Origin of the sequence: Acinetobacter sp. A2, from assembly GCF_012371325.1 — a bacterium.
Lineage (GTDB): Bacteria > Pseudomonadota > Gammaproteobacteria > Pseudomonadales > Moraxellaceae > Acinetobacter.
This window is the reverse complement of sequence record NZ_JAAZQX010000001.1, coordinates 57,672-115,342: the sequence shown is the minus strand read 5'-3', so window position 1 is coordinate 115,342 and position 57,671 is coordinate 57,672. Positions and strand designations below refer to the sequence as shown.

The following is a 57,671-nucleotide window of genomic DNA, read 5'->3' as shown; positions in this document are numbered from 1 at the left end:
GTCTGTGCCGTAGTTAAATTTAAAATACTGAGTTGATTGTGTTTTAAATCACACACCTGATGTCGATAATGAAATTGCACACTTGCATCGGCTAAACGCTTTAACCAAGCACGCAGTAAAGGGGCTGCTTTCATTTCTTGTGGAAAAATCCGCCCCGATGAACCTACATAGGATTGAATACCTAAACCCTGCATCCAGTTTTGAATCCACGTGGCATCCCATTGTTGAATCCATGGCGCCAACCATTCAGCCTGATCATAACGCTGAATAAATTGTGCAACTGGTTCGGCATGTGAAATATTTAGACCCGTTTTGCCTGCCATCAAAAACTTACGTGCTGCCGAAGGTTTTTGCTCATAGACATGCACCTCATAGGCATACTGGCTCAGTACTTCAGCAGCCATTAAGCCTGCAGGGCCTGCACCAATAATTGCAATGCGCTGTTTCATGCCTGTTTACTCAGCAACTAAGCTTGAATCTGCGGAAGATTTTGTTTCAACTGTTTCAGCAGGCATTAAAACTGGCTGCTGCCCCTGTAAAGGCTGAAAGTCATCAAAACGAGTTTGATAACCTGCTGGCTTAGTGATACGCAATTCCTGACAACGCTCGCCACGGGCTAAATATTTAATTTCAAAATGGGTGCGTGCCGAATCCGCAGGTACATCTTGCTGAATAAACGGCAGTTTCCACACCTCAATCAACTGCTGCTGTGCTTCTGCGATATATTCAGGAATATTACTGACCAAAGTAATACTGCCGCCTGTTTGTAGGCGTGACAGTAAAAACTCAAAAAACGGCATATTCAACCAACGCTGCGTCGCATTATGCGGTTCTGGGTTCGGATAAAGAATAAAGAACTGCGCTACTTGTGCAGGGAATAAAGCATGCACAATCCATGGAATCGCATCGGCATGAACAATCTGTAAATTCTGCTGACCTTCAAGCTGATGCTGTTTTTGCATCGCCAAAAATTTTTCACGGGTGCGCTCAATTGCAATCAACTTGTGCTCAGGATGCTGCCCGCTAAATAATAAGGCGTGTTTGCCTTTTCCTGCCCCAATTTCTACACAAACCGATTCATTGGCAATGGCTTGAAAATCACGAGGGGCATGCATACGCTGTGCTTGAAATTGACGAATTGGCATAATCAGATCAAACTTACAAAATTCGGCACAAGTCTACCAAGTCAGGTGCTATTTGCCTAATCCAATCCTGCATTTTTCATTTGGAGTTGATCATGCCACGCTCTTTTCCTTGCCCACGTTGTGGCAAACCTTCGCAATGGGAAAATAATCCATTTCGTCCTTTTTGTTCCGAACGTTGCAAGCTCATTGATTTAGGTGCATGGGCAAATGATGAATACAGACTGCCAACGCAGGATGCGCCTCAAGCAGAAAATTCTGAAGAATAAGCAATAAATTACCACGCCAAATATTGCCTAAAACTACACGCAGTTTCATGGAATTTTTCACATTTTTAGAAAAATTGCTCAAAACTTAGTTGTTCTATAATTGCTTTTAGCAGAAATAGCACAGGTTATACTTTGCACTGTTCGTGACTCCGTCACTGCACATAACAATAAAGAAAGCAAAAAATAACCTAGGAACATCTCACCTTGGAAATCATGTTAAAAGGAATTGTAATGCTGTGTATTTTACTCTCTACCAGCAGTTTAGGCTTTGGACTATATGCGCATGATTTACTCATGCTGTGCATAGGCATCTTACTGACAATTTTCACCATGCTGTTTGCAATTGAAAGCAAACAAATGCTGAATAATCCCTTTCGCAAATAAAAAAGTCAGCGACTGCTGACTTTTTCTTAAAGTATAAATACACACTGCTTCTAACCTGCTTGCCCTGCTACAAACGGGTTATGCTGTTTTTCAAAACCAATGGTGCTGATTGGCCCATGACCTGAAATAAACTGGGTGTCATCAGGCAAACTGAAACACTCACGCTGAATTGAATCTAATAATTGTTGATGATTACCGCGCGGAAAATCTGTACGACCAATAGAACCCTTAAACAACACATCACCCATCCACAAAATGCCATATTTGGCGTTATAGAACATCACATGACCTGGAGTATGTCCTGGGGCATAGCGTACTTCAAAACTTTCTTCACCAAGTTGTAGTACTTCACCACCGTCTAACCATTGGCTCACAGTGACTTGTTCAGGGATAGGAAAACCATAACGCGCAGACACTTCTTGCAACTGATCTAACCAAAATGCATCTTCTTTCTGTGGACCAATCACAGGAACATTCCAGTGATGTTGCAAAGCACCCACTGCACCAGCATGGTCTAAATGTCCATGCGTTAGCCATAAGGCTTTTACGGTTAAACCCAAAGCTTCTACTTCGGCTTTTAATTTTTCAGATTCACCACCCGCATCAATCAAAACTGCTTCTTTGGTTTCAGCATCCCAAACAATTGAGCAGTTTTGTTGAAATGCAGTTACAGGAACAATTTTGACTTGCAACATAGGTCTAGACCTCAAAATTTAATGGGCGAGCTGAAGCTTTAAAGCCTCAAGATTAGCCTGAAGTAAATGATTGAGCAAATCCAAATGATCGGCACGGGTATTTAAAGCAGGAATATAGGCGTATTGCTCTCCACCTGCCTGCAAAAACAGCTCTGAATTTTGAATCGCTAATTCTTCTAGGGTTTCCAGACAATCTGCAGAAAAAGCAGGGCTCATGATCTGCACAGATTTCACCCCCTGCTGCCCCCACTCTTCTAACAAAACATCCGTATAGGGCTTAACCCATTCCTGCTTGCCAAAACGTGACTGGAAACTGATTGCCCATTGCTGTTCATTTAAATTCAATGCATCGGCAACCAATTGCGCAGTGATACGGCAACGCTCGGCATAAGGGTCGCCCTTATCTGCATAGGGTTGTGGAATGCCATGAAATGACATCAACAATTTTTCTGCCACACCATGTTCGGCCTGAAAGTCACGTACACTTTGTGCCAAAGCCTGTATATATAAAGGATGCTGATAATAATCACGAATGATCGACAGCCCAGGTAAATTACGTTGCTTCGGAATCCAGTGAGCAACGGCATCGTACAAAGGCGCAGTGGATGTAGCTGAATACTGCGGGAACAGCGGAAATAAAATCACATGATCAGGCGGGTTTTGACTCAAACGTGCTAACGCTTGCTGAATCCCTGGATTGCCATAGGTCATCACAGGCACAATATCTAATTCAATCTCTGGATACTGTGATGCCAACTGTTGCTTTAAAGCCGCAACCTGTTGCAGCAAAATTTCCCGCATGGGTGAATCTTGCTGCCATACCATGGCATACGCATGCGCAACACGTTTGGGGCGAAACGGCAAAATGAATAAACCTAAAATAATTTGCCAAATCGGTTTAGGGATTTCAATCACGCGCTGATCAGACAAAAACTGCTTTAAAAAACGGCGTACTGCACTTGCAGTAGGTTCATCAGGCGTACCTAAATTGGCTAAAAGAACGGTTACTTTGGGTTTTGCTGTAGGCAACATTCAGCCCTCTTGTCTACTGATCGAACCCCGCTACTTTAACAGTTTTTTGAGCACTGATTGATAGATTAATACGGTGTCTTTGCTTGGACCTGATCTAGCAAATTACTCTCTAACAACTTTTGCGCTTTCAGGGTGGTTTGCCAGAGCATCCGTTGTCGGTCATCGCGGCCTGCTTGCACAATCCAGTCATTCTGACGCATTTGCATTTTAATATTGTGCAAAGCCCGAATATTAATTTGCGAACGAGCAACCGCATGTGCACGTGGCATGATCCGACGTGCATCATCCAGCCCCGTTTCATTTAAATATTCATTCATGCGTTTAGAAAAATATTCTTCAGGTGTCGGGTGAATAAAAGTGCTGCCAAGCACAGCAAGCAACTGCGCCCAAGTTAGACTTTTTTCAATCTTTAATTCTTTAAAATTACCATCCTGATAGGCATGCATACGATATTCAAACCGATAAGGCTCATGCATAGACACTTTGGGTAAGTTTAAAAATGGGTCTTCTTCACGCTTACCAATTTCAGTTTCTAATTGTCTTAATTTATTCTTTAAACACTCAATTTCATCATGCAAGGCTTGCGTATTTTGTGGACGCACCCAACCTGTGGTCGGATAACGCTCCAACATTTGCGACATGTTAAAACGAACAGCCAACTCTAAATCACGCATGGTTCGGTAGCTAAAGACCTGATCAACCCCTTGCTGTAGCAATTTGCGAAATTCTTTAAATTTTTCACGCAGTTCAGGCTTTTCATCATGTAACGATGGATCTCTTGAATCTGGATCTTCATGCATAAAAACCACAATCGGTTTTTGTTTGGTCACGGCATAGATATATTCTAAATGCATGTAACCCACGCCCGATACCGATTGCTCACCATATTGGCTGCCCAGTAATATCACCACATAATCGCAATCATCAATTTGACGACGTGCAAAAGCGGTACTGAGTGGGGTGCGTTGCTCTAATCCCCACGAAAAAAAACCCATTCCCACCAATGTTTGAGCCAAGATCACCCGTTCTGGCTGCATATCTGCCCCAGAAGTCGAGATAAAGACCTGATAGCGCTTATCGAGCATTGGTTTCCCCTTCTCCGTTACACATTACACGTCACGAACCGTTTACGTGTCCTGCATATCCCCAATGATAAAAATTGTCATAAAGTCAGTTGTCAGCATCCACATTTGCGATACTCCAAGAAATATTTTTTGGAATAAGATGTTGCAAGACGGGTTTTAATTGTTCTGCATTGTTCCCGCTGACATAACACGCAATTTGTAAAGAATCTGTCAAACACTGTTCAAATAATAACTCATTTTTAATCAAAATGCGGGAAGTTTGACGTGCAACTGCTATTCCTGAGTCAATTAATGTCAGTTTCTGACCAAAAATAGACTCAATTGCAGGTTTTAAAAAAGGATAATGCGTACAACCGAGCACCAAATAGTCTGCACCCTGATCGACCACAGGTTGCAGACTCTGCTTTAATGAACTCAAGCAAGCTTCACTCATTTGTGCGCCTTGTTCTACAAATGGCACCAAATCCAGATTGGTCACATTCAGGACTTGTACCTGCGCAGGAATGGCAAAACGCTGCATCACATCTTTAATCAGTTGCCCACGAAAAGTTGCAGGCGTGGCCAAAACTGCCACAGTCTTTGACTGACTGTGTAATACGGCAGGCTTTAAAGCAGGCACCAAACCAATAATGGGAAAATCTTCCCCATAGTGTTCACGTAAATAGTCCAGACTGAATGCAGAGGCTGTATTACATGCCACCACCGCAACTTTACAGCCTTGACGATATAACCATTCAATGGCAGCAGCCGTCAGTTCCCGAATATTTTGATCATCCCTCGGGCCATAAGGCACATGCGCAGTATCGGCATAATAAATGATGCTTTCACAGGGCAAATATTCTGCAATTTCAATAGCAACCGACAGCCCTCCAATGCCTGAATCAAAAATACCAATGGGCGCACTGGCTTGTGCTTTTGGCATGGCTTGATTTAAGGGCGAAATAGGATGAATGGCTGTCATAGCAAGCGGTCAGCAATACAAAATACAATGTAGTAAAGCTTAAACCTCAACTGCTCAAATGCAAGTGCAAATCACCACTTTTCAACGATAAAATCGTTTCGCCTTCCGTATTTTCACTAAGCTCACCCAATTCAACCAAATGTAAAAAAGCAGCACGCTGAATCAAGGCATTTATACCAAAACGAACATGCACATAAGGACGCAACTCACCTGCATATTCACGCATGAAAATAGGATGCTCAGCATCCACAATGACAATGTCCTGATGGGTTGTGGTGAGCTGAATGTAGTCTTGCTGTGCAATCTGAACAATATCGACCTGATTAATAAATAAAGGTTCGTCTTCGACCTGAATTTCAATTTGTTCCACAGGTGTTTTTAAATAAAACTTGTCTTGCTCTTTCCACAGCACGCTAGAAAACAAATCTATCAGAGCCTGACGCTTGATCAATTGACCTTCGTGCCACCATTCTCCGTTGGCCTTTACCACTAAATCCATTGCACCACAATGCTTTGGATGCCATTGTGCCAAAGGTGGGATTGATCTTTTGTGACCTGACTGTCCAGTTTTTATATATTGTGCAATGTCCATTAAGTTTTTATTATCAGCCGTAGCTACATTTTCTGTCGGTTTGATTGAATTATCGTCATGCTTCATGCTGCGGTACCTTACTGACGGAAAAATAATACGATTCAGCCAATTGGCTAAGACTCGGTTTAAAACTATACTAGCTCACAATACTTGCCCATACTGTAAAAGACATAATTAAATTTGTGTCTGGGAACTAGAAATACTCATGGCAGCACCGTTGGTTTCTGCGGTTGCCACCTTCAATTATATGAGGAGTCCTACATGGAACACATCGAACGTGAATCGATGGAGTTTGACGTTGTAATCGTAGGCGCAGGCCCTGCGGGTCTTTCTGCCGCGATCAAAATTCGTCAACTTGCAATTGAAAACAATTTAAATGATCTGTCCGTTTGTGTGGTCGAAAAAGGCTCTGAAGTTGGTGCTCATATCCTTTCAGGGGCAGTGCTTGAACCACGTGCCATCAATGAGTTATTCCCAAACTGGAAAGAAGAAGGCGCACCTTTAAATGTGCCTGTGACTGAAGATAAAACTTTCTTCCTGATGTCACCTGAAAAAGCGCAAGAAGCACCGCATTGGATGGTGCCAAAAACCATGCATAACGATGGCAATTACGTGATCTCTTTAGGCAACGTTGTGCGTTGGTTAGGCCAAAAAGCGGAAGAATTAGAAGTTTCTATTTTCCCAGGTTTTGCGGCATCTGAAATTCTGTATCATGCCGATGGCACGGTAAAAGGCATTCAAACTGGTGACATGGGCATTGGTAAAGATGGCGAGCCAACGCATAACTTTACTCCAGGTTATGAGTTGCATGCCAAATACACTATTTTTGCTGAAGGCTGCCGTGGTCACTTAGGTAAGCGTTTAATCCAGCAATTCAATTTAGATAAAGATGCTGACCCACAACACTACGGGATTGGTATTAAAGAGTTATGGGAAATTGACCCAGCCAAGCACAAGCCTGGCTTAGTTATGCACGGTGCAGGCTGGCCATTAAGTGAAACGGGTTCTTCTGGCGGTTGGTGGTTATATCACGCAGAAAACAACCAAGTGACTTTGGGTATGATTGTGGACTTGTCTTATACCAACCCACACATGTATCCATTTATGGAAATGCAACGCTGGAAAACTCACCCACTGATCAAGCAATATTTGGAAGGTGGTAAACGTATTTCTTATGGCGCACGTGCAGTGACTAAAGGTGGCTTTAACTCATTGCCAAAATTCACTTTCCCAGGTGGTTCTTTAATTGGTGATGATGCAGGCTTCTTAAACTTTGCCAAAATCAAAGGCTCTCACACAGCCATGAAATCTGGCATGCTTTGCGGTGAAGCGGTATTTGAAGCGATTGCTGCGGGTGTCGCAAAAGGCGGTGATTTAGCAATTGCCCGTGTCACTGAAGGCGAAGATTTCTTTGTTAAAGAATTGACTGCCTACACAGAAAAATTCAACAACAGCTGGCTTAAAGAAGAGTTATACAACGCACGTAACTTTGGCCCTGCAATGCATAAATTTGGTCAGTGGTTTGGTGGTGCGTTTAACTTCATCGATCAGAACGTATTTAAAGTGCCATTTACCCTGCATGATTTAGTGCCTGACTTTAGCGCACTAAAAACGGTAGATGCAGTGAGCTTTAAGCCGAATTATCCAAAACCAGATGGCAAATTGACCTTTGACCGTTTATCTTCGGTGTTTGTATCCAATACTGTGCATGAAGAAAACCAACCTGCACATTTGAAATTAACCAATGCAGACATTCCTGTAAACGTGAACTTACCAAAATGGGATGAGCCAGCTCAACGCTACTGCCCTGCAGGTGTTTATGAAATCATGGAAAATGATGATGGTTCAAAACGCTTCCAGATTAACGCAGCGAACTGTGTGCACTGTAAGACTTGTGACATTAAAGACCCATCACAGAACATCACTTGGGTAACACCTGAAGGTGGCGGTGGTCCAAACTATCCAAATATGTAATTACGAATCGCAATTCAAAAACTCAAAAGCAGTGCCTTGGCACTGCTTTTTTATGCTCAATAGAGTCTATTCCTTATCATCTAAATAGGGTCTATTGATCACGCAGACTTAGCTGTTAAAGCTAAGCTGCATAAAAACAGCCCCAACATGTATCTGCGGAGCTGTTTTCATTAAAATTCAAGCCTCTCATCCATGCTTGAAACTGTTATTAGAATTGAGTGGTCACCGCCAACTGTACCCGATGACTGTCGCTGTGTGAGCGCCCACTATATTCATAATTCAAATTGATAAAGCTATGTTGCCCCAAATCAATTTTTGACCCCAGAGCAGCATGATATTGGCCTTTATCGGCATGCCAAGCATCAAACTTCAATTGCTCCGTTGTGCCTACATAATGTGTATCTAAATAAGCTTTTTCCTGAATGGGCTGGCTATAGTACAAACTACCTTGCAACTGCCAAGCGGGATTAAACTAATAATTGGCCTGTACACCCACACCTAAATTCCAGCGCTGCATCACCAAGTCATCTAAACTATTGACTACGTCATGCTTGGTCTGATCTGCATGCGCATAATGCTGAAACGATGCATCTAAATACGGTTGAATCTGCATTTTTTGGTTGAGTGGATAGCTATAATCTAAACGCAAACCTGCAGCATACATTTGTCCATCAAACTCAACTTTTTGTGCTTGTGCATGACTGCGCTGTGCATCCACATTCACATGCATACCTTTTAACCATGCCGCAACACTTAAATCAGACCCAAATTGCTGCGCAGCCCCCAAAGTCAGGGCATAACCTTTACTTTCGGTACGATTTTGCGTTCCCATGTTCAGACGATCTGCTAAATCCATTTGACTTAAATCTGCTTGAGCCGCCAAAGTTACGCCTGCCAGTTTTGTTGCAATACCTGCGCCTTGGTGATGGGTACGGCGCTCACTATTTAAGCCCGCATAATCCATATCATAACTTTGGTAATCGCCCGAAAACCAAACCTGCTTCGGCTGCATAGTTGCCAAACGCTGTGCAAACTGACGTTCTTGCTGACTGCTTTCCTCTGCCACATTTAAAATTGTGTTGGCATAAAAACTCGGATCAAATTGGTGAAATAACTGATTCAGCGCCTGCGTAGAGACAGTGCTTTCAGCATTGTTGTAGCGTACGGTCTGTGCAAAATTATTGAATAATCGATTGGCAAATACTTTTTCGGCATCTTCCAATGTAGTAAGTTGCTGTTTTTGGTCTAGGCCAGCAAGTACAGCATCTAAGTTACGGGCAACTTGTTCACGACCTTCAAGCTCTGGAGCAAGTGCTGCAACGGTTTCTGCCGATTTACGTTTTGCCGTAATCACCACATCCGTTTTTAAACTATCTGTTGCTCGTAGCACTTCACCCGCTGTATTCAGTTCAGGACGATAACTGACTTGGGTCAGTTCAAATAATGGATTGGTAGAACGATACGTATCGAACTCACGTTGTATCCCTTGCTGTGCACGAAGCACCGTAGTTTGTGAACCTTGTGCAGTAATCAGCGGTTGATCCAGCGGTACTTCATCAAACAGATTTAGCGTGCCTGCCAAATTTGCAGTGCCCGTGACGGTCAGTAAATTTCCAAAACGTGCTTTAAAACCAGCGTTTTGCTGCTGGTCTGCAGCAATTTGCATTGAATAATTGCCTGTAATGGTCAAATTGCCTTCATTATTCAGCCAGCCACCAGTTTGCTGTACATCTGCAATACGGCCATAGCCGGTTAGCTCACCTGCATGCAACTGAAATTTTGATGGTCCATTATTGCCATTAATTTCCAGCACGCCACCGCGCACAATCGAATCGCCCAAATACTGGTTATTGCCTGTAAACACCAACTTGTCTTCACCCGATTTGGTAAAGCCTTTATCCCCAAATATTCTGCAATCGAACTCAATAAACTGATCGCATTATAGGCTAATTTTTCCATATATTAAAAAATAATTTAAATTATTTTGTTAAAAATCAATAACTAAAATACAATTCAAGTTCACATTTTACAAATGGTTTTTTATACCTTACACATAACGTCGCATAATTTTGCACCAGCACACAGCAAGCTAAAAAAATGCATAAAAGTTAAAAAGCATCCCCAAAAATGTGCGATGCCTAACGCAAGAAATGGATACTTTCAGCATTTTTCAGTTTGAGCTGTGATGCGGGTTCAATATTTGAATCATTAAAAAAATAAAGATGTCTTGGACGTTCAAAAACACAAAAGGCATATTTCAATTTGCACAAATAACAAATGAAATATGCCTGTATTGATCACATTATTTTTATAGTTATCGTTATTTCATGATGGGCGGTTTCAGTGCGTATGCTTTTTCATTAACCTTTTTTCACTAAATAGTGAAACTCTTTATTGCCCTGCTCATCTAGGCGCTCTTCTTGCAATAACAACTCATGCCCTAAATGCATACAAAATTTTGGAATATCCCAAGACGTAGAGTTGTCTGTTGCAAAAACCTCAACTACATCACCCGATTTAGACTTGCGAATGGCTTGATGCAACATCATCACAGGTTCAGGGCAACGCAAACCACGCGTATTTAATTGAATGCTAGGTGTGACAGGAAGTTCAGACATGCACAGACTCGGTATTTAAAACATCGCGCTAGTTTAGCATAAAGCTCACTCTTATTTGATGTGTTGCCGCTGCATCCCGCAGCACTTGCACATGACGTCTTTGCCCTACTTTTCTACCAAGATTAGCAATAGACAACTGTGTTTTCTAAGGTATGATTAAGCTAAGTTTTTTAGATATAAAGAGTCTTTAGGAAAGATCATGCACGAGGAATCAGGCCCATCGTGGGGTATGCGTGGCTTAAGAAAATGGTTAGGCACCGCGCCAGAAACCCGCGATGAATTGCTAAAATTAGTACAAGATTCACGTCGTTTTTTAGAACCCGATACGGTGGCAATGCTCGAAGGTGTTCTGGATTTACCTGCCACCAAAATTCGTGAAGTGATGACCCCACGTACCGCAATGATTAGCTTGCAGGAAGATGACGAGTTACTTGACATTCTGCACGTTCTGGTCGAATCGGCACATTCACGTTTTCCTGTGTTTTCATCTGACCAACCAGACAATGTGGTGGGAATTTTATTGGCAAAAGATTTATTGCCATTACTGACCGAACAAAGAACCAAAGTCGATATTCGTGCCCTCATGCGTCAGCCATTGTTTGTGCCTGAAAGTGCACGTTCAGACCAAGTATTGCGCATGCTTAAAAACACTCAAACCCATATTGCGGTTGTGATTGATGAATACGGCACCACTTCAGGTTTGGTCACGCTAGAAGACATTTTGGAAGAGATTGTCGGTGAAATTGAAGATGAACACGACAATATAGACGAAGAAGCAGAATACATTATTCCAGATAATGACCCGAAAACTGCAAACACTTGGCTGGTACAAGCACTTACACCAATCGAACATTTTAACAATGTTTTAGATGCAGATTTTTCTGACGATGAAGTAGAAACTGTGGGCGGTTTATTGCTTCAAGAAATTGGTTTAGTGAGTGACTTGCAAGGACAAGTGATTGTGATTGGCAATTGGGAGTTCACCATTCTTGAAGCAGATGCCCGCACTATTCATCTGATTCGAGCCGTACGTCAATGAGGTCTTTTTTTTCCAAGCTGTCCAATGCTTCAGAACATCAACAACTGCCTCTGATTTATCCACTCATCATTGCGCTGTTAGCAGGTGCCGTATTTAGTCTGGCACTTGCCCCTTATCATTACTGGTGGATTGCCCTGCTGTCACCAGCTTTACTGTATGCCAGCTTAAGCAAACGCAACCCTAAACAGGCTTTCTTTATCGGTTGGTCTTACGGGATCGGGCTTTGGTTTGTTGGTGCTTTCTGGCTCTATACATCTATTCATGTCTACGGCGATACCAACGCTTTTTTAAGCGTGGTGATGATTGCGATTATGGCCTTGCTCATGGGGCTGTTTACTGCCGTGCAGACGTGGTTGTATCGGCGGTTTTTCCCTGAAACACCTCTGACCTTCGCTCCACTGTGGGTATTTTTTGAATGGGCGAAAACTTGGGTATTTACAGGTTTTCCATGGCTATTTGCAGGCTATGCCTTCACCGAACGCTTTTTAGATAGCTATGCACCGCTGTTTGGTATTTTCGGGGTGTCTTTTGTGGTCATTCTACTGGCCTGTGCACTGGTAGAAATCCTGAAAAAACGAATCTTCTGGCTTATTCCATCTGCAATTTTACTCTTGGGCGCATGGGGGGCAGCGCAACTCAGTTTTGTGACTGAAAAAGCAGAAAAGCCGCTGTCGGTTTCTCTGATTCAGGGCAACATTCCACAAGACTTAAAGTGGCTCACAGAATACCAAATCAAGACACTGGAAATTTATACTCGCCTGACCCGGACCGAATGGGGACGAGACATTATTGTCTGGCCGGAGTCTTCAATTCCAATGTTCCAGACCGATATTGAACCGTTTTTAGATGCCATGAAAACACAGGCAGAGAAAACAGGCAGTTCATGGGTCACGGGTATTCCGTACTGGGACTTGCCAGAATCACAAGTTCAGCAACATCCAATGTATTACAACAGTATTATGGCAACAGGTGATACCGCAGAAGGCTTGTATAAAAAACAACGTTTGGTGCCTTTTGGTGAATACATTCCACTTTCAGGCTTACTGAGCTGGGTTTTACCTGCTATGCAAAATGACCCATCGATGAGTGGTTTTTCACGGGGTGCATCAGATCAAAAACCGCTTTCCATTAAGCAGCATGATTTGGGTGCAGCCATTTGTTATGAAGTAGCCTATCCAAACCTGACCCGCAGAAATGCCAGCCAAAGTGACTTTTTGGTAACCGTATCTAATGATGCGTGGTTTACTGGTACCGCAGGGCCGCTGCAACACTTACAAATGGTGCAAATGCGTGCCAAAGAAAATGGACGCTGGTTCATTCGTGCCACCAATACAGGGGTGACTGCATTTATTGATCATCATGGTCGTATTGTAAAACAAGCACCAATGGATCAAGAGTTTGTGCTACGCGGTGAGTTGCCTGCCATGCAAGGTGAAACACTGTATAGTCGACTCAGCGATTGGCCTGTGCTGATTTTCTCTTTGCTGTTATTAATTCTGGGCTGGATTTATCGTCCACGTCAGGTAGATGTCTCGTTTAAATCACGGCGCTAATGATGCAGCTCAGGCAAAATAACTTAAAAAACCGAGCTATGCTCGGTTTTTTATTTCATCATATCGATAACAACGGCTATAGATGTTGAATCTATTTGCTTTATAAATGCAGCGTATACCACATTCAATAAACATTAAGGCTGATAATAAATATCGGCATCGGTGCCTTCACCACCTTGCTGACCATCTGCACCAAATGAATACAAATCAAACGTACGCCCTTCCGCACCTGGAATCACATATTGAATATCATTGTCCCAACTGTCTTTCGGATAGCCCCCTTTCACATAACCACCAGGCAACCAGTTTTTAGCCGATGCAGGCTGATTCACCAAAGCATCTAAACCGCCATCTTGCATAGATGGATATTTACCATTGTCGAGTTTGTATTGATCCAATGAGCCCGCAATACTTTGGAGTTTAATGACCGTGGTATCAACTTTGGCTTTTTCCCCGCGTCCCATGACGTTAGGTACAATTAAAACTGCCAAAACACCTAAAATGACAATCACCACCATCACTTCAATCAGGGTAAAACCAGATTGCTTATTGAGTTGATTCCGTTTCATTCAATTTCTCTCATGTATTTATATCAATTCGACATTTATTTTAAGTTCAGTTTGAAGAAGGATGCTTCAAAACGATTTAAATCATATTGTTCATATTCACAATTGGCAGCATCACCGCAATTACAATCACCAATACAATACTGGCCATCAACACTAACATGAGCGGTTCCAACAGTGCCAACAAGGTTGAAATCAACGTGGTCACTTCACGATCCTGCATCACCGAGGCACGTGACAACATGCGGTCTAACTCACCCGAGGCTTCGCCACTTTTGATCATTTGTACCATCATCGGTGGAAAATAACCACTCCGCTCCAATTGAGTCGCCAAGTTACCACCTTCGGTCACTTTTTCTGCTGCCAAATTGACAGAATCACGAATCACCCAATTATTGCTAACTGCCGCTCCTATTTTCAGCGCGTCGACCAACGGCACACCTGACTGAGTCAGAATAGACAAGGTACTGGCAAAACGTGCTGCATTAATACCGCGTGATAACTTGCCAAATAACGGCAATTTTAAGGTTAAACGGTCAAAGGCATAATGCCCTGCCTGAGTACGTAAAAAACGAGCCAGCAATAAAACCCCAATCACCGATGCCACCAGTAAAAATGGCCATGCTGCACGGATAAAATCACTGGCTTTCATTAAAGCTACGGTAATCCACGGCAAAGCATCTTTACTTTGGTCAAAGGTTTTAACAATGTCGGGCACCACATAGGTCATTAAGCCCATTACAATCGCAAAGGACATCAGCATTAAAATGATGGGATAAATCATGGCGCCTTGAATTTTTTTCTGCATGGCAAAACGATTTTCGGTGTAGTCTGCCAATTGTTCCAGAATTAAATCCAGATGCCCTGAACGCTCACCTGCGGCAATGGTCGCAATATATAAGTCTGGAAAACGTCCCGATTGCTGTAAAGCATTGGCCAGTGAATAGCCTTCTAGTACTTTGGAGCGCACCGACATCAGCAAATTTTGCACGTGCGCTTTTTCACTTTGCTTGCCCACTGCACGAACCGCTTCTTCCAATGGAATTGAGGCTGCCACCAATACTGACAATTGTCGGGTCAGCAAAGCCAAATCATAGGCGGTAATTTTTTTCTGAAACCACTGTCTGCCGCTGTGCTTATCTTTCTGTTCAACGGCATCGACACTGACAGGAATCCATTCTTTGTCCCGCAATTGCTGACGAATTTGACGTGCAGAATCACCCTCTAAAACACCTTTTTGCTGCTTCCCTGAAGCGTCAATGGCAGTAAATTGATATGCTGGCATTGTAATGCTCTAATTTTCCAAAATTTCTTGCAGCGCAGTTGCGTCTGACCACTAAAATCATTCATATTCTTAGATATAAATTCTGTGCTCACTCTATCACAAGCCAACACAGAGCACGATGCCAATTTTCACAGGACGGTACGACTTTTTTATGCCAGATTCGACTTTAGACCCGCAGCCCATTTACCGTATTCGAGTGGCTGTACCCGTATATCTTTATGACTGCTTCGATTACATGCTCAGTGCAGCACAATATCAGCAAGCAGCCGTTGGCGCACGGGTGTTGGTGTCCTTTGGTCGGCAAAACTTGGTTGGGATTATTGTCGAAAAACTGGCGCTCGACACCCCAATTAACCCACGTTTTAAACTCAAAGCCATTACCGAACTGTTAGATGAACAAGCGATTTTAGACGCTAAAGTTTTAACTTTGTTGACATGGGCGTCACAATATTACCAATTTCCCATTGGTGAAGTGATGCACAGCGCTTTGCCAAGTTTATTGCGTCAAGCCAAGCCCTATAATTTACTGGCTCGAACTTGGAAACTGCTAGATGCACAGGCCGAGGCTAAAATTAAACGCTCAGAAAAACAGCAGGAAGCCTATAAAATTTTAAAGCTGCATCCAACGGGCACTTCTGAAAATATTTTAAATTTAGCAGGCATTGAAACCTCCACCCTAAAAGCTTTAGCAAGCAAAGAAATTTGTGAATGTGTTTTGGAAACCCAAGATTTCAGCCCAATGCCTGTCACTTTGGCACAAATGCCTTTAACGCCCAATCCCGATCAGAAAAAAGCCATCGACAGCGCACTTAAAGTTCGGCAGCAATATAAAGCTTTTTTACTAGATGGCTTAACAGGCAGCGGCAAAACTGAAGTGTACTTGCACATCATGCATGAGGTACTAAAACAGGGCAAACAAGTGCTGGTGTTAGTCCCAGAAATTGGACTGACCCCGCAAACCATCAGCCGTTTTCAGTCACGTTTTCACTGCCATATTGCCCTCTTACATTCAGGTTTAAATGATTCCAAACGTTTGCAAGCGTGGCAGGCGGCACAAACAGGCAAAGCGTCTATTATTTTAGGCACACGCTCTGCGATTTATACTCCATTGCCAAATTTGGGCTTGATTATTTTAGATGAAGAACACGACCTGTCTTTTAAACAACAAGAAGGTTTTCGCTATCATGCCCGAGATGTCGCCCTTTACCGTGCCCATCTGGAAAATTGCCCTGTTATTTTAGGTTCAGCTACACCAAGTATTGACAGTTATGCCTTGGTCGATCAAGGCAAAATGCAATGTTTGGAGCTGAATCAACGGGCGGGCACCGCGCTTATGCCTAAAATCCACCTGATTGACTTAAAAATTGCAAAAAAACAGCATGGCATCAGTCAACAATTGATTGATGAAATGAAAAAACGTCTGGCAAAAAAAGAACAAGTCTTGGTGTTTTTAAACCGACGTGGCTATGCTCCAGTCCTGATTTGTGAAAATTGTGCCTGGCAAGCCAAATGCCCACATTGTGATGCCAACTTTACCCTGCATCATCAACCTTATGTGCATTTACACTGCCACCACTGCGGAACAATTCACCGCAAACCTGAGCAATGCCCTGCCTGCAACCATGAAGAACTCAAACCTGTGGGCATGGGTACCGCCAAAGTGGAAGACAGTCTAAATGAACTGTTCCCAGATATAGATGTGATTCGGGTAGATCGTGACTCAACCAGTCGTGTCGGCAGCTGGCAAAAAATTTATGACCGTATTCAACGCAGTGAACCCCTAATTTTACTGGGCACACAAATGCTGGCCAAAGGACATCACTTTCCTTATGTAACCTTGGTGGCTATTTTAGATATCGATTCAGGCTTGCTCAGTGTTGATATTCGCGCACCTGAACGTACCGCCCAACTGATTGTGCAAGTGGCAGGACGTGCAGGGCGTGGTGAACATAAAGGCGATGTTTATTTGCAAAGTTTACGTCCTGATCATCCTTTACTCACCACCTTGGTCGAGGGAGATTACCGCAAGTTTGCCAAACAAAGTTTAAAAGAGCGCAAAGCCGCGCAACTGCCGCCATATCGTTATACTGCGCTGATTCGCTGTGAGTCCAAAAGTCAGGAATTAAACCAACAGTTTTTACAACAACATGCGCAATGGCTCAGGGAACATTCCGAACAATTAATTGATATTTGGGGGCCTATTCCTGCGCCAATGGAACGTAAGGCAGGTCGTTTCCAAGCGCACATGGTGCTATTGTCTAAAGATCGGGCGCGCTTACATTTTTATATCAGGAACTGGTGGCAAAATATGTTGCATGAAAAGCCATCCAGCATGAAACTAAGTTTAGATATAGATCCACAAGAATTTAGCTAACCCAGTAAATTGCTGTTTTGGCTGCAAAACCCTGTATTGCAATAATCCACCGCTTTAAACTTTGGATGCCCACATGTCCTTATTGTTACAAATGACCATTTTTTTGGGTGCTTCTTTGCTACTAGTGCCCTTACTAAAACGCTTTGGCATTGCCACAGTGCTGGGCTATTTGTTTACAGGCATCTTACTTGGCCCAAGTGTTTTCAATATTGCCAGCGACCCGGATGCCATTCAGGAATTGGCAGAGTACGGCGTGGTCTTCCTGATGTTTATTATTGGCTTGGAACTACGTCCACAACGACTATGGGATATGCGTAAACCCATTTTTGTTTTAGGCAGTTTACAGGTCGGCATTACAGGCGTTTTACTGGCTGTGTTGGCATTTTTTGCCTTACAGCAAGGCATTGCTGCAAGCGTGGTAATTGGTTTTGCATTAGCGCTGTCCTCCACCGCATTTGTGCTGCAAATGCTGCAAGAAAAGCAACAACTCAATAGCAGTTATGGGCAGCAATCCTTTTCAATCTTACTGTTTCAAGATATCGCCGCAATTCCTTTAATTGCCATGATTCCCATGCTGGCAGGTGCTGAATCTACCCACCATGGTATTGCCTACTTTGCAGCCATTATTGCCACCTTTAGTGGACTGTTTTTATTTAGCCGTTATCTAATGCGTCCCTTCTTCCGTTTTGTGGCCAAAAGTGGTGCACATGAACTGATCACGGCAGTAGGTCTATTCATTGTGCTCGGCGTGGTCAGCATTATGGATGTGCTGGGCATTAGCACCACTTTAGGCGCATTTTTAACGGGTGTCTTGTTGGCCGACTCTGAATTTCGTCATGAACTCGAAGCCAGCATTGCACCCTTTAAGGGTCTGTTACTGGGCCTATTCTTTATGACTGTAGGTATGAGCACCCAGCTTTCCTTGTTGGTGGAACAGCCATGGTTGATTATTGGCGGTGCGTTGGGCTTAATGCTCATCAAACTGCTAACCCTAACGGCCATTGCACGTTATTTTGAATATTCTTGGCGCAATAGTTTGCTCTTGGCAACGTGCTTGGCTCAAGGCGGTGAGTTTGCCTTTGTGGTGCTGAGCGTTGCGCAAAGTGAAAGTGTGCTCAGTCAAGCCATGCTGCAACCGCTGACTTTGATTGTGACGTTGTCGATGGTACTGACCCCAATTTTATATTGGTTGATGAGCAGTCAAATTATCCCGCGTTTGGAGCGGGAAAAAATACCTGTGTATGATGAGATTCCCGATGCGCATCCGCCTATGATCATTGCAGGCTTTGGCCGTTTTGGACAAATCATTGCCCGTGTGGCGCATTTACAGCATCAGCACTTTACCGCAATTGACAGTAATATCGACAAAATTGATTTTGTGCGTAATTATGGCGGCAAAGTCTATTATGGCGATGCCACCCAACCTGAAATTTTACGTGCCGCAGGCATTCAACATGCCCAAATTTTTATTTTAGCCATTGATGATATTGAAGATTCAATGAATGTCGCACGACATATTCGCCTGAATTATCCTGAATTGAAATTATTGGTACGTGCCCGTGACCGCCATCACGTGCATTTATTACGTGATTTAGGCGTGACCCATATTTGGCGGGAAACCTATTTATCCTCCTTGGGCATGGCCTATCAGGCTTTGCGTGATTTGGGTATTAATGAAGATGATGCCTATAAAAGTATTGAATTGTTCCGTGATTATGATGAAAAGCTATTGGCACAGCAGCAACATATTTATACCGATGAACAAAAAATTTATGAAACCCATCGTAATGCCTTGGCCGAATTAGAACACCTGTTTGAAAGTGATGCACAAAACCGTGAAATGCCACTCGGGGTCGATTTAAAACGTGGCTTACATAGTGGTCATATTGATGTAACACGTGATGCAGCAAACTGACTTGTGTTTTACAATAATGCCACCATTAAAACAGGGTTATGGAGAATTTTATGTCTGATTTACGCCAACGCTTTTTTATTGAAGATAGCCCTGTTCGTGGTGAGGTAGTTCATCTCGAAGATGCTTTGCAAACCATTCTAAAACAACGTGACTATGTGCCAGCGGTACAAGTATTGTTGGGCGAAATGCTTTGCGCCACTGCATTGTTGGCCAGTACCCTAAAAATTAAGGGTCGCATCAGCCTACAAATTCAGGCATCTGGCACGTTTAAGTGGGCCATGGCTGAATGTAACCACTTGGGTGAAGTCCGTGCGTTGGCAGACTACGAACCAGATCCACACTTTTTAACTGCAGAAGACAGCAGCACCGTACTGAAAAGTCTGGTCAGCCCTGTGTTGTTTATTAACATTGAGCCAGAATTTGGTGAACGTTATCAAGGGATTGTACCGTTAGATAAAGCCAATTTAGCCGAATGTTTAATGCAGTATTATGACTTATCTGCACAAATTCCTACCCGTATTGTGTTAGCCAGCAATGCAGAACGTGCGGGCGGCTTACTAATTCAACTGTTGCCACGTAACAGTGAAGAAGAACAACAACGAGTCGATGAAGATTTATGGCCACGTGTGACTATGCTCACGGAAACCTTAAAGGCCGAAGAATTGACAGATTTAGAAGTCAATGAAATTCTGTACCGTTTATACAATGAAGAACAGGTGCGTTTACCTGAAGTAGAAGCACTGCGTTTTGGTTGTACCTGTTCTAAAGAACGCTGTGCTAATGCGTTAATTCAAATTGGTGTCGCTGCAGTACGTGAAACACTGGAATATCAAAATCCAATTACTATGGATTGCCAATTCTGTAGCGCACAATATACCTTCAGTGCCGAAGAAGCACTTGGCTTATTTGGAGAACACTTAAGCTAAATTTTGTGATCCAAACCATGAAAACCATAAAAAATGAGCAGCCTTGACTGCTCATTTTTTATTTCTGCTTTGAGCATCGTTAAAAGCTATCATCCCTTTATTTTTCATGTGATTTATTTCACAAAACTTTCATGTAATTACTAGAAAATACCGCAAAAATTGGGTATAAATAATCCCGTATTTTTTTTATGCCTTTATGTTTTGGCTGTCTTCATTGTTGGATGTTAATTTTATGAACACACTGTTCTTCTCTCGTTTAGCTTTCATAAGCGCAATCTGCTGTTCAAGTCTGGCTTATGCAGCCAATGCTGACCCGCTCGTGGGTAAATGGAAAACTTTAGATTACCGTACAGGATTTTCATTGTCAGATGTTGTCATGAGCAAAGACAAACAAGGTGCTTATGCCGCCAAGATTGTAGAACTCCGTGCTGTACCTGGTGCACCACGTCTGGAAAGCTGCACACTGTGCACTGGTAAAAATAAAGATAAGCCACTCATGGGTTTTGTGCCATTAAGCCACTTAAAAGCGACACCAAGCAATCAAATTGAATTTTATGAAGGTGATTATTTAGACCCACGTACGGGTAAGCAATATAAAACGCGCGCACGCCTAAGCAGTAACGGCAAACATTTAACCCTCTACAATGTAGATATTTCTACCAATGCCAGCCGTAAAATGACTTGGATTAAATACTAGTCGCTGTTCTTTCCCCATCTCTTTTTAAGCGATAAAAGTCTGAAATGATTGATATATCCTAAATTGGACTTTTATCGCACTCATCAAAACAATAGCTTCAAAAGCGAACTAAAGCTTTAATTTTCACGTTTTTCTTGCGTATTTCTCTCTAAATTTACCATGATCAATTTGCGTCATCAGTATTTTCTTGCTATAAAGCTCAAAATAGAATTTTTACTCTATTTTTAAGATTTTTAACGCATTTGGGGACACATTGATGAAAAAAATTATAAAGGGATTTTTGCAGGTCTGATTTTAGCCACACTTTCTAGTTTGAGTTTTGCTGAAAGTGATCCTCTAATTGGCAAATGGAAAACCATTGATGACCGTACAGGATATTCACGTGCGGATGTAGAAATTCGCAAAAAAGCAGATGGTACCTATGAGGGTATTATCGTTGAAACCCGCAATGTTCCTGGCGCAGAAAAAATGGTGACCTGCACCAAATGTCCAGGCACACTCAAAAATAAACCTTTCCTTGGTTTACCTTTTATTTGGGGCTTTAAACAAGACCCGAAAAATCCACGTGAATTTAACCAAGGCCACGTGCTAGACCCAATTGGCGGTAAGGTTTATAAAGGCAAAGCTCGCTTAAGTGCAAATGGTAAACGCTTAACCTTACGTGGTTATGTTGGTGTTTCTGTAATTGGCCGAAGCGTGACTTGGGTGAAATACTAAGTTCCATCGCCATTCAGAATAAGCTGCTGATCCCAAAGACCCTTTCAAGGGTCTTTTTTATTGTCATACTTTGAAACAATAAGCTTAAACTTTAGGCTATCACTTCTGATGAAATGCTTGAATAATTAAACACATTGCACAAAAAACAATCTATATTGGTTGTGCATTTTAATTCTAAGCAGAATAACCCAACGGCATGGATAGGCCACAAATTCACCAAAGCAATACAAATAATAGACTCAATTGCATGCTATAGGCGCTAAATTAAAGGATCATCCACTTTGATATAAAGCAATCAGATGCAAATACAATCCCTCATTTCAGGTTGATGATTCAACTTGAAATAAACTAGAAGGAGTATGCTATGACCACTATTCTATATCGTGAAACTACTTTAGACGGACAACATACAGAACTCATAGAAGAGTTTACCCAACTCGATTTAAAAAATTTTGCTGCTGCCTGTGGGCAAAGCCCAGAATGGGTCTTACAACTTCTAGAATATGACATCTTACCTTCCCGCCCTGCAGAACGTATCCATCAATTTTTTGGTGAAGATGTGACTCGCGCTCGTCAGGCCTATCGTCTACAACGCGACTTTGAAGCCAGCTTTTCAGCTGTAGCCATGATGCTAGACCTGATTGATGAAGTTCAAAAATTACGCAAAGAAGTTAAACATCTGAATTTTCAACATAGCTAAGCCAACGCTCTAGCCAAGTCCATTTAAGCTTGCTAGAGCGTTTTTCTTTGTATGCCCTATTAATTGTTTCTTGAGAATGATCGCCACAATGAAGACCAAAGACTGCAACAAAAAGATTAAAAATATGTTCCCTGAATTTCGTGATTTAATTCAGGTATTACGTGACAGCAATCCACATTTTTCAAAAATTTTTGAAGACCATGAACAGCTTGATCGTGAGATTATCCAACTTGAGCTTGATCCTGTGCATCAAATTAATGATGACATTGAAGCGCTGAAGCGTAAGAAACTCAAGCTTAAAGATGAAATGTACCACTTGCTTCGCAATGCACAGAATGATCAACTGGCTTGATACACACTCAATATTCAAAATTTAGTCCATCAATATCTCACCTTAAATGTTGAGTTAAGGTAGAGAATACTTGGCTGTATGTGACTGCTCAAACGTACAGAAACGACTAATGTGCTGAAAGCTGAAAGCTGAAAGCTGAAAGCTGAAAGCTGAAAGCTGAAAGCTGAAAGCTGAAAGCTGAAAGCTGAAAATATGTCACATTTTAGACAAGCAAAAGCGATAGCTTAATTATTTCAGCTTGGTCAGCTTTTCTACTTCTTTGATGGTGCCTTTTACAGTTTGCTTAATCGGTTCGTAATCTAAAAACCAAAATAAACTCATGTGTTGATCGCTATGTTGTTGCGCCAGCATATCTATCACACTTTTTTCACCCCGCCCCACCATGTGACGGCGATAGAAATAATACAGCAACAGTAAAGTGGTCATGACCATTACGCCCAGCATAATCCAAAAGGCCTGCGCATGTCTTAAACCTGGCATAAACTCAAAGTTCATGCCATAAATACCTGTAAATAAAGTTAAAGGCGCAAAAACTGCGGTAATAATCGCCAAAATTCGCATATTCTCATTGGTTTGGTTGGCAATTGCAGAAAAATGCAGACCAATGGCAGTTTGTACTGCAGAACGCAACCGAATAGTATGCTTTTGAATTCGTTCAATATGACTGGTTAAATCATCTAACCGCACTAAAATAATATCCTGCTTTTCACTACGTTTTTTCCACGCAAATGTGGGTAGTTATCCACAATTTCATCACGTAATTCTTGCAAAGCTTCAATTTGCTCTTCACACAAATTTTCAACTTGCTGAAATGCCATATTTTCTTGCAGTAATTGATGCCAGCGGGTAAAACGCCGATGACCTTGCAATAATTCTTGTTGCCAATATTCCACACGGCGGGTCAGTGGCATGCGAATATCCAAGTAATCATCAGCCACCAAATTCAGTAAACGTAAAGTCAAATCCAGTGGCGTTGATGCCAGTTTGCGTGCCTTATTTTGTTCTTCAATAGGACGTTGCACCGCTGCTTCGACACGTGACAAATAGCTTTCCATGACTTTATTGCCCTGCTCACGTACGGTGATCAGCACCTGCGGTGTCATAATAAAACTCATAGGCGTGGTAGCAAGTCCAAAAACCCGCTCATGTTTCTCCCCAGTTGCAGCCCTGTGGCAATACGGTCTTCGGGAGTAATCAATTTACGAAAAATGAGCAGGTCATAATCATCTAAGGTGTCAAAAGCACAAGGATGTTCAAGATTTAAAATATCACGCACATGATACTCGTTCAGCGACAACTGACTATGCTGAAAAATTTCCTGTTGCCACTGTTCGGCTCGGTTCAGTACATCATCACGGGTACAATCAATCCAGATAAATTCAGGCTCAAGCCCTTCAATTGGCTGTTTTTGCACATAAATATTGGTTTTGTGATTGGTATGCAGATAGAAATAATAACTTTGCATAGAACAGGCTACTCTATTTTCAGTTTTCTTGTACGGTTTTTTGAGATTTTAAGATGTACTCAGTTTAAGCATGAAATGCGATCGTTTTCAAATATGCGTTGCTATTTATTCTAGTGTTCATGTAATGATTGTATCGCCTATTAAAATCAACAAAATTTTGCACATAAAAAAAAGCCCGCATTCAGTTTGAATACGGGCTTTTCATTAACCATTTCAGATCATCAACACAGCATTATGCTTGTTCGATGTCTTTCATAGTTAATTTGATACGACCACGGTTGTCTACATCGGCAACCTGTACTTTCACTTCCTGACCTTCTTTCAGAACGTCTGCTACGTTAGCAATACGCTCGTTCGAGATTTGTGAAATGTGAAGCAAACCGTCAGTGCCTGGAAGAATATTTACGAAAGCACCGAATTCAACAATACGGATCACTTTACCTGTGTAAATTGTACCTGGCTCGATTTCAGCAGTTAATGCCTGAATTTTTGCAACAGCAGCTTGTGCAGCAGCTTTGGTTTCACCAAATACACGTACTGTACCGTTGTCTTCAATATCAATTGCGGCTTTAGTTTCTTCAGTAATTTGACGGATGGTTGCACCACCTTTACCAATTACATCACGAATCTTGTCTGGGTTGATGTTGATGACTTGGAAGGTCGGCGCGTGCATAGAAATTTCTGGACGTGCACGTGAAATCACTTGGTTCATTGCATTCAAGATGTGCATACGACCTGCATAAGCTTGGTTCAATGCAACTTCCATGATTTCTTCAGTGATACCTTCAATTTTGATGTCCATTTGAAGTGCAGTAATACCGTTGGCAGAACCTGCAACTTTAAAGTCCATATCACCAAGGTGGTCTTCATCACCCAAGATGTCAGAAAGCACTGCAAAACGCTCGCCTTCTTTTACCAAGCCCATTGCGATACCTGCAACTGGTGCTTTAAGCGGAACACCTGCATCCATAAGTGATAAAGATGCACCACATACAGACGCCATAGAAGATGAACCGTTTGATTCAGTAATGTCAGATACAATACGAATCACATACGGGAAGCGGTCTGCAGCAGGAAGAACAGCTTGCACACCACGACGTGCCAAACGACCGTGACCAATTTCACGACGTTTAGGACCAGATTCACGACCTGTTTCACCTACAGAGTATGCAGGGAAGTTGTAGTGCAACATGAAGTTGTCAGTTTTAGTACCTGATAGTGTATCTACCATCAAGGCATCACGTGTATTACCCAAAGTCGTGGTGACTAAAGCCTGAGTTTCACCACGGGTGAACAATGCTGAACCGTGCGCGCGATCAAGCACACCCACCTGTACATCTAATGCACGTACAGTTTTGGTGTCACGACCATCAATACGTGGCTTACCAGACAAGATGTTGTCACGTACAGTGCGGTATTTCAGGTCTTCAAAGAGTTCATTTAAGTCATCTGCGATGCCATCAACGTCTTCTTCTGGAACAAATTGAGCCACAGCTTCAGCTTGAAGTGCGTCTAATGCAGCATAACGGTCTTGCTTAATTGCAATCGTATACGCTTCAGAAATTTTCGCTTCAAACGCTTCTTTTAACTTCGCACGAAGGTCTTCATTTTTCTCTGGTGCAGTCCAAGTCGATTCTGTTGCGCCAGCAGCCGCAGCAAATTCTTTGATCGCTTGAATAGCAATTTGCATTTCGTCATGACCAAAAAGTACTGCACCTAACATTTGGTCTTCTGAAAGTTCTTTCGCTTCAGATTCAACCATTAATACCGCAGACTCTGTACCTGCAACCACAAGGTCAAGGTCAGATTGCGCCATTTGTTCAAAGTTCGGGTTAAGTACGTATTCGCCGTTGATTAAACCAACACGTGCAGCACCAATTGGGCCACGGAAAGGCGTACCTGCAATTGCAAGTGCAGCAGAAGTACCTAACATGGCTGCAATGTCAGCGTCCATGGTTTTATCAGAAGACACAACCGTCGCAGTCACTTGAATTTCGTTATAGTAACCTTCTGGGAACAACGGACGAATTGGACGGTCAATCAAACGTGAAATTAAAGTTTCCGCTTCAGACGCACGGCCTTCACGCTTACCATAACCACCTGGGATACGACCCGCAGCATATTGTTTTTCTTGGTAGTTAACAGTCAACGGGAAGAAGTCTTGACCCGCTTTCGCTGTAGGTTGAGCAACCACAGCAACCAATACAGTTACACCACCCATAGTGATCATAACCGTGTTGGCTTGACGCGCAACGCGACCAGTTTCTAGAACAACTTGGTGCTGACCAAATTGGAATTCTTTACGAATAATATTAAACATCGACATATTTTATTTTTTCCTAGTTCTTGTGAACAATTATTCTCGTGGAGACCCCTAAGGTTTGGCATTCACAACACAATATTTTGGTAAATGACAAAGCTTAGAAGCCGACCTCACTCGAATGAAACACGATTTTTAAACACAAAGAAGGAGCGAAACATTCGCCCCTTCCACTGATCTAGCCAAAGCTAGATTTACTTTAGTTTTCAGTAATACAGCATTCAACATGCAATAGTCCGAAAATAAAAGCTTAAATCGAATTAACGACGTAAACCTAAAGCAGCAATCAATGCGCTGTAACGAGTCGCATCTTTGCCTTTAAGGTAGTCAAGTAACTTACGACGTTGGTTAACCATACGGATTAGACCGCGACGGCTGTGGTGGTCGTGTTTGTGCTCTTTGAAGTGACCTTGTAAGTCATTGATTTGAGCAGTTAAAAGCGCTACTTGAACTTCTGGTGAACCAGTGTCATTTTCAGCACGAGCAAATTTAGCAATGATCTCTGCGCGATCTGCGTTTGTTAAAGCCATTCGATTTCTCCGAGATGCTTAATAAAAAGATTTGATACCGATCAATTGATGAATCAACTGACTGCCGTGCATCACTACAGCAAGAGCATCATTTTAAGGCAAAAACGTGCCGATTGCAAAACAGAACGACTAACAACTGCTTTAATTTTTACTTTAAGCAGTCACGCCAGATTTTTTCTGCCTGCTGTTTTGCATAGATAAAAGTATAAAGTACTGTGCACAAATAAATATACATTTGTATATGTTTGATAATATGTAATATTTTGCCAATAGAATAAAACATAATGTCATTTTTAGCTCACAAAATAAAACAGCCCGAGCGGAGCTCGGGCTGTTTTTGCGCTGTAGTTTCTTGTCTTATTATTCTTATTGTTTTGTTTATTGTCGTTATTTGCGCGTTTTCGCGTCTTATTGTCTGAACATTCCTGTTCTGGGTTTCACGTCCTTGTGTGGTAGATTTTGCCATAATACTAAAGTGAAAGAAGTCGTATTTCTCGTATCTATTTGTAAGCTTTTTCTTACAACAAGTAAGCATTGTCTGTATTTTGCAAGCCAACAAAACTAACAGACATAAAAAAGCCCTGTAGTCTCTCCCAAAACTACAAGGCTTAGCGGCTGTAAGTTTCCTCTTCTCACTCACGTCCTGTCAGTTCGCTGTCTATCGACAATTATCGTTATTATTCTGCGATTATGCTCAAAATCCTTATTGAGCTTTTTGTGTGAAGTCATCTTCTCAAAAACATACTCGAATCTCTATGCGCAAATTTCTCGAATTGATGTAAGCCATTTCGTACAAAAGTACCTATTATTCACTTCCGCTTAATAATTCAGAACCTCATTAATTCTAGCTAACAAACCACTGCTACGACGGGTGCGAATATTCAATGCCTGTTCCAGCGCTTGTGCATCGACCAGCAAACTCACCGCTTTTTTAGCACGGGTAATAGCCGTATAAATCAGTTCCTTGCTGAGCAAGTTTTTAGCCATAGCATCTAGCACCACTGCTGTATGGCTAAATTCCGAACCTTGAGATTTATGAATAGTGAGCGCAAAAGCTGTTTCAATATTTTTAGGTAAGCGTGTTGCAGGTACCCATTTGTCCAGACTTGGAAAATACACTTCAAACTGGCGCTGTGCGTTATGTGTTCGCATAAAGCAAATGCCAATATCACCATTGGACAGTCCCAGCTGGTAATCATTATAGGTCATCATCACAGGTCGGCCGATATACCAATCCCCTTGTTTTTGCTGTTTGGATTGCTGTAAAAGGCGCTGCTCAATCTGCACATTCAGTTGCTTTAAGCCCAAATGACCATGACGAATCGCGGTTAAAATACGGTAATCATCAAACACCTGAATACCCTGCATCACAAAATGCTGAAAGTCTTGCAAATCATTGCCATCAGCCAAGCCCGCATTCAATACTTCCACATAGGACTGATAGCCATACATGAGCTGGTCATAATAGCCATCCAAATCTGTTGCAGACATTGGGCTGTCTTGACTTGGTAGATATTGAAGTTGAACTTCATCGACCTGTATTTGTTCTAAATTGATTTTGCGTAACTGGGTGGCAGCAACCACCTGCTGTTCAAACGCTGCCAAAACCTGCTGTGCAGGATACTCTAGCTGAATGAACTTCGCCATTGCCCCAACTTTTGCCCCTTCAGCAAAACGGCGTGTGGTGACTAAATTGACACGATTTTTTGCTAATTCAGGAACTTGCTGTAAATCTGCCAACACCGTACCAACATCAACTGAAGCTAACTGATTGGCATCTCCCAACAGGATTAAACGTGCCTGTGCAGGAATGGCAGCCAATAACATGTGTGACAAGTGCAAATCCAGCATAGAGGCTTCATCGACCACAATCACATCGTAAGGCAAAGGTTGTTTGGCATGAAAACGAGGCTTGCCTGTATTCCCCAAACCGAGTAAACGATGCAAAGTGACAGGTTGTAACTGTTGTAAAGCGTCCACATCAAAGGCTTGTAAGGCTTTGCTATTCAACGCATTTTTTAAGGCTTCCTGCATACGCTGTGCCGCCTTGCCTGTCGGTGCAGCCATGGCAATGCGAATATCTGGCAAAGCTTGATTGAGTACGGCAATAATATGCGCCAAGGTATAGGTTTTCCCTGTTCCTGGCCCACCGGTGATAATACTCAAACTTTGGCTGGCAGCAGTCTGTAAAGCCTGCTGTTGCTGTGGGTCTTGCAATAAGTTGAGCTGTTCAGGTTTTAACTCAAATGAAAGCGGTTGCTGTGCCTGAATTCTTAAAATATCAGTGGCGACTTGCTGTTCTAACTTCCAGTAGCGGTACAAATATAAACGCTGCCCGTCAAATACAAACGGGGCAATTGCAGCTGCTGTGTCCGAGGGCTGTACGGGTAGCGTGATTTGTAAATCATGCAAAGCCGCAACCTGTGCCGCACTTGCAGGAATACAACTATCCCCCTGTTCTATTGCATCAAGGACTTGCTGCATCAAAGATTTACCAGCAGCATCAATCGTTGCAGTGCTAAATGGCGGCTGACAGAGGTAATCCAACCATGCCTGCATGGCAGATTGCGCTGGAATTAAGTGAATATGCTTGTTTTCCACACAGTTATCCTCAAAGTTATCCACAGGATAAGCATTTGTTTTATTAAGTCTAAGAACAGGCTTAGTTTGATTTTTTAAGGTCAAAGTAACCTAATATTTCATCTAGTTGCAGAATAAAATCTGCTTCAGGCTGCCAATGGCATACGCCTTGTCCTACCTCACCATTCATGCCGCGCAAGTACAAATAGCTGGCGCCACCCAAGTGTTGATAAATATCATAACCCTGCATGTTGCTGCCCAAATAACGATGTAAGGCCACCAAGTACAGTCCTGCTTGCAACCAGTAACTAGACTGAGTCATATTATTTTCAATATGACTCAAGGCATAATCCTGCTGATCTGCACCTAAATAGTTACTTTTATAGTCCGCAATGTGATAGCGCTGACCATCGAAATACACCAAGTCAATTGAACCTGTCAGGTAACGAGCGCTGTTGGCCTCGTTTAAGCCCTGAATAGGCCGCCCTGCATCGTTAAATAATTGTTGAATGGCGGGTAACAATAAGCGTTGGTCTGCCATGGCCAAATAAAATGGAAACTCAGACAAATAGCCATCTACAGCCAATGCAGACAGACAAAAGTCTTGATGCAATGGGGTGTGCAAGACCTGCATCAGCCAATCGGTCATCAGCTCAAATACTTCGGCTTCCTGTGCCATATTCTGCACATCAGCTTGATGAAGCTTGGCAACCAAATCGGCCAACAGCATATCGGAGTTAAACTCTTTATCATTATGAAAACGGCGTTTCACTTCGTCTGCAATGCGGTCTCGACTGGCCTGAAAGTCGATATATTCAAATAGTTTATGTAAAAAACTACCCGCCTGTGTGCCACGCTGAAAATTGGCTTTAATCCATGCGATCGGTTGCGCAAGCTCAATCGCTTCAACAGGTTCTTGATTGATTTCATCTGCTGCCGCTGCCTGCGTCTCAGCCATCACCACCAAGCTATCCCGAGGGCTTGTACTCGGCAGATGCTGTGCCAAACCACTAAAACTGGTTTTTGTACGTGGGTAAAAACGGCGCACTGGAAAGTCTGCGGCCTCAATCACAACATCTTGTATTTGTTGTAATTCCAATGCCTGAGGTAAATTCAGCATAGGCGCTTCCTCAGTACTGAATTGCGCTGCAATTTGCTGAGTCTGTGAGCACACCGATGCTTTTAAACGCCAGACATTTAATCCGTCCGCTTTAGGTGCAGACGGCTTCTTACTTTTGACATCTTCTTTAGGTGGTTCAGGCTGTTTTAACATCGCATAGACCCGATAACTGGCTCGGGTTAATGCCACATACCACAAGCGATTCAGCTCAGCTAAACGACGCTCACGATGCTGCTGCGTTGCTGTTGCATCCATGTCTTTATGTTTAATGGCAATGACACGTTGCTCTATGCCTTGCTCTTCCTGCGTTGCAAACACCAAAGCAGACTTATCAGGTTTTGGCGGCCGATCTGCTGACATTAAAAAGACCACTTTAAACTCAAGTCCCTTGGACTGGTGAATGGTCATCAGCTTTACACCTGCCGCGTTCGACAGCTTTCGTTCAACTTCCCAGTCACGTTCTCCAGGCGATTCAACCTGCTGCAAATACCAGTAATACAGCATATAAGCGCCTTGATGACGCTCACTCTGCCGACTAAGCAACTCAGTTAAATGACGTAAATTCACCACATGCCGTTCATTGTCAAAGCTCTGCTTTGCCACCAAATTCTCCCAAACTTTAAATAAGTTCAGGCAATAACTCCAAGCGGTTAAAAAGCCTTTATTGACCCACATCTCACGAATACAGTCGAAGTCATATATAAACTGCCCCAAGCCTTGTTGCTCAAGTTCAATTAACTGCTGCAGGTTATAGCCCAGCAAACGAGTCAGTAAAGCACGCTTTACTTTCGCTTCATCAAAAGGATGTAAAATTGCCGTTAAAATTGCCGCAACATCTTGCGCTAGAAATCCTCTAAAAACACTGCGCTTACTGCTTCGATTTACCCGAATACCAATACGCTCCAACTCATATTGCACTTGATCCAGCAATTTATGACTGGTGGATAAAATCGCAATATCATCGGCCTGTAATGCAAGCTTACCTGTAGAATGGTCAAAATATAACTCACCTGAAATCCCCTGATTTAATAAATCACGAATTTTCCAAGCAATTTGAATAGATTCATCTTGATCATGTGCAACGGTGATCCACCGAAGCGGCGCAGGGTTGGCCTGCTGCCGATCGATTAAAGCAGGATGAGGCCGTGAACCCGCAATAACCGGATGATAAGTCACCTGCTCACCAAAATCGGTATGACGTTGGAATAACTCATCCACCACGCTTACCAGTTCTTTGACAGAACGATGATTTTGTCTGAGGGAGTAAATACATCCCTGTTTTTTCAGTACATCATCACGGGCATTGTTATAGGTCAGCATATCGCCGCCACGGAAGCCATAAATTGCCTGTTTGGGGTCACCCACCATGATCATACAGCCCCGTGCATACCATTTTGGATTACGCCAAATTTGCGAGAGCATGTCATCTTGATCTTGGTTGGTATCCTGAAATTCATCCACCAAAATTAACGGATAACGTGTATGTACAAATTGTGCAAAACGCTGCCCGCGCTCACCATGTAAAGCTTCTGCCAAGGTGCGAATTTGTTGCGCAAAAGTGGTTTCACCTTTTTGCTGCAACAACTGTGGTAAGCGCTGTTTGACTTGTTGCACCAAATAAAATTTTAAGTTGGTATCTACCAAATCTATCTGGCCTTCAAATTGCAGTTTCGCATCTGCCACCGCTTTGATTTTACGAATCACTGGATGGTCAAAAAAGGCATCTTGCACATCTTGGGTACACGGTGCTTTGGCTTTATTAAAAATTGCCGATCTTGGCTTACCTTCAGCAGTGAGATACAACCCAAGAACCTCGTTAAACCCATCGCTTAAATGCAGATTAAAATACTGCTCTAACGGGTTGTGCTGCAGCATTTCAATCAGTTTGGGCAACGTGACAGTAAATAGTGGATGTAATTTTTTCTTGTCACTGCCTGCAACATAATGGGAAAAATTAAAGTTGTATTGACCATCATAATATTCTTTTAATTCTTCAATTTGAGTGAGATCTATTGTGGCTAAATGCTGCAAGGCGACTTCTAAATCTTGCACTTCCAGTTGTACTTGCTCAATCCCCTGAATTTTTGCAGATGCAAAATTCAAACTTGTACCCACTAAACCCACATATTCAGTTGCCGATTTTAAGCGCCCACATAACAGCATATAGTCCACAACATGCTGAGGTTGTGCCTGAATCCATTCCCGCAACACATCATGTACCAATTGTTCTGTATAAACCGAAGCTTGGTCGGTAATATCGGCACGTTCAATTTTGCCACTTTCAAATGCAAATTCTCGCAACATTTTTTGGCTAAAGCTGTCTAAGGTGCCCACAAACAACTCATCTAATTGCGCAATCACCAACTGCAAACGTGAACTGGCATAATCTACTTTTAGATGATGCTCCTGCAGCACATGCTTAAGCAAAGGGTCTTGTTCTTGCTCAATTTTTTTTAAGATTTCTGGCTGAGATAAATCTAAACACGCATCAAAATATTGTTTGGTTTCCTGTAAGCGAGCACGAATTCGACTTTTTAGTTCAGCCGCAGCAGCACGGGTAAATGTTGTGGCAATCACCTGATTCGGCAAATAATCCTTAAGAAAAATTCGCACCATTAAACTGGACAAGGTATAAGTTTTACCTGTACCCGCAGAAGCCTCAATCCAGTGCAAGCCTTTAAATTGCATTTCTTGAATCGGGTCATAGCAAATTGGAAATATGCTGGATGTATTCATGCTGACTCTCCCTGATTCGCAATTTGGCGCTGTTGGGTAATAGGCTGATACAACCGATAGCTATGCTGCTGAAATGCCTGAATCAACAATGGCTCCGTTTCACTGTCTTGAAAAATAAAGGCCCAGTCAGGGTGATTTTTCTCACTTTCATCAATAAAGCCCCCCCAAGCTCCGCCCTGCCAATGTTTTGCAAAGCTGTCCATATTCAAAACCTGTTCGGAGTCTGTTTCATCCCACTCAATTTCAAATTCTTTTTTATTATTCATTTTTAAAACCAAAGCAGCAGGCAACAACACAGGATATTGCTGTGCCTGTGCCCAAAACTCCATCCACATCGCTAAATAATCTTGTGCCTGTGCGGCATTCACCCCAGCAAAATGGATCACATCATCTTTACAGACCACGATCCGTTCCAAGTCCTGCTGCGCAGTATTTTGATATGCTACCCACAACAAATATTCCAACCAAACATGTGCATAGCGCTGTGGCGTTGCCCGTGAAGCGACCACGTTACACCAACGGGTGGTTGTCGTTGCAGGTACCTGAATGCGGATGTGCACTTGCGGAGTCATTTTCCAGACCTGCTGAGTGGTCAAGGTTTCTTGTTCTGCATATTGCATTAAAACATCACGTAAATATTGCTGCTCCTGCACCCCAGTTTTAAAGGTGGCATTCAGGGTTTTGCCTACAGGCAAAGTATCTTGCAATAAACTTTTTGCTTCTTGTGTGCCGTACTTAAGTAAAAAGTCTCGCACAGCGTATTTTTCCAAACCATTTAAAATCAACGGTTCTTGATTGAGCGCAGCTGTATCTGACTTTAGATTATTCACACCAATGGCTTTTAAATAGGCACGGGCAGGGAAACAAACATCTTTAATCCACTGCGTACTGTCTAGCACCACCACATCTTGTGGCAATGATGGATATTCACAAAACCATGCTTCACGCGGTGTAGTACCCTGCTGCATTTGTTTGGCCACCCGATACCACTGGTCTTTAAAGCGAATTTCACGGCTTTCGGCAAAACGCTGCTGATCGAAAGGCTGTAAGCTATGCAAGTGATAAATTGGCAGCAACTGCACTGGAATATCAACACCTTGCACTTTGATATTTTTAGAAACTTCACCTTCGGGATGTTTCACAATAAAAGCCAGATGCTGTACAAATTCCTGTACCACCACAGAGGGATCACGCACCTCGCCATCGCTCACATCAAAGCCGTTATAGAACAGCCAAACACTGTCCTGAGCCAGCAAAACACTGTCTAAAAAAGCGCCTTGATCATCATCTAGCCGTGAACGATCTCCAAGCTGAGGCTTCAACAACTGCATCAAATCAAAAGGCAGTTGCTGATCACGACTTGGAAATACACCATTGTCCAAATTCAACATCACAATCAGTTTATAAGGCAGTGGGCGTATCGCACCAATTTGACTAAAAGTAATCGCCCCCGATGGACTGGCTTGCTCGAGTTGTGTTTCAAGCTGCGCTGTTATTTCTTGCAAAATATAGTCTAAGGGTAAGCTTAAATGACGGATGTCATGTCCCGATTGCTCATCAAAATAACTGGCCAAAGTCAGCATACGGTCATGCTTTTGCACCAAACTAAAGACCGAGGCCAGTACATCTACACCTGCATCCTGAAATTCACTGACATCTTGCATCAGTTGTTTCAGCCAGAACTCTACCGTTTGTGACTGACCCAATTCATGTTGAATTAACCAGTCACGGCGTACTGCAAAATCTTGATAAATTTGTACAAGTTTAAAGACCAGCTCAAAATCATCGGGCTGTACATCGGCATAACTTAAGGTCTGATTAACCACACAATGTTCAGGGACGGCTACCCCTAAAGCCAAACGGTCTAAAGCAAATTTGAGGGTAAATCTGTAATCCTGATCACCTGCGCTCAAACTACGGCTCAAATGTTCTGCATCTAAACCTCGCTTAAACCCCGCTTCAGACAATAGCGCATTCATGCGTTCAATATGATTTAAGTTCAACGCATAACGCTGCTGCGTGGCGGCCAAACTGAGCCAGTCACTAAACTCTTCAAAACTAAAGCGTCCCTGAACCAAAGTGATCCGCCCAGTGACTGCACGCCAAGCATTGTGAATGTCTAGGGAGCTAATCCCTGCTATTTGAATGGGCAAATACACACTGTCTTGACTGAGTTGATGTGCGAGTCCCGCTTGACTCTGTTGGCCTTTTTGCTGCCCTTTCTGATATAAATCGCGCTCACTTGGCGGTGCAGCAAAGACACTCCGAATTAAAGACTCTTGTTCTTTCAGTTTCGGACTAAGCACCAAAATATCACTGGCTTGACGGCTATCATCTTGGCCTAGCCATGCAATTAAACGATCTTTTAGAACTTCCAGCTGACGCAAACTCGAATGACAAACATGAATTTCGATGGAATCATCTTCAGGGTCTAAGCAATACGACTGTGCTGCAGGCACTTCTAAATTCAATACATCGGACTGAATTTTGCCCAATAAATGTTGAGGATATTGTTCAGGGAACTCATCCACCCATTCGCCTTCCTCACCACTCGACAAAACCGAAAGCAATGAAAAATGGTCCCGTGCCTGTTTGCCAAATCGTGTCAGCAGCGGATGGTGTGATTCACGCATATCGGCATTAAAATGCCCATTATATTTTTCAATATACGCTGCAATGTCCTCATCGCTCACGGTCTTGTTCTGTTTTTCCATCTCACGAACAAAGCGGTCTTTAATACGTGCATCGACCCGTAACTTCCATTTTGGATCGACCATATCGGCCCAGTATTCTTGCGATGGGTTGTAATGCAGAATAAAAATATCCATATACTGCGCTAAACGGCGCATAAAATATAACTGGCTCGGCGGCAAATCCAATACAGTAAAAATCACCAGTTGCTGAGGAAGCTTCTTGATACAAGAATTTGGGTTTTCAGGCGTGCCCAAGGCCTGCCAAAATTGCCGATCAATCTCCTGCATATTTTCAAAATCGGCATGAAAAATATGCGACCACAACCAGCTTTGCCACTGTTCTAATTCTTCGGCCTGCTCCTGCGTAAATACTGCAAGCGCTAAGGCCGACTGTTTCTCTTCTTCAGTATCAAAGCTTTTAGGGACGTAAATCTGTTGCTTTAAATCCAGATGTTGCTGCTGCCCCCAAATCGACAACCAATTACTTTGACATTGGCAGGTTCCTGCACAGCCTTTTTGGCAAAAGCCACGATAAGCCATGTAGTTACTGAACAAGCGCGACACTTTGTCTGCCACCCAGTACAGCATATTTTGTTTTTTTAGCTGCCGCTCTGAGTCAGACTGTAGTGATGCTGCACTGTCATAAATTCGCTGAATTAAACGGTATAAAGCATGCTCAGTTTCTAATGGATTCTGTTCATATTGAATCCAAGGCTGTAAGTCATAGAACACACGCCACTGCATCACAATACGCGGAATATTCGCCTGCCTTACACGGTCTTTATCTTCCAATACTGCCTGATAAGCTGCCCACTGAAACGCCCGAATACGATGATGAAACTGAGTATTGGCACTAATGCCCTGTTGTTCAGCAATCTTTTCAGTCAGCCACGTTGCTACAGCAACCGAAGGCACAATAAAATGCTGGGTTTTAAGTACCTGTAAGGGATTCAATGTCGGCTGACGTATGCTGTTCAGCATCTTTTCAAGCAAAACTTCTATACGCTGACTTTGTATGACATGAATCGCCATAAATACTTATTCCTTATTTTTTAAAAATGAATAAAATGCTAAATACAACAAAAGAATAAAGATTATTTACTATACTTTCACAACACGCTATGCCACCTTAAAAGCATATTTTCATTCATGACTTGATTCAAAAAATGCTTTGAATAAAGTAGCTTAATGATAGCAAATAGCAAAACATTAGGTGCCATTTTAGAGTTATATATATGATAAAAAGAGATACCGTCCCAGATTCGATTGATCCAAGCTTAGATTTGGAAATGATTCGTGCAGAATGCCTAGAACTGGTCAAAAAACGTGCCTATTTTTCTGCAGGCGCAGCCGTGATTCCAGTTCCTTTTTTAGATGTCGTGATTGACGTTGGCATCTTGTCGCAATTAATTCCCGAAATTAATGCACGCTTTGGATTATCACCTGAACAAGTCAGTGTTTACGACCCAGAAACCCGAAAAGTGCACTGGAGCGAATTGCGTAAACGTGGCGTTGAATTTTCAGGTTTGGTCGTGGCGCGTACCGCAGTGAAAAAATCCCTGAATAATGTTGCAGCCAAGTACATCACCAAACAAGTTACCAAGTTTATTCCACTGGGCGGACAGATGGTGGCGGCAGGTTTGGGTTATTTTATTATGAAAAAAATTGCCGAAACCCATGTTGAAGAAAGCTACAAACTAGCCAAAAGCATTCAGCTCAAACAAGCCAAAGTCATGAATGCTTAAATAGTTCTAAAACTAATTTTAACTTCGTTTAAACATTCATACGAACATTCACGCCAAGGCAGATTAATCTGCCTTGAGTTGTTTTAAAATGGTTCTTAAAATTTCTAGACGAGCTGCATTTTTGTCATTGCTTGGAATAACGTACCACGGTGCATATTCCGTACTGGTGCGTTGCAGCATATCTGCCGCAGCCACCAAATAGTCATCCCAACGACCACGGTTGCGCCAGTCTTCATCGGTAATTTTAAAGCGTTTGTGTGCAGTTTCTTGACGCGCCTTAAAACGCTGTTCTTGTTCGTCTTTATCAATCGCCAGCCAAAACTTAATCACCACCGTTTGATGATCATTCAAATCTTTTTCAAAACGGTTAATTTCATCATAGGCACGTTGCCACTCCAGTGGACTGATCAAACCTTCCACCCGCTCGACCAAAACACGCCCATACCAAGAACGATCAAAAATATTAATTTTCTCTTCAGGCAGAATTTTCGTCCAGAAACGCCATAAATACGGGCGACTGATTTCAAAGGCTTCTGGCGCACTAATGGTATAAATTTCGTATTCGCGCGGATCCAGTTTTTTCACAATGCGTTTAATGGCACCGCCCTTGCCTGCGGCATCCATCCCTTCAAATACAATACTGACGTTACGATTATCAAAACGCAGTGCATCTGCCACTTTTTTCGTGAGTTTTTTTAATTCAGCTTTATATTCATCATCTGCCACCGCCTCAGATACAGGATTCAATAAAACTTCAGGAATTTCTGCAGGCTGCCAAGTAATGCCAGAGCTAGTCGGATGTGTAGGACAATGTTTCAGTGCACGTAAAATATGTTGTGCAAACTGCTGATCACGTATGGTTTCATCTTCACAATCAATCATGATCCAGTCGTCAGTAAAACGCTGACGCAGTTTTTGTAAGCTGTCATATTGCTTTTTATTACGCCAGTCCAAGCCATGTAATTTGTGCCAATGCACTTCGCTCGGCTCCATATCATCCAAGCGTTTTTGCAAAGATTTCCAAGACAGATCAAACCAAATTTTAATCACATCAACATGGTTATTTTTTAAATCTTCTTCAAAGGCCCGCATTTTCTCAACATAGTTGTCGAACATGGTGTCATCAATTTGCTTAGACACATGCATAGCGGTACTTAACAAGTCGCTGTACCAATTACCAAACATCACCATAATTTGACCTTCGGCAGGGATAAAACGTGCATAAGGCTGCCACAGTGCCTGTTTCGGATTAAACGGATGTGGTGCATCGGCTTTTACACGCAAATAACGTGGATCAACCCATTCTCTTAATTGTTTAACCGACTCACCTTTACCCGCCAATTCAATACCGCTCACCAAAATCAGCAAACTTTTGGCGTTCTTTTCACCTTTGGTATTTTTTAAGGCATATTGTGCTTCAATCAGCTCGACTGAAAGTTGTTCTTCTTCCATGAGTTTAAATTCAGTATTTGCTTTTGACATCATCTGCTCTGTTCTTGTGTTATTTCATCAGTATACGAATATCGACTCATTTTTTAACAGTTTTTATCAGGTTTTTGTTTATAAATTCAACACACTGACCCGTTGCTTTCTGAATTGTGTGTAATTTGTCATAGCTCCGAAGTCGAACTCACTTTAAGATTTGCCTATTCAAGACAATAATGAGACATCCTATGTCTAAACTTGCTGCTTTAGATGAGCTGTTAGAACTGTATTATCAATTTAAATATCATAAAAATCCTGTTTTATTTCAACGCTTACAAGATGTGCAAGCATGGCAAAAACAGCGTATGCAGCGTACTCACGCCCAGCAGTTTGCAGAAAAACAGAATGTATTAATGGCAGACTACTTTTTAAACCGTTTATACGGCGGCCCCGATTTTGACGCTTTGGCAGGTCAAATTGCACGACTGCTCAAATATGCACATAAGGCTGAAAAAATCATTCCTGAAAATGCAATTAAAACTGGTACATCTGGTGTGAGTCTAGCCATTCTTGCGGTACAGCTTGATGAGCAAGTCGCAGCGCAGTTGCTACAGGACTATCCTGAAAATATGCCCTTAAATGATGAAATGATGCGGTTGACTTATTTAAAGCTCGATCAAGGCGAAGCTCGCTTAAAACAATTAACCATGCTCGATGAGCTGGGTAAAAATCTAGATAAATACATGCGCTCTTTTGTGGTGTATACCGCATTTAAAATGTGTAAAGGTGCAGCTCAAAAATACAGTTTTCAAATCATGTATGAATTTATGCAAGATGGTTTCTTAGCCATGAAACCGCTCAAATCTGCTGAAAAGTTTGTGAAACAATTCACGGCGACTGAGCGCGAGATTATTGCCAAAGTCCATGCAGGTGACTTACATCCCTTTCAATCATAGGCATGTTTACTCAGTTGATCTTTAAGCCATCTGTCAGCTCAAGCAGAGGATTGCTTATTCTGTGAAATAGCCAACAATTCCGCGTATGGCTAGCGCACTATTTGATTTTTTCTGTATATTATTCATAACAATTGCATGATGATTACTGTACAAGTGCTTAGAATCTGTCATCATGCATACACTGCAGCCTTAAGCCTTTTTATCTGAGGAGTGACTCCAATGTCGAATGAAAATCAAATGCCTACCGCTACTCCCGAGTCGGCACAACCAACAGACAAAGTGAGTCCATTCTTAACAGAGCCTCTACCACAAGGCGCTCCACAAGGTCAGCAACAATCTTTAGAACAAAAATTAACGGACACTTCTGTAACAGGTGCAGTGCCAAAATATAATTTGCCACGTGGTGCCAATACAGGCAATGTTGGCCCGACCACGCACTTTGGTTATCAAACTGTGAGCAGTGAAGATAAAGCTCAAAAAGTCGCAGAAGTATTCCATTCGGTTGCCAGCAAATACGACATTATGAATGACTTAATGTCATTTGGTATTCACCGTTTATGGAAGCGCTTTGCGATTAATATGTCAGGTGTACGCCGTGGTCAGCGTGTACTGGATATTGCAGGTGGCACAGGCGACTTAGCCAAAGTATTTAGTCGTGAAGTTGGCTCTACAGGTCATGTCGTCCTCTCAGATATTAACGAATCTATGTTAAATGTGGGTCGTGACCGTCTGATTGATGCAGGTTGTACCAATGTCGATTTTGTACTGGCCAATGCCGAAACTTTAGAACCTTTTGAAGACAACAGCTTTGACTTGCTCACGATTTCTTTTGGTTTGCGCAACGTGACCGATAAAGATGCAGCCTTAGCCGCAATGTACCGTGTACTTAAGCCAGGTGGCCGTTTATTAATTCTAGAATTCTCTAAACCCGTCTTTGAGCCATTCTCTAAGCTGTACGACTTATATTCATTCACTGCACTGCCAATCATGGGTAAAATTGTTGCGAACGATTCTGAAAGCTATAAATACTTAGCAGAGTCTATTCGTATGCACCCAGACCAACGCACCTTAAAAGGTATGATGGAACAAGCAGGTTTCCAAAACTGTGACTACCACAACCTCACGGGTGGTATTGTTGCTGTTCACCGTGGTTTTAAACTCTAAGGCGGCGCACAATGTGGTCTATTCTTGCCCTTGGTGCTGTAGAACGACTCATTCACCATATTATTGATTTGGATGCAATTACTCGCATCCAGCTCAACCAACTGCACGGCAAAATGTTACGTGTAGTGCTCGACTCACCACAACTTTCGGTAGATGTGTTTTTTGACGACAATAAAGTCCGTTTAGAACCGACTGTAACAGGTCACAGTGAGCGTGCATCTATTTTTGAACAACGTCCTTTTGATCAAGCCGAAAATATCAGTGCTGCCACGGCAACGCTGCATGTGAAGAATGTGGTGCAATTGCTCAAACTGTTGCTATCAGATGAAGTGGGCAATATTCCACTGCAAGGTGACTATCATCTGTTGCAAGATATTCAGCGTATTATGCAACAGGCCGAACCTGACTTGGCAGCGCATTTAAGCCCTTGGATTGGCCCAGCATTGGCGCATGAAATTGGTAAAATTCAGCTTGCACCGAAACATTTAAAACGCAGCCTGCACAGCCATTTATTTTTTGCTGAAGATGCCTTAAAAGAAGACAGTGGTCTATTTGCCCCACGCTGGCAAATGGATGACTTGCAACAAGACACTCGCATTTTCCAACAAAACTTAGACCGTGCTGAAGCCAAAATTCACCAGCTACAGGCTCAGCTTGATGCAATGCCAGAAACGGCTTCTGATACTTCAAACTCCACTCAGCCCTAGGGAATAAGTCTTTATGATTCCGCACGTTTCACGTTTACTCGAACTTTGGCGCATTGCCGCGCACTATAGACTCGACACGTTGTTTCCTGCGGAAGAACTACCAGAAAAGGCTCGACATGCGCTGAGTTTGATTCGCATGCACCCTGCGGCATGGTCAAGTAAAGAGCGTAAAAACCCGCTTAAGCTCAAAGAAGCCCTAGAAGAAATGGGGCCCCTGGCTATTAAACTTGGTCAGTTGTTGTCTACTCGTCGTGACCTGATTCCGCCTGAAGTTTTACAGCAGTTGGTCTTGCTGCAAGACCGTGTCAAACCTTTTGGTTCTGATGTGGCACAAATGCGGATTCAGCAATCACTCAAGGCAGACATCAATACCCTATTTGCTCGTTTTGATGAGCAGCCTTTAGCAGCGGCATCCATCGCACAAGTACATACAGCGGCTTTGCATGATGGTCGTGAAGTGGTGGTAAAAGTCACCCGCCCCGATATTCGTCAGCAAATTTTGCAAGATTTTGAAATTCTGGAATGGCTAGGTGCTGCACTGGAAAAACGTCTGGAAGCTGCACGTGCCTTGCATTTGTCTGAAATTATTCAGGACTATCGTCAAATTATTCTTAATGAACTGGATTTGACCTTAGAAGCAGACAATACTCGCCGCATGCGCCACTACTTTACAGGCTCAAGCATGATGTACGTGCCTGAAGTCTATATGGACAGTAAAGATGTCATGGTGGCAGAGCGCATTACTGGTGTGCCAATTTCCGACACAGCAACCTTTGACCGTTTGGGCATGGATCGTGCCGATTTGGCAGAAAAAGGCCTGACCATTTTCTTTACCCAAGTGTTTCGTGACAACTTTTTCCATGCCGACATGCACCCAGGCAACGTCTTTGTGGAAACCATTAACCCCAACAATCCGCGTTTTATTGCATTGGATTGTGCCATTATGGGGGAGTTGTCTAAACATGACCAAATGACTGTAGCGCGTATGCTACTTGCCGTCATGAACAGCAACTTCATGCAGTTGATTCAAGTGGTGCATCAGGCCGGTTGGATTCCACCAGGCACAGATCAAGATGCCTTAGCCCGTGAAATGCGCCGTACTGTCGGGCCAATGGTGTCTAAACCAATGCACGAATTGGACTTTGCAGGCATCCTGATTCAAGTCATGGATATTGCTCGTCGCTTCCATTTGGAAATTCCACCGCAATTGATGCTGCTACTTAAAACCTTGGTGCATGTTGAGGGCTTAGGCACCGACTTATACCCTGAACTGGACATTTGGAAACTGGCAAAACCAATTTTGACCGACTGGATTAAAGCCAATATGAATCCTGTCAAAAATGTCAAAGAAATTGGTCAGCAAATTCCTGACCTGTTGCTAGGTGCACAAGACTTGCCAAGTTTAATGATTGATAGTTTAAACGGTCTTAAAAACCAGTCAGCGTGGCATTCTAAACAATTGCATGAATTACAAAGCATGCGCCTGCAAATGGAACATCAGCAAAAACGCAGTTGGATTTTTGGCAGCATCATGGCCATTTTCCTATCCATTGCAATTATCGCACCGTGGTATGTGTCTATTGTTTTGATTGTCTTGGCAAGCTTTTTGGCGGTTTGGCGCGTAGTCAAATAAAGTGACATTGTTTGATCAGCAGATCATCAATATTTAAAATCCTGCTTTAAAAGCAGGATTTTTTATCCTCTCAATATCAACATCACCACAAACAGCTCTATGACTGATCAGTCACCAAGTGATGCCTCTCGCCATTGCTGCAAAAATCCCCACGCCTACAATTAATGCACATTTGTAGCGTTATAGATTAAGCATGACTCAGATTTTGCATAAACGTGCCCCTGCCCTCAGTATCCGTGCAGGACATTTGGCCCGCCAACTGATTGAACAAGAAGGTTTACACGCCCAACAGGTTGATATTATTCCTGGTGCAGCAGGTGGCCCCAAAGGCATTGGCATACAAGGACTAGATCAAGCAATTTTTGGTGAGTTTTTTGCCCAAGCCCCTAAACGCCGTACAGTTGTCGGTTCTTCCATTGGCAGTTGGCGCTTTGCCAGTATTTTGGCTTGGGGCGCAAAACAAGGTACTGAGCGTCTGTCCGATTTATACACCAACCTATATTTTCATAAAAAAATGTCACGCCAAGAGGTGGCTGAGATTTGTCAGAACATGCTGTTTGAACTGATTCAAGGACAGCAACAGCAACTGATCAACCACCCTGACTATCACCTAACGGTCATTTCAGTCAAAGCTCAGCATATTTTCCAAAGTGACCAAGCCTTACCTTTGCTCGCTTCTGTGGCAGGAATTATTGGTAGCAATGCCATTGCACGTAAACACAACCGCTTGTTTATGCAACGGGTCATCAGCCAACCTGCGCAAGGGCAACAGTTTATGGTTGAGGATGATTTTGTCACCCATTACCAAGCCCTAAATGAGCAAAATGTCGCACCGTGGCTACTCGCCTCAGCGTCTATTCCAGGGGTGATGTCTGCTATTCGTGACATTCCTGATGCGCCAGTGGGCAGTTATCGGGATGGTGGCTTGATTGACTACCACTTAGATTTGCCATACCAGAGTCAGGGCATCGTGCTGTATCCACACTTTACTGACAGCATCACCCCGGGCTGGTTCGATAAAATGTTGAAAAACCGCAAGGCCAATCCTGAAAATCAGGCACGGACACTTTTACTATCACCTTCGGCAGAATATTTGAGCAGCCTGCCTTTAGGCCGTTTGCCAGATCGTAAAGACTTCACTTTAAAAGGTCTAGATCAAGCGCAGCGAATTCGCTTATGGAAACAGTCCGTAGCGGAAAGCCAACGTTTGGGCGATGAATTCTTGGAAATGGTGGAAAAACAAAACTTCCCGCAGTTTATGCAAACGCTTTGACAGCATAAATCTAGCAAGATAATTTAGGTAAATTGTCCTGAATCACGTACACTATAGGGACGATGCAAAATCGTGCGCTTAGAAAATGGCGTCCATACAATTTAAATTAATTTTGGTGAACAACTCATGAATAACTTGCAATGGCTCGATGAAGTAAAATTTAACGAACAAGGATTAGTGCCTGCCATTGCACAACATCATCAAACAGGACGTGTGTTGATGGTGGCATGGATGAACCGTGAAGCCTTGGCACTGACTGCTGAAAAAAATCAGGCCGTATATTTTTCACGTTCACGCAATAAATTGTGGCACAAAGGTGAAGAATCTGGACACTTTCAGACTGTGCATGAAATTCGCCTAGACTGCGATGCCGATGTCATCATTCTACAAATTGAACAGCATGGCGGCATTGCCTGCCACACAGGTCGTGAATCTTGTTTCTATCGCAAACTCACAGCCAACGGCTGGGAAATTGTAGATGCACAACTGAAAGACCCAAATCAAATTTACGGTGAACAAGCCGCCAATGCCCACACGCAGGCCATGAGTCAGTCTAAGGCACAAGCTGAGCAAGTTGAAGTTTTGGCCTATTTAGGGCAAATGATGAGCGAGCGTAAAACCGCCAATCCTGACTCTTCTTATGTAGCAAAGCTGTACCACAAAGGCTTGAACAAAATTTTGGAAAAAGTCGGTGAAGAAACCGTAGAAGCGATTATTGCAGCCAAAGACTTCAATACCGAAGCCAATGCCAACAATAAAAATGACCTAATTTATGAAGTGGCAGATTTATGGTTCCACAGCATTGTAATGTTGGGTTATTTCGACATTGAGCCGCAAGTGGTACTGAATGAATTGGCACGTCGCCAAGGCTTATCTGGCTTAGTTGAAAAAGCCAACCGCAGCCACTAACGCTTAATTAAAACCAACGCTGATATCTGTGTCTGTCCTTATCAAGCCCAGCCCGACCTATGAGCAAGCCACTGCCATAGACAACGCACGTCTGGGTAAATCCTTTAAAGTGATTGCCTACGCAGGCACAGGTAAAACCACCACCTTACAAATGATCAGTGATGCTATGCCTGAGCGGCGTGGCATGTATTTGGCTTTTAACAAAGCCATTGCCTCTGAAGCACAGAGTAAATTTCACCGTCAGGTCGATTGTCGCACTTTCCACTCGCTTGCTTACCGCAGCGTTCCACGTGGAGTCACCGACAAATTACGTCTACCGCGCTTAAGCCCCAGCTTTATTGCCAAAGAGTACCGTTTAGAGCCGATTACCCTTAGACGGATGATGGGCGGACGTTATGAAAAATATGTGCTGATGCCAAGTCGATTAGCCAGCTTGGTCGCAAACGCAGTCAGTTATTTCTGCTCGACCAGTTCGCAATACCCTGCCCCACGGCATTTACAAGCACCTAGTTGGCTGCACCCAGACGACATCGACACTTTACAAAAACATCTTTACCCTGCGGTGGAGCGGCGTTGGCTGGAGTCGATTGACCCCAATCATCAGGCAGGTATTGGGCACGATATTTACCTCAAACTTTGGGCTTTGTCGGAACCCAATATTCCTGCCGATTATGTCCTGTTTGATGAAGCGCAAGATGCTGACCCACTCATGTTGGGTATTTTACTCAAGCAACGCAATACGCAGGTGATTTATGTGGGCGATGCACACCAGCAAATTTACGCATGGCGTGGTGCAGTCAATGCCATGCAACAACTGCCCTTGCCTGAATCACGCCTGACCACATCTTTCCGTTTTGGTGAAGAAATTGCGCTGACAGCCAATGCCATTTTAGGCGGACTGAATGAAACCGTGCCTTTGCTTGGCAATCCGCAACTACATTCAAAAGTAGTGAACAAGCCACACACCAAAATGCGTGATGCAATTTTATGCCGCACCAATGCCCGTGCTATGGAATTGTTACTGGCAGGTTTGGTGCATGGCGATAAAGTCAGTTTACAGGCTGACCATGTGCGTTTAAACCGTTTTGTTGATGCTGCCGCGATGCTGAAACAAGGCAAACGTGTGACCGATGTACCTGAACTGGCGTGGTTCAACTCATGGCATGATGTACATGAATATTGCGAAACTAACGATGGCAGTGACATTAAACCTTTGGTAAAACTGGTGGATGATCATGGAACCGACCCACTAAAACGGGCACTGGCTAAAATTACCCCCATTGACCAAGCTGACTATATTATTTCGACAGCGCATAAAGCCAAAGGTCTGGAATGGAATCGGGTACATATTGAAGATGACTACCAGTTTAAGCTGAATGACAAAGAACATAAAATTAGTGATGAAGAGTTAAGATTACTGTACGTGGCCTGCACACGTGCTAAAGTAAGTTTAAATATTCATCATATTTACGATTTGGTACAACAACTGAAAATAAAAATGCCGACATCGTTACGCAAAGCGGTGGGGTAATTGCAGCAGGTGCGCTATGAAAATTACATCGGTTCATTTCAGACACATCACCCATTTTGTAGACTTAAAACTTGAACTGAATTATCACGATCTTCCCATCACCCTTATTTTAGGCGACCAGAGTGCTGGGAAAACTTCACTATTGCGCTTTAGTTATCAGGCACTGACCTGGTTTGCTGCACGTTATAAAGATTTACGCACTGCGGGCTTGGTCATGCAAGATCAAGACATTATGCAAACGCGCTTACAAGCAAAAATTGATGTGTGTGTGGAGATTCCGATAGAAATTGGCAGTCTGGCAGAATCAAGCAACACACAAATTGAAAATATTCAACACTGTGACTGGCAACTGTATAAAACCCTGAACAGCAATGCTGTTGGGGTGAGCAAAGTTGAAACCACCAAACTGGAAAAAATGGTGCAGCTCTATCAGCATGCTATTCGACATGACCCAATGCAAGGTCTACCGCTGATCGCCTACTACCCTGCGGAACGCTTTGTGAATGAAGTCAATTTACTCAATAAAAATAACCCACTGATTTTACAGCCTAGGCATGCCTACGAAATTGCAGCGATTCCTTTCACCACCTTTAGCCGTTTTTTTGAGTGGTTGCGGGAAGTTTCTGATATTGAAAATGCCCAAAGTGCGCAATTGCTACACAAGCTGTATCAGCAACAGCAAAGTGAGTTGCCACAGGCACTAAATCAGTCGCTATTACATGCTTACTCACAAATGCATGCACCCGGTTTGCAAGCACTCAAAGATGCTTTACAGATTGTACTACCTGAAATTGAAGATATTTATCTGCAATATTTGCCAAAGCTACAACTCATGGTGCGTTGTCAGGGCAAAGAATTATTGTATCAACAACTATCGAACAGTCAGCGCAACTGGATTGCATTAGTTGGGGATATTGTACGGCGTTTATGTCTACTCAATCCGAACAGCCTTTATCCGTGTACAGAAGGTGACGGCATTTTATTGATTGATCAGATTGACCATCAACTGGATCAATCACATGCTGCACAAATTTTGATGCGTTTGCATCAAGCTTTCCCACGCTTGCAAATTATTGCCACAGGTAACCGTAGCGAACTTTTAGAACAGGCTGAACGCTTTCAGTGCCTAAAACTTGAACACAAACAATTAAACACTATTCATTGGCAAAGCCTACAGCCACAGTTTGCACAAATTTATGCAGATTTACTGGAAACTAGCGTTTCAGAAGATAACTCGCTACAAGAAATAAAAACTGAAGCACAAATAACCAGTGAAATTTGGCAGCAGATTCAAAATCATTGTAGTCCAGAACAAAAACAGGAACTGCTACGTCGTTTGCAAAATGAAGACAGCCAAGCAACAACTGATCAGCTACCTGACTCAATCTAAGCTAAAACTTCAGCTAGATGTAGAGCATGACCATTTATTTTGTACAAAATTTAAGGTTAAGTAGAATATTTCAATAAAATTCAGAGCAAGATGCTTCGGGTCTGTACCATCGGGTATATAATGACTTCGCTGTATGCAGAAAAAATTGATGTTGTTTTATTCATGTAATAAAATCAGATTAATTTTAAACTTTTATAGTAAAATCCGATTTTGCTGTAGTTTTTTAAGTTGCGCAATACAACTTTTTTATATTTTGAATCGTGTCTATCGACCTTTTCATACACGGTGAGTGCTGTAAACTAAAATGCAGCAAGTGTGACATCAAATAAGAAAATAGCCTGACTATTTTCATATTGAACGGATGCATCTAACAGATTTTTAAGCACAGCATTAGCCAAAACCAAGCACAACCCAGTTCGCTGCTTCATACAGCGAAAGATGAGCATATTTTGCTGTCTAAGGTCATGCGGCAAGGCAAAATTGATTTTTGCATAGCCTGTTTCTGACTCAAGCCACAACCAATATGCTGGTCAAAACAATAGACAACGTGTCCACACTGGCACGACCAATTGGCTTTCAAGATTGAGTCTTTTGGATGGCATGTTGCTGTCCTGTAATCCTTGAAAGATAAGATTCATCCTTAGGTTTCAAACCTATTCACGACAATGGATATGAGTGTGCTACCGATTATTATATTGTTACCGTTAGTACTAGGCACAACCCTTGTCTCGTGGCTGAAACAGTTTTCGCGCGGGGTAACGGCTTTAGGGGCAATCGGAGTCAGTCTCAGCAGCCTTATTCTGCTACTGACTCAAGCAAAAGCGGTCTTTAATGGCGCAACGATCATTCAAACATGGTCTTGGCTCCCTCAGTTAGGGATTGATTTAAGCTTTCGTCTAGACGCTCTAGGTCTGTTATTTTCTTTGCTAATTACGGGCATCGGTACGCTCATTTTCATCTATGCGTATTATTATTTAAGCCCTCAAAATTCACTCAGTAAGCTGTACGTGCTGCTCATGCTGTTTATGGCTGCCATGCTGGGCATCTCCCTGTCCAATAACCTGATTTTACTGCTAACGTTTTGGGAACTGACCAGTATTTCCTCATTCTTGTTGGTGGGTTACTGGAGCAATTATGAAGCTGCACAACGCGGCTCACGTATGGCGCTCACCATTACTGGTATGGGTGGACTGGCCATGCTCGGTGGTTTTGTACTGTTAGCACAAATCACAGGCACTTACCAAATTGATCAAATTTTAATGATGACTGAGCAAATTCAGCAGCATCATTTATTTGTACCGACATTATCACTGATTTTATTGGGTGCATTTACCAAAAGTGCGCAATTCCCATTCCATTTCTGGCTTCCGAATGCCATGGCTGCACCGACACCCGTATCGGCCTATCTGCATTCAGCCACAATGGTCAAAGCAGGGATTTTCTTAATTGCACGCCTATTGCCAATTTTTGCTGGGGCAGCGCTGTATCATAATTTGGTCACTTTTATTGGCTTGTTTACCCTATGTATGGCCGCCTTCTTTGCCATTTTCAAAGAAGACTTAAAAGGTTTATTGGCATACTCCACCATCAGCCATTTAGGGCTAATCATGTGTTTGCTCGGCATTGGTTCACCACTGGCAGTGGCAGCAGCAATCTTCCACATCATTAACCATGCCACCTTTAAAGCTGCGCTGTTTATGATTGCGGGAATTATTGACCACGAATCAGGTACCCGCGATTTACGCAAACTCAGTGGTTTGTGGCAATTGCTACCGTTTACCGCCACCTTAACCATGATCACCGCAGCTTCAATGGCAGGTGTACCACTGACCAATGGCTTCTTGTCCAAAGAAATGTTCTTTACCGAACTACTGGCCAATTTGTCAGGCCCTGTCATGCTCATCTCTGCGTTGGTTGCCACACTAGCGGGTATTTTTGCGGTCGCCTATTCTATTCGCCTAGTACATGGCGTGTTCTTTGATGGCCCAATTGGTAAAGATGTACCGAATAAAGATGCACATGAGCCGCCTTTTGGGATGCGTGCACCAGCAACACTCTTGGCGATCTTATGTATTTTAGTCGGTATCTTGCCTGCATTATTGGTCGAACACATAGTCAATAGCACCACACGTGCCAGCACCCAACTGCTCAACTTTGAAGGTGCACATTTAGCCATTTGGCATGGTTTTAATGTACCCCTATTAATGAGTGCGATTGCTCTGCTAGGCGGGATCATCTTCTATTTCTCGCTCGCCAAAGGTGGAAAAATCCGTGAAATTGACCTCGACCCACACTTGAGGCAATTCCAAGGCAAACTGCTGTTTGAATCATTTTTAAAGCACCTGCTACAAGTTTCACGCAAAATCAAACGTAAAACTGAAAATGGTTCACTACAAAGCTATTTGGTGTGGATTATTGTGTTTACCGTGTTTATAGTCGCCACACCTTTGTTGAATCAAGGGTTAAGCACAGGTACACGTGAACTGACCCATGCGCCACTGATTGCTATAGTCTTGTGGTTATTGCTGTTCTCTGCATGTTGGATGATGCTGTGGTTCCACCATGAACGCATCAAGGCTGTCTTAATCAGCGGTGCGGTTGGTTTAGTCGTAACCATGATTTTTGTGGGGCTTTCTGCACCTGATTTGGCACAAACTCAAATCACGGTGGATGTCGTCACCACTGTTTTATTGTTAATGAGCCTATCCCTACTCCCACAATTAACCCCGTATGAGTCAAGCAGTTCACGTCGCTGGCGAGATGCCTTAATTGCGATTGGTGGCGGGATTGGCATTGGCTGGATTGCATGGTTGGTGATGACCCGTGACCATAACTCAATTTCATGGTTCTTCAACCAGCAGTCCATTCCTTTGGGTGGCGGTACCAACGTGGTTAACGTAATTTTGGTCGACTTCCGTGGTTTCGATACCTTTGGTGAAATTACCGTATTGGGCATTGCCGCAATTGGCACACTATGCCTCATGGATGGCATGCGTACACACGGCACCATTATGACCCAAGGCCTGACCTACCGCTTTAACCCATCTCCATTGATGTTGCGTATTACCGCTTCGTGGATTTTACCAATCGCATTGGTGGTGAGTCTGTATATTTTCTTGCGTGGTCACAACTTACCGGGTGGCGGCTTTATTGCAGGTTTAATTACCGCTATGGCTTTAATCATCCAATACATTGCGCTAGGGCAAGATCAAACCGAACAAATGCTAAAAGCCAAATCTGGACGTTTATACGAAATCTGGATTGGCATCGGTTTAAGTGTTGCTGGGCTGACTGGGCTTGCTGCATGGTTCTGGGGACGTCCATTCTTGACCAGTGCACATATTTATGTGAATCCACCGCTGATTGGTGAATTACATCTGGCTTCTGCGGCCTTGTTTGATGTTGGGGTTTATCTGACTGTGGTCGGCGCAGTGATGCTGATGATTTCCGTCTTGGGCGACTCACGTCACTCTGGCATGTCTGGCCCACTTCCAAAGGAGTAATGCAATGATTAGTCTTGAAATTTTAATTGCGTCTGCCATTGGAATGTTAGTCGCGACAGGTATTTATTTAATTTTACGTGCCCGTACCTTTCCTGTGGTACTGGGCTTGGCCATGATTGGCTATGCGGTCAATATCTTCTTATTCAGTATGGGACGTATTCAATTAAATGCGCCTGCTATTTTGACCGAAGCCAGTAAAACCAGTGACCCACTCCCACAAGCTTTGGTTTTAACAGCCATTGTCATTGGTTTTGCTACCACTGCCTTTATTGTGCAATTGGCACTGCGCAGTCGCTATGAAACCGGTAGTGACCATGTCGATGCCAAAGAAGAACACCCGCTGCTAGATCCACGTGAGGATGAGCCATAATGACTGATTTCCTCCAATTTTGGACCCAGCACTCGCCTATTTTTAGCATTCTAATTCCAACCTTTACCGCATTTATTTTAGTGCTGTTGGGTAACCCGGGGTTTGGTTCACTCGCACGTGACTGGCGTCAGCCGTGGCGTCGTGGTATCAGCTATCTTTCGGCTACACTTGGTTTAATCACTGCCATCAGCTACCTGATTCAAGTCAGTAGCGGACAAATTATTATTTATAATTTGAGTGAATGGGCAGCACCGTTTGGCATTATTTTAGTGCTGGATCAATTGTCGGCTTTAATGCTAGTCCTGACGTATGCCCTAGCCTTGCCATTGCTGTGGTTCTCCAGCAAAAAATGGGATGAACGTGGTCGCTATTTCCACACCATGGTGCATTTCCTGCTCATGGGCCTCTGTGGTGCCTTCCTCACAGGTGACTTATTCAACCTGTTCGTTTTCTTTGAAGTGTTATTGCTAGCCTCTTATGTCCTGTTATTACACGGACAAGGTAAAGCACGTTTTCAGCTCGGGATTCACTACGTCACCATCAACCTGCTGGCATCTGCCCTATTCCTGATTGGTTTAGGCATGATTTACGGCAGTGTGGGCAGCCTGAATATGGCTGATGTTGCTCGTCTCATCCCGCTGTTAGATGCCGATGCTCACAAAATTGCCGTTGCAGGTGGGTTACTGTTATTTGTAGTGTTTGGTATTAAAGCCGCCATGTTGCCTGTAGGTTTCTGGTTACCTAAAACCTATGCCGTGGCTACGACCCCTGTAGCAGCTTTGTTCACCATCATGACCAAAGTCGGTGTTTATGCGATTTTACGGGTCAACGGTACTGTATTTGATGATGCGCTCAGCCATAAAATTCTACAAAACTGGCTGCTGCCAATTGGTCTCATTACCTCTCTCTATGGGGTCATTGGCGCCATTGGTGCAGAACGTCTGCGCCGTTTTGTTGGTTTTATGGTGCTGTCTTCAATTGGCACCATTTTGATTGCCATTTCCATGATGAACACGCAGGCTTGGTCTGCCGCACTGTATTATTTGGTACACAGTACGCTCATTGCTGCTGCGTTCTATCTGCTCTGCGGTTGGATTACTTCACAACGTGGACAATTCAAAGATCATTTCACCATCGCACCACAAATGAAACAGCATAAAGTGGTTGCATTAACATACTTTATCATTGCTTTAATGATGGCAGGCTTACCACCGTTTAGCGGCTTTTTGGGTAAAGTCTTTATCTTACAAGCCACGGCCAATGTCCCTTATCAAGGCTGGATTATTGGCATCATTTTATTGGTCAGTTTGCTGAGTATTATTGCCTTTACTCGTGTTGGTTTTATTCTGTTCTGGCGTGCAACCAAACCTGAAGATGACATTCAAGCTGAAGCTTACCATGAGTACCAAGCACTGCCTGCTATTGCACCACCACGTAATGACCGTGTGATTTACTTTTTATTGGCAGGCTTGATGCTGTATGTAGTATTTGCCAACCCAATTCAGCACTATATGGCCAGTACAGCCCAGCAAATTCAGAATAATGCGGCCTATGAAGCCATTATTTTGAAAAAAGACCGTGCGGGTAATGTGATTAGCGTACAGCCTTATGACCCGCTATATTTACCTGAAACCAAATATGGTGGAGAAAGTCTGGATGCTAATGCACACTTAATTCCATACGTGATTCACCCGAACACTTTGGAAGGTGAACATCTTTCTGACTATAAGCAACGTCAGATTCAACAGCAAAATCGACAGGAAGCACAGCAACCTAGCGATACTCAACTCAAACCTGCGGAGCCTTAAACATGCAAAAAACGAGACAAAAAACTTCGTTTTGGGACAGGTTGCTCCCCCACCCCTTTGTTTCAGTGTTGGTCGCACTGAGCTGGCTAATGTTGGCGCATAGTATCTCTGCAGGCAATTTGTTGATGGCTTTGGTTTTAGCTTTACTAATTCCAAAATTGATTCAGCCTTTTATTGCTCGCACGCCCGATATCAAATGGACTGCAGCCATTCACCTATTTTTTGTGGTGCTATGGGATATTATTATTTCCAATGTGCGTGTCGCAAAACTGGTACTTGGCCCGACAGACCGAATGCAGCCAAAATGGTTCCGTGTTCCATTGGAAACGCAACATGAGCAAGTCAACAGTATTCTGGCAATGATCATCACCACGACTCCTGGTACTGTTACCGCAGGTATCGATCAAGATCGTGGTGATATTTTGGTACATGCCCTGAGCACTGAAGATGAAAACGTGGATATTCAGGACATTAAAAACCGTTATGAAAAGCCATTAATTGAAATTTTTGGTGCACAAACAGGAGAGAAGGTATGAGCATCCTACCCTATGCCCTTGGGATTTGTATGATTGCGATCACCATCTCAATGTTAATGTGCTTGTTCCGCCTGATTCTTGGCCCTTCAATAGTAGACCGCCTGTTGGCTTTAGATACCTTATTTTTAAACGCAACCTGCTTGGTGGTGGTATTGGGCATTTATTGGAGCAGTACCTCATTATTTGAAGGTGCTTTATTGGTGGCGATGTTGGGCTTTGTATCAACAGCTGCTCTGGCGCGCTACTTTACCAGTGGCCACGTGATTGATTAAGGAGACTACACATGCAATTACTCATGGAAATTTCGGTGTCATTCTTTTTAATTATTGGGGCGTTTTTTATGCTGGTTGGCGGCATTGGTATGGTGCGTCTGCCTGACTTATTCATGCGCTTACATGCACCAACCAAGTCAAGTACTTTAGGATTAGGGAGCTTTTTAATTGCTGCAATTATTTATGCAGCATTTGAAGGTCGCTTTGGTTTTGCTGAAGTATTGATTACCTTGTTTGCGTTTATTACTGCGCCTGTTTCAGCCAATTTAATGGCGCAAGCGGCACTGCATTTACGCTTACGTTCAATGAGTGGTAATGTACCTGAAACCTTAGAGCGTCCGTTGCCATGGCAGCGTCAACTTCGCAACTTGCGTCGTTATGAAAAAAAGTCTAATGATGATTTAATGTAATACTGAACTTTCATTATTTTCTAACCATAAAAAATGCCACCCTAAGGTGGCATTTTATTTAGAATTTCTCGATTCGATTATTCATCATCTTGCTTAGGTTCTGCAGGTGGCAAATCTTTGACTGCTTCTGCAATTAAACCAAACATATAGTTACCATAAGCATTGGTTTTGTCGTAGTGGAAACGCAAACGCGGGGTAATGCGTGTTTTAATACGACGGCTCAGCTCATGGCGCAAGAAACCTGATGCCTTGTTTAATACATCCAATGTTTCTTTGTTTGCCGCTTCGCTTTGCTCATCGCCTAATTCACGTCCCATTACGGTTACGTACACTTCGGCATATCCTAAGTCTGGGCTCACCTTCACCGCAGAGATGGTCACCAGACCACCTAAGCGTGGATCTTTCAGCTCTTGGCGAATCAATTCAGACAGCTCGCGCTGTACTGAATCGGCCATACGCTTCAGACGTTGACTACCCACCATTAAAGACTCCGTTTGATCAATTGAACATCGTACACTTCAATCTTGTCGAGTGCTTTGATGTCTTTATAGCCTTTGACTGCAAGACCACATTCCATACCAGCGCGAACTTCTTCCACCACGTCTTTATAGCGACGAAGTGATTCAAGCTCACCTTGGAATACCACCACATCATCACGTAAAACGCGAATCGGTTTGTTACGGTGAAGTACGCCTTCCAGTACCATACAACCTGCTGCAGCACCGAATTTACTTGAGTGGAACACTTCACGTACTTCAGCAACACCCAGAATCGTTTCACGGTGTTCTGGTGCAAGCTTACCGCTCATTGCATCTTTCACATCATCAATTAATTGATAGATGATTGAGTAGTAACGAATGTCGATACCATCTGCATCTGCTTTTTGACGTGCAGTATTGTCCGCACGTACGTTAAAGCCAAGTAATACCGCCTCAGAAGATTCTGCCAATGTCACGTCAGATTCAGTGATTGCACCTACACCTGAACCAATCACACGAACACGTACTTCATCGGTAGACAATTCACCTAACGCTACGATCAAGGCTTCTAAAGTACCACGTACATCTGTTTTCAATACCACATTGACAAATGGTACGTCTTTTTTGCCCATTGATGCCATGATGTTTTCAAGACGCATTGCGCTTTGACGTTCAAGACGTTTTTGACGCTCACGATCCATACGTGCATCTGCAACTTCACGGGCTTTCTTCTCGTCATTCACAACAAGAACTTCGTCACCCGCCATTGGCGCTTCAGGTAAACCTAAAATTTCAACTGGAATTGAAGGACCTGCAGATTTAATACGCTTACCATTTTCATCCGTCATAGCACGTACACGGCCATAAGATGAACCTGCAAGTACTAAATCACCTACATTCAAGGTACCGTTTTGTACCAGAATAGAAGTCACCGCACCACGACCTTTGTCTACACGTGCTTCAATTACCACACCTTGCGCTGCACCTTCTTCAGATGCTTTCAATTCCATCATTTCTGCTTGAATTGAAATTAAGTCAAGAAGTTCATCAATCCCTTGACCTGAATGCGCAGAAACCATAGCAACCGGTACATCACCGCCCCATTGCTCAGGTACGATTTCTTTGGTGGTCAATTCGTTCAATACGCGATCTGGATCAGCCGATTCTTTGTCCATTTTGTTAATGGCCACAATAATTGGCGTACCCGCTGCACGCGCATGGTCAATCGCTTCTGCTGTTT

The 57,671-nt window shown here is 43.1% G+C and carries 47 protein-coding genes and 1 pseudogene (2 of these 48 cut by a window edge); 27 read left to right on the top strand and 21 right to left on the bottom strand.

The genetic code is table 11. The features are described 5' to 3' along the window. Positions 1 to 449: the 5' portion of a TIGR03862 family flavoprotein gene (locus tag HHA43_RS00520; RefSeq protein WP_168541371.1), read on the bottom strand. The gene continues 754 nt to the left of window position 1, outside the view; the window shows 449 of its 1,203 coding nt (coding positions 1-449); it begins with the start codon at positions 447 to 449; its stop codon lies off the left edge, out of view. A 6-nt stretch (positions 450 to 455) separates the two neighbouring features. Continuing rightward, a complete protein-coding gene (locus tag HHA43_RS00515) occupies positions 456 to 1,151 on the bottom strand; it encodes a tRNA (guanine-N(7)-)-methyltransferase (protein ID WP_228284139.1) in 696 nt (231 codons plus the stop codon). A gap of 86 nt (positions 1,152 to 1,237) precedes the next feature. Here HHA43_RS00515 and HHA43_RS00510 point away from each other — a divergent pair, with 86 nt between their 5' ends. Further along, on the top strand, positions 1,238 to 1,411 hold the full coding sequence (locus tag HHA43_RS00510) for a DNA gyrase inhibitor YacG (protein WP_104852987.1): 174 nt from the start codon (positions 1,238 to 1,240) through the stop codon (positions 1,409 to 1,411). Positions 1,412 to 1,624: 213 nt separating this feature from the next. After that, positions 1,625 to 1,795, top strand: coding sequence for a hypothetical protein (locus HHA43_RS00505; RefSeq protein ID WP_168541369.1), 171 nt, complete (start codon positions 1,625 to 1,627; stop codon positions 1,793 to 1,795). Between the two features lie 50 nt (positions 1,796 to 1,845). Here HHA43_RS00505 and HHA43_RS00500 read toward each other — a convergent pair whose 3' ends face one another. The 5 genes from HHA43_RS00500 to HHA43_RS00480 all read right to left on the bottom strand — a co-directional run bounded on the left by HHA43_RS00500 (position 1,846) and on the right by HHA43_RS00480 (position 6,226). Further along, entirely contained in the window at positions 1,846 to 2,490 is a 645-nt protein-coding gene (locus HHA43_RS00500) for an MBL fold metallo-hydrolase (protein WP_168541367.1), read from the bottom strand. Between the two features lie 18 nt (positions 2,491 to 2,508). After that, entirely contained in the window at positions 2,509 to 3,522 is a 1,014-nt protein-coding gene (gene hemH / locus HHA43_RS00495; protein WP_168460391.1) for a ferrochelatase, read from the bottom strand. 65 nt (positions 3,523 to 3,587) lie between these two features. After that, the gene (locus HHA43_RS00490; protein ID WP_168541365.1) at positions 3,588 to 4,607 is read right to left on the bottom strand and encodes a DUF4062 domain-containing protein; all 1,020 of its coding nucleotides are present in this window, start codon (positions 4,605 to 4,607) and stop codon (positions 3,588 to 3,590) included. Positions 4,608 to 4,692: 85 nt separating this feature from the next. After that, positions 4,693 to 5,568 carry a glutamate racemase gene (gene murI, locus HHA43_RS00485; protein WP_168417548.1) on the bottom strand — a complete coding sequence of 292 codons (876 nt, stop codon included), beginning with the start codon at positions 5,566 to 5,568 and terminating at the stop codon, positions 4,693 to 4,695. 46 nt (positions 5,569 to 5,614) lie between these two features. Then, on the bottom strand, positions 5,615 to 6,226 hold the full coding sequence (locus tag HHA43_RS00480; protein WP_168417549.1) for a DUF1285 domain-containing protein: 612 nt from the start codon (positions 6,224 to 6,226) through the stop codon (positions 5,615 to 5,617). Positions 6,227 to 6,421: 195 nt separating this feature from the next. Here HHA43_RS00480 and HHA43_RS00475 point away from each other — a divergent pair, with 195 nt between their 5' ends. Further along, a complete protein-coding gene (locus HHA43_RS00475; protein WP_168417550.1) occupies positions 6,422 to 8,134 on the top strand; it encodes an electron transfer flavoprotein-ubiquinone oxidoreductase in 1,713 nt (570 codons plus the stop codon). 208 nt (positions 8,135 to 8,342) lie between these two features. On the opposite strand, the gene HHA43_RS00470 is transcribed toward HHA43_RS00475, so the two are convergent. From HHA43_RS00470 to tusA, 3 genes are all read right to left on the bottom strand, one after another. Then, entirely contained in the window at positions 8,343 to 8,576 is a 234-nt protein-coding gene (locus HHA43_RS00470) for a hypothetical protein (protein ID WP_168460398.1), read from the bottom strand. Positions 8,577 to 8,606: 30 nt separating this feature from the next. Beyond that, the gene (locus tag HHA43_RS13300) at positions 8,607 to 10,043 is read right to left on the bottom strand and encodes an autotransporter domain-containing protein (protein ID WP_323126712.1); all 1,437 of its coding nucleotides are present in this window, start codon (positions 10,041 to 10,043) and stop codon (positions 8,607 to 8,609) included. A gap of 451 nt (positions 10,044 to 10,494) precedes the next feature. Continuing rightward, complete coding sequence (gene tusA, locus HHA43_RS00460; RefSeq protein ID WP_004975955.1) at positions 10,495 to 10,752, bottom strand: sulfurtransferase TusA; 258 nt, start codon at positions 10,750 to 10,752, stop codon at positions 10,495 to 10,497. A 199-nt stretch (positions 10,753 to 10,951) separates the two neighbouring features. Here tusA and HHA43_RS00455 point away from each other — a divergent pair, with 199 nt between their 5' ends. Beyond that, positions 10,952 to 11,791 (top strand): CBS domain-containing protein, encoded by an 840-nt coding sequence (locus HHA43_RS00455; protein WP_104852977.1) that lies wholly within the window; start codon positions 10,952 to 10,954, stop codon positions 11,789 to 11,791. Further along, on the top strand, positions 11,788 to 13,344 hold the full coding sequence (gene lnt, locus HHA43_RS00450; protein ID WP_168525215.1) for an apolipoprotein N-acyltransferase: 1,557 nt from the start codon (positions 11,788 to 11,790) through the stop codon (positions 13,342 to 13,344). Before HHA43_RS00455 ends, lnt begins: the two co-directional genes overlap by 4 nt. Before the next feature lie 134 nt (positions 13,345 to 13,478). Here the strand turns inward: lnt and gspG are convergent, their stop codons facing one another. Next, a complete protein-coding gene (gene gspG, locus HHA43_RS00445; protein ID WP_168541361.1) occupies positions 13,479 to 13,913 on the bottom strand; it encodes a type II secretion system major pseudopilin GspG in 435 nt (144 codons plus the stop codon). A 76-nt stretch (positions 13,914 to 13,989) separates the two neighbouring features. Beyond that, positions 13,990 to 15,195, bottom strand: a complete 1,206-nt coding sequence (gspF, locus tag HHA43_RS00440; protein WP_104852974.1) for a type II secretion system inner membrane protein GspF — start codon at positions 15,193 to 15,195, stop codon at positions 13,990 to 13,992. A 151-nt stretch (positions 15,196 to 15,346) separates the two neighbouring features. Here gspF and HHA43_RS00435 point away from each other — a divergent pair, with 151 nt between their 5' ends. From HHA43_RS00435 to HHA43_RS00405, 7 genes are all read left to right on the top strand, one after another. Beyond that, positions 15,347 to 17,569, top strand: a complete 2,223-nt coding sequence (locus HHA43_RS00435) for a primosomal protein N' (RefSeq protein ID WP_168460402.1) — start codon at positions 15,347 to 15,349, stop codon at positions 17,567 to 17,569. A gap of 73 nt (positions 17,570 to 17,642) precedes the next feature. Next, positions 17,643 to 19,484 carry a monovalent cation:proton antiporter-2 (CPA2) family protein gene (locus tag HHA43_RS00430; RefSeq protein WP_104852972.1) on the top strand — a complete coding sequence of 614 codons (1,842 nt, stop codon included), beginning with the start codon at positions 17,643 to 17,645 and terminating at the stop codon, positions 19,482 to 19,484. Positions 19,485 to 19,534: 50 nt separating this feature from the next. Further along, positions 19,535 to 20,410 carry an Hsp33 family molecular chaperone HslO gene (locus HHA43_RS00425; protein WP_104852971.1) on the top strand — a complete coding sequence of 292 codons (876 nt, stop codon included), beginning with the start codon at positions 19,535 to 19,537 and terminating at the stop codon, positions 20,408 to 20,410. Between the two features lie 232 nt (positions 20,411 to 20,642). Continuing rightward, the gene (locus HHA43_RS00420; RefSeq protein WP_168417555.1) at positions 20,643 to 21,107 is read left to right on the top strand and encodes a DUF2147 domain-containing protein; all 465 of its coding nucleotides are present in this window, start codon (positions 20,643 to 20,645) and stop codon (positions 21,105 to 21,107) included. Between the two features lie 276 nt (positions 21,108 to 21,383). After that, positions 21,384 to 21,824 carry a DUF2147 domain-containing protein gene (locus HHA43_RS00415; protein WP_168417627.1) on the top strand — a complete coding sequence of 147 codons (441 nt, stop codon included), beginning with the start codon at positions 21,384 to 21,386 and terminating at the stop codon, positions 21,822 to 21,824. A 364-nt stretch (positions 21,825 to 22,188) separates the two neighbouring features. Continuing rightward, complete coding sequence (locus HHA43_RS00410) at positions 22,189 to 22,524, top strand: chaperone modulator CbpM (RefSeq protein WP_168417556.1); 336 nt, start codon at positions 22,189 to 22,191, stop codon at positions 22,522 to 22,524. Positions 22,525 to 22,612: 88 nt separating this feature from the next. Beyond that, positions 22,613 to 22,876 carry a YdcH family protein gene (locus tag HHA43_RS00405; protein ID WP_104853289.1) on the top strand — a complete coding sequence of 88 codons (264 nt, stop codon included), beginning with the start codon at positions 22,613 to 22,615 and terminating at the stop codon, positions 22,874 to 22,876. Positions 22,877 to 23,104: 228 nt separating this feature from the next. Here HHA43_RS00405 and HHA43_RS00400 read toward each other — a convergent pair. The 6 genes and pseudogenes from HHA43_RS00400 to HHA43_RS00375 all read right to left on the bottom strand — a co-directional run bounded on the left by HHA43_RS00400 (position 23,105) and on the right by HHA43_RS00375 (position 37,352). Beyond that, a pseudogene (locus HHA43_RS00400) lies at positions 23,105 to 24,341 on the bottom strand (magnesium transporter CorA family protein). A 232-nt stretch (positions 24,342 to 24,573) separates the two neighbouring features. Further along, complete coding sequence (pnp, locus tag HHA43_RS00395; RefSeq protein WP_171525211.1) at positions 24,574 to 26,661, bottom strand: polyribonucleotide nucleotidyltransferase; 2,088 nt, start codon at positions 26,659 to 26,661, stop codon at positions 24,574 to 24,576. A 260-nt stretch (positions 26,662 to 26,921) separates the two neighbouring features. Further along, the gene (rpsO, locus tag HHA43_RS00390; RefSeq protein ID WP_067761248.1) at positions 26,922 to 27,191 is read right to left on the bottom strand and encodes a 30S ribosomal protein S15; all 270 of its coding nucleotides are present in this window, start codon (positions 27,189 to 27,191) and stop codon (positions 26,922 to 26,924) included. 819 nt (positions 27,192 to 28,010) lie between these two features. Then, positions 28,011 to 29,750 (bottom strand): exodeoxyribonuclease V subunit alpha, encoded by a 1,740-nt coding sequence (gene recD, locus HHA43_RS00385; protein WP_171525686.1) that lies wholly within the window; start codon positions 29,748 to 29,750, stop codon positions 28,011 to 28,013. 103 nt (positions 29,751 to 29,853) lie between these two features. Beyond that, entirely contained in the window at positions 29,854 to 33,627 is a 3,774-nt protein-coding gene (locus tag HHA43_RS00380) for a UvrD-helicase domain-containing protein (RefSeq protein WP_168541357.1), read from the bottom strand. Continuing rightward, entirely contained in the window at positions 33,624 to 37,352 is a 3,729-nt protein-coding gene (locus HHA43_RS00375; RefSeq protein WP_168541355.1) for an exodeoxyribonuclease V subunit gamma, read from the bottom strand. Before HHA43_RS00375 ends, HHA43_RS00380 begins: the two co-directional genes overlap by 4 nt. Before the next feature lie 203 nt (positions 37,353 to 37,555). Between HHA43_RS00375 and HHA43_RS00370 the strand changes: the two genes are divergently transcribed. Then, positions 37,556 to 38,065, top strand: coding sequence for a hypothetical protein (locus tag HHA43_RS00370; RefSeq protein ID WP_171525682.1), 510 nt, complete (start codon positions 37,556 to 37,558; stop codon positions 38,063 to 38,065). A gap of 63 nt (positions 38,066 to 38,128) precedes the next feature. On the opposite strand, the gene HHA43_RS00365 is transcribed toward HHA43_RS00370, so the two are convergent. Continuing rightward, the gene (locus HHA43_RS00365) at positions 38,129 to 39,547 is read right to left on the bottom strand and encodes a phosphate--AMP phosphotransferase (protein ID WP_168541353.1); all 1,419 of its coding nucleotides are present in this window, start codon (positions 39,545 to 39,547) and stop codon (positions 38,129 to 38,131) included. Between the two features lie 191 nt (positions 39,548 to 39,738). Here HHA43_RS00365 and HHA43_RS00360 point away from each other — a divergent pair, with 191 nt between their 5' ends. The 14 genes from HHA43_RS00360 (at position 39,739) to HHA43_RS00295 (ending at position 55,952) form a co-directional block, all read left to right on the top strand. Beyond that, positions 39,739 to 40,446, top strand: a complete 708-nt coding sequence (locus HHA43_RS00360) for an FFLEELY motif protein (RefSeq protein WP_168525207.1) — start codon at positions 39,739 to 39,741, stop codon at positions 40,444 to 40,446. 219 nt (positions 40,447 to 40,665) lie between these two features. Beyond that, positions 40,666 to 41,610, top strand: a complete 945-nt coding sequence (gene ubiE, locus HHA43_RS00355) for a bifunctional demethylmenaquinone methyltransferase/2-methoxy-6-polyprenyl-1,4-benzoquinol methylase UbiE (protein WP_168541351.1) — start codon at positions 40,666 to 40,668, stop codon at positions 41,608 to 41,610. Between the two features lie 11 nt (positions 41,611 to 41,621). Beyond that, positions 41,622 to 42,317, top strand: coding sequence for a ubiquinone biosynthesis accessory factor UbiJ (locus HHA43_RS00350; RefSeq protein ID WP_168541349.1), 696 nt, complete (start codon positions 41,622 to 41,624; stop codon positions 42,315 to 42,317). Positions 42,318 to 42,330: 13 nt separating this feature from the next. Next, on the top strand, positions 42,331 to 43,950 hold the full coding sequence (locus tag HHA43_RS00345; RefSeq protein ID WP_168541347.1) for an ABC1 kinase family protein: 1,620 nt from the start codon (positions 42,331 to 42,333) through the stop codon (positions 43,948 to 43,950). Between the two features lie 193 nt (positions 43,951 to 44,143). Next, entirely contained in the window at positions 44,144 to 45,223 is a 1,080-nt protein-coding gene (locus HHA43_RS00340) for a patatin-like phospholipase family protein (RefSeq protein WP_168541345.1), read from the top strand. Positions 45,224 to 45,349: 126 nt separating this feature from the next. Next, positions 45,350 to 46,132 carry a bifunctional phosphoribosyl-AMP cyclohydrolase/phosphoribosyl-ATP diphosphatase HisIE gene (gene hisIE / locus HHA43_RS00335; RefSeq protein WP_168525203.1) on the top strand — a complete coding sequence of 261 codons (783 nt, stop codon included), beginning with the start codon at positions 45,350 to 45,352 and terminating at the stop codon, positions 46,130 to 46,132. 28 nt (positions 46,133 to 46,160) lie between these two features. Further along, entirely contained in the window at positions 46,161 to 47,663 is a 1,503-nt protein-coding gene (locus HHA43_RS00330; RefSeq protein ID WP_168541343.1) for a UvrD-helicase domain-containing protein, read from the top strand. 16 nt (positions 47,664 to 47,679) lie between these two features. Further along, positions 47,680 to 49,053, top strand: coding sequence for an AAA family ATPase (locus HHA43_RS00325; RefSeq protein ID WP_168541341.1), 1,374 nt, complete (start codon positions 47,680 to 47,682; stop codon positions 49,051 to 49,053). 665 nt (positions 49,054 to 49,718) lie between these two features. Beyond that, entirely contained in the window at positions 49,719 to 52,556 is a 2,838-nt protein-coding gene (locus HHA43_RS00320) for a monovalent cation/H+ antiporter subunit A (protein ID WP_168541339.1), read from the top strand. A 4-nt stretch (positions 52,557 to 52,560) separates the two neighbouring features. Further along, complete coding sequence (locus tag HHA43_RS00315) at positions 52,561 to 52,926, top strand: Na+/H+ antiporter subunit C (protein WP_168417573.1); 366 nt, start codon at positions 52,561 to 52,563, stop codon at positions 52,924 to 52,926. Further along, positions 52,926 to 54,734: a monovalent cation/H+ antiporter subunit D gene (locus HHA43_RS00310; RefSeq protein ID WP_168541337.1), complete on the top strand. Its 1,809-nt coding sequence runs from the start codon at positions 52,926 to 52,928 to the stop codon at positions 54,732 to 54,734. Before HHA43_RS00315 ends, HHA43_RS00310 begins: the two co-directional genes overlap by 1 nt. Positions 54,735 to 54,736: 2 nt before the next feature. After that, entirely contained in the window at positions 54,737 to 55,270 is a 534-nt protein-coding gene (locus tag HHA43_RS00305) for a Na+/H+ antiporter subunit E (protein ID WP_168525195.1), read from the top strand. After that, positions 55,267 to 55,542, top strand: coding sequence for a monovalent cation/H+ antiporter subunit F (locus HHA43_RS00300; RefSeq protein ID WP_104852958.1), 276 nt, complete (start codon positions 55,267 to 55,269; stop codon positions 55,540 to 55,542). The genes HHA43_RS00305 and HHA43_RS00300 overlap by 4 nt, the downstream gene beginning before the upstream one ends. A gap of 11 nt (positions 55,543 to 55,553) precedes the next feature. Next, complete coding sequence (locus tag HHA43_RS00295; protein WP_168541335.1) at positions 55,554 to 55,952, top strand: Na+/H+ antiporter subunit G; 399 nt, start codon at positions 55,554 to 55,556, stop codon at positions 55,950 to 55,952. Between the two features lie 77 nt (positions 55,953 to 56,029). Here HHA43_RS00295 and HHA43_RS00290 read toward each other — a convergent pair whose 3' ends face one another. Both HHA43_RS00290 and infB read right to left on the bottom strand, forming a co-directional pair. Beyond that, the gene (locus HHA43_RS00290) at positions 56,030 to 56,434 is read right to left on the bottom strand and encodes a ribosome-binding factor A (RefSeq protein ID WP_168541333.1); all 405 of its coding nucleotides are present in this window, start codon (positions 56,432 to 56,434) and stop codon (positions 56,030 to 56,032) included. Further along, on the bottom strand, positions 56,434 to 57,671 hold the 3' portion of the coding sequence (gene infB, locus HHA43_RS00285) for a translation initiation factor IF-2 (RefSeq protein ID WP_168541331.1). 1,486 nt of this gene lie beyond the right edge of the window; the window shows 1,238 of its 2,724 coding nt (coding positions 1,487-2,724); its start codon lies beyond the right edge, outside the window; it ends in the stop codon at positions 56,434 to 56,436. The genes HHA43_RS00290 and infB overlap by 1 nt, the downstream gene beginning before the upstream one ends.

Excerpts from the sequence above, each read along its gene's own strand:
- HHA43_RS00510 (WP_104852987.1), top strand. The coding sequence starts at position 1,238 with ATGCCACGCTCTTTTCCTTGCCCACGTTGTGGCAAACCTTCGCAATGG.
- HHA43_RS00505 (WP_168541369.1), top strand. The coding sequence starts at position 1,625 with ATGTTAAAAGGAATTGTAATGCTGTGTATTTTACTCTCTACCAGCAGT.
- HHA43_RS00500 (WP_168541367.1), bottom strand. The coding sequence starts at position 2,490 with ATGTTGCAAGTCAAAATTGTTCCTGTAACTGCATTTCAACAAAACTGC.
- hemH (WP_168460391.1), bottom strand. The coding sequence starts at position 3,522 with ATGTTGCCTACAGCAAAACCCAAAGTAACCGTTCTTTTAGCCAATTTA.
- HHA43_RS00490 (WP_168541365.1), bottom strand. The coding sequence starts at position 4,607 with ATGCTCGATAAGCGCTATCAGGTCTTTATCTCGACTTCTGGGGCAGAT.
- murI (WP_168417548.1), bottom strand. The coding sequence starts at position 5,568 with ATGACAGCCATTCATCCTATTTCGCCCTTAAATCAAGCCATGCCAAAA.
- HHA43_RS00480 (WP_168417549.1), bottom strand. The coding sequence starts at position 6,226 with ATGAAGCATGACGATAATTCAATCAAACCGACAGAAAATGTAGCTACG.
- HHA43_RS00475 (WP_168417550.1), top strand. The coding sequence starts at position 6,422 with ATGGAACACATCGAACGTGAATCGATGGAGTTTGACGTTGTAATCGTA.
- tusA (WP_004975955.1), bottom strand. The coding sequence starts at position 10,752 with ATGTCTGAACTTCCTGTCACACCTAGCATTCAATTAAATACGCGTGGT.
- HHA43_RS00455 (WP_104852977.1), top strand. The coding sequence starts at position 10,952 with ATGCACGAGGAATCAGGCCCATCGTGGGGTATGCGTGGCTTAAGAAAA.
- lnt (WP_168525215.1), top strand. The coding sequence starts at position 11,788 with ATGAGGTCTTTTTTTTCCAAGCTGTCCAATGCTTCAGAACATCAACAA.
- gspG (WP_168541361.1), bottom strand. The coding sequence starts at position 13,913 with ATGAAACGGAATCAACTCAATAAGCAATCTGGTTTTACCCTGATTGAA.
- gspF (WP_104852974.1), bottom strand. The coding sequence starts at position 15,195 with ATGCCAGCATATCAATTTACTGCCATTGACGCTTCAGGGAAGCAGCAA.
- HHA43_RS00435 (WP_168460402.1), top strand. The coding sequence starts at position 15,347 with ATGCCAGATTCGACTTTAGACCCGCAGCCCATTTACCGTATTCGAGTG.
- HHA43_RS00430 (WP_104852972.1), top strand. The coding sequence starts at position 17,643 with ATGTCCTTATTGTTACAAATGACCATTTTTTTGGGTGCTTCTTTGCTA.
- HHA43_RS00425 (WP_104852971.1), top strand. The coding sequence starts at position 19,535 with ATGTCTGATTTACGCCAACGCTTTTTTATTGAAGATAGCCCTGTTCGT.
- HHA43_RS00420 (WP_168417555.1), top strand. The coding sequence starts at position 20,643 with ATGAACACACTGTTCTTCTCTCGTTTAGCTTTCATAAGCGCAATCTGC.
- HHA43_RS00410 (WP_168417556.1), top strand. The coding sequence starts at position 22,189 with ATGACCACTATTCTATATCGTGAAACTACTTTAGACGGACAACATACA.
- HHA43_RS00405 (WP_104853289.1), top strand. The coding sequence starts at position 22,613 with ATGAAGACCAAAGACTGCAACAAAAAGATTAAAAATATGTTCCCTGAA.
- pnp (WP_171525211.1), bottom strand. The coding sequence starts at position 26,661 with ATGTTTAATATTATTCGTAAAGAATTCCAATTTGGTCAGCACCAAGTT.
- rpsO (WP_067761248.1), bottom strand. The coding sequence starts at position 27,191 with ATGGCTTTAACAAACGCAGATCGCGCAGAGATCATTGCTAAATTTGCT.
- recD (WP_171525686.1), bottom strand. The coding sequence starts at position 29,750 with ATGCAGGCATGGTTGGATTACCTCTGTCAGCCGCCATTTAGCACTGCA.
- HHA43_RS00380 (WP_168541357.1), bottom strand. The coding sequence starts at position 33,627 with ATGAATACATCCAGCATATTTCCAATTTGCTATGACCCGATTCAAGAA.
- HHA43_RS00375 (WP_168541355.1), bottom strand. The coding sequence starts at position 37,352 with ATGGCGATTCATGTCATACAAAGTCAGCGTATAGAAGTTTTGCTTGAA.
- HHA43_RS00370 (WP_171525682.1), top strand. The coding sequence starts at position 37,556 with ATGATAAAAAGAGATACCGTCCCAGATTCGATTGATCCAAGCTTAGAT.
- HHA43_RS00365 (WP_168541353.1), bottom strand. The coding sequence starts at position 39,547 with ATGTCAAAAGCAAATACTGAATTTAAACTCATGGAAGAAGAACAACTT.
- HHA43_RS00360 (WP_168525207.1), top strand. The coding sequence starts at position 39,739 with ATGTCTAAACTTGCTGCTTTAGATGAGCTGTTAGAACTGTATTATCAA.
- ubiE (WP_168541351.1), top strand. The coding sequence starts at position 40,666 with ATGTCGAATGAAAATCAAATGCCTACCGCTACTCCCGAGTCGGCACAA.
- HHA43_RS00350 (WP_168541349.1), top strand. The coding sequence starts at position 41,622 with ATGTGGTCTATTCTTGCCCTTGGTGCTGTAGAACGACTCATTCACCAT.
- HHA43_RS00345 (WP_168541347.1), top strand. The coding sequence starts at position 42,331 with ATGATTCCGCACGTTTCACGTTTACTCGAACTTTGGCGCATTGCCGCG.
- HHA43_RS00340 (WP_168541345.1), top strand. The coding sequence starts at position 44,144 with ATGACTCAGATTTTGCATAAACGTGCCCCTGCCCTCAGTATCCGTGCA.
- hisIE (WP_168525203.1), top strand. The coding sequence starts at position 45,350 with ATGAATAACTTGCAATGGCTCGATGAAGTAAAATTTAACGAACAAGGA.
- HHA43_RS00325 (WP_168541341.1), top strand. The coding sequence starts at position 47,680 with ATGAAAATTACATCGGTTCATTTCAGACACATCACCCATTTTGTAGAC.
- HHA43_RS00320 (WP_168541339.1), top strand. The coding sequence starts at position 49,719 with ATGGATATGAGTGTGCTACCGATTATTATATTGTTACCGTTAGTACTA.
- HHA43_RS00315 (WP_168417573.1), top strand. The coding sequence starts at position 52,561 with ATGATTAGTCTTGAAATTTTAATTGCGTCTGCCATTGGAATGTTAGTC.
- HHA43_RS00310 (WP_168541337.1), top strand. The coding sequence starts at position 52,926 with ATGACTGATTTCCTCCAATTTTGGACCCAGCACTCGCCTATTTTTAGC.
- HHA43_RS00305 (WP_168525195.1), top strand. The coding sequence starts at position 54,737 with ATGCAAAAAACGAGACAAAAAACTTCGTTTTGGGACAGGTTGCTCCCC.
- HHA43_RS00300 (WP_104852958.1), top strand. The coding sequence starts at position 55,267 with ATGAGCATCCTACCCTATGCCCTTGGGATTTGTATGATTGCGATCACC.
- HHA43_RS00295 (WP_168541335.1), top strand. The coding sequence starts at position 55,554 with ATGCAATTACTCATGGAAATTTCGGTGTCATTCTTTTTAATTATTGGG.
- HHA43_RS00290 (WP_168541333.1), bottom strand. The coding sequence starts at position 56,434 with ATGGTGGGTAGTCAACGTCTGAAGCGTATGGCCGATTCAGTACAGCGC.